This window comes from Bifidobacterium colobi (genome assembly GCF_018555455.1).
GTDB classification, from domain to species: Bacteria; Actinomycetota; Actinomycetes; order Actinomycetales; family Bifidobacteriaceae; genus Bifidobacterium; species Bifidobacterium colobi.
The window spans coordinates 57,672-115,342 of the sequence record NZ_JAFEJU010000003.1; the positions used below are offsets into that span (position 1 = coordinate 57,672).

Annotated in this window: 52 protein-coding genes, 1 tRNA gene and 1 riboswitch (2 of these 54 cut by a window edge); of the genes, 12 read left to right on the top strand and 41 right to left on the bottom strand. The window is 57.9% G+C overall.

Annotation, left to right across the window (positions count from 1 at the left end):
* Together JS530_RS04905 and JS530_RS04910 are read right to left on the bottom strand one after the other, a co-directional pair.
* Window positions 1–217, bottom strand: the 5' portion of a protein-coding gene (locus JS530_RS04905) for a glycosyltransferase family 2 protein (RefSeq protein ID WP_214376090.1). 2,894 nt of this gene lie to the left of the window's left edge; 217 of the gene's 3,111 nt are visible here — the first part of the coding sequence; the start codon lies at window positions 215–217; the stop codon falls past the left edge of the window.
* A gap of 96 nt (window positions 218–313) precedes the next feature.
* Entirely contained in the window at window positions 314–613 is a 300-nt protein-coding gene (locus JS530_RS04910) for a WhiB family transcriptional regulator (RefSeq protein ID WP_214376091.1), read from the bottom strand.
* Between the two features lie 271 nt (window positions 614–884).
* On the opposite strand from JS530_RS04910, the gene JS530_RS04915 reads away from it, so the two are divergent.
* From JS530_RS04915 to JS530_RS04925, 3 genes are all read left to right on the top strand, one after another.
* On the top strand, window positions 885–2,303 hold the full coding sequence (locus tag JS530_RS04915) for an LCP family protein (protein WP_214376092.1): 1,419 nt from the start codon (window positions 885–887) through the stop codon (window positions 2,301–2,303).
* A gap of 109 nt (window positions 2,304–2,412) precedes the next feature.
* Window positions 2,413–4,275: an FtsK/SpoIIIE domain-containing protein gene (locus tag JS530_RS04920; protein ID WP_425350853.1), complete on the top strand. Its 1,863-nt coding sequence runs from the start codon at window positions 2,413–2,415 to the stop codon at window positions 4,273–4,275.
* A gap of 111 nt (window positions 4,276–4,386) precedes the next feature.
* Window positions 4,387–4,665: a WhiB family transcriptional regulator gene (locus tag JS530_RS04925; RefSeq protein ID WP_003835265.1), complete on the top strand. Its 279-nt coding sequence runs from the start codon at window positions 4,387–4,389 to the stop codon at window positions 4,663–4,665.
* 126 nt (window positions 4,666–4,791) lie between these two features.
* Here JS530_RS04925 and JS530_RS04930 read toward each other — a convergent pair whose 3' ends face one another.
* A complete protein-coding gene (locus JS530_RS04930) occupies window positions 4,792–6,279 on the bottom strand; it encodes a sensor histidine kinase (protein WP_214376093.1) in 1,488 nt (495 codons plus the stop codon).
* 162 nt (window positions 6,280–6,441) lie between these two features.
* Here JS530_RS04930 and trhA point away from each other — a divergent pair, with 162 nt between their 5' ends.
* Window positions 6,442–7,356, top strand: a complete 915-nt coding sequence (gene trhA / locus JS530_RS04935) for a PAQR family membrane homeostasis protein TrhA (RefSeq protein ID WP_214376094.1) — start codon at window positions 6,442–6,444, stop codon at window positions 7,354–7,356.
* 98 nt (window positions 7,357–7,454) lie between these two features.
* Here trhA and JS530_RS04940 read toward each other — a convergent pair whose 3' ends face one another.
* The 4 genes from JS530_RS04940 to JS530_RS04955 form a co-directional block, all read right to left on the bottom strand.
* Entirely contained in the window at window positions 7,455–7,934 is a 480-nt protein-coding gene (locus JS530_RS04940; RefSeq protein WP_214376095.1) for a GreA/GreB family elongation factor, read from the bottom strand.
* Window positions 7,935–8,005: 71 nt separating this feature from the next.
* A complete protein-coding gene (locus JS530_RS04945) occupies window positions 8,006–8,413 on the bottom strand; it encodes an FKBP-type peptidyl-prolyl cis-trans isomerase (protein ID WP_214376096.1) in 408 nt (135 codons plus the stop codon).
* An 82-nt stretch (window positions 8,414–8,495) separates the two neighbouring features.
* Window positions 8,496–9,956: an L-serine ammonia-lyase gene (locus JS530_RS04950; RefSeq protein ID WP_214376097.1), complete on the bottom strand. Its 1,461-nt coding sequence runs from the start codon at window positions 9,954–9,956 to the stop codon at window positions 8,496–8,498.
* 22 nt (window positions 9,957–9,978) lie between these two features.
* Window positions 9,979–10,572 carry a cadmium transporter gene (locus JS530_RS04955; RefSeq protein WP_214376098.1) on the bottom strand — a complete coding sequence of 198 codons (594 nt, stop codon included), beginning with the start codon at window positions 10,570–10,572 and terminating at the stop codon, window positions 9,979–9,981.
* 268 nt (window positions 10,573–10,840) lie between these two features.
* Here JS530_RS04955 and JS530_RS04960 point away from each other — a divergent pair.
* Window positions 10,841–10,919: transfer RNA gene (locus JS530_RS04960), tRNA-Leu, on the top strand.
* 2 nt (window positions 10,920–10,921) lie between these two features.
* Here the strand turns inward: JS530_RS04960 and JS530_RS04965 are convergent.
* The 11 genes from JS530_RS04965 to JS530_RS05015 form a co-directional block, all read right to left on the bottom strand.
* Window positions 10,922–11,923 (bottom strand): Ppx/GppA phosphatase family protein, encoded by a 1,002-nt coding sequence (locus tag JS530_RS04965; RefSeq protein WP_214376099.1) that lies wholly within the window; start codon window positions 11,921–11,923, stop codon window positions 10,922–10,924.
* A gap of 16 nt (window positions 11,924–11,939) precedes the next feature.
* Entirely contained in the window at window positions 11,940–12,503 is a 564-nt protein-coding gene (locus JS530_RS04970; RefSeq protein ID WP_214376100.1) for a DUF501 domain-containing protein, read from the bottom strand.
* Complete coding sequence (locus JS530_RS04975; RefSeq protein WP_240541099.1) at window positions 12,500–13,075, bottom strand: FtsB family cell division protein; 576 nt, start codon at window positions 13,073–13,075, stop codon at window positions 12,500–12,502. Before JS530_RS04975 ends, JS530_RS04970 begins: the two co-directional genes overlap by 4 nt.
* A 90-nt stretch (window positions 13,076–13,165) precedes the next feature.
* Entirely contained in the window at window positions 13,166–14,464 is a 1,299-nt protein-coding gene (gene eno, locus JS530_RS04980) for a phosphopyruvate hydratase (RefSeq protein WP_033890350.1), read from the bottom strand.
* A gap of 281 nt (window positions 14,465–14,745) precedes the next feature.
* Entirely contained in the window at window positions 14,746–15,678 is a 933-nt protein-coding gene (locus JS530_RS04985) for an aldo/keto reductase (RefSeq protein WP_214376102.1), read from the bottom strand.
* A 95-nt stretch (window positions 15,679–15,773) separates the two neighbouring features.
* Complete coding sequence (locus JS530_RS04990; protein ID WP_214376103.1) at window positions 15,774–17,810, bottom strand: beta-galactosidase; 2,037 nt, start codon at window positions 17,808–17,810, stop codon at window positions 15,774–15,776.
* Entirely contained in the window at window positions 17,810–19,438 is a 1,629-nt protein-coding gene (locus JS530_RS04995) for a peptide ABC transporter substrate-binding protein (RefSeq protein WP_214376104.1), read from the bottom strand. The genes JS530_RS04990 and JS530_RS04995 overlap by 1 nt, the downstream gene beginning before the upstream one ends.
* Before the next feature lie 285 nt (window positions 19,439–19,723).
* Complete coding sequence (gene mfd, locus JS530_RS05000; protein WP_240541100.1) at window positions 19,724–23,335, bottom strand: transcription-repair coupling factor; 3,612 nt, start codon at window positions 23,333–23,335, stop codon at window positions 19,724–19,726.
* On the bottom strand, window positions 23,325–23,924 hold the full coding sequence (gene pth, locus JS530_RS05005; protein WP_214376105.1) for an aminoacyl-tRNA hydrolase: 600 nt from the start codon (window positions 23,922–23,924) through the stop codon (window positions 23,325–23,327). The genes mfd and pth overlap by 11 nt, the downstream gene beginning before the upstream one ends.
* 59 nt (window positions 23,925–23,983) lie before the next feature.
* Window positions 23,984–24,487 (bottom strand): GNAT family N-acetyltransferase, encoded by a 504-nt coding sequence (locus tag JS530_RS05010; protein ID WP_214376106.1) that lies wholly within the window; start codon window positions 24,485–24,487, stop codon window positions 23,984–23,986.
* Between the two features lie 71 nt (window positions 24,488–24,558).
* Window positions 24,559–27,804, bottom strand: a complete 3,246-nt coding sequence (locus JS530_RS05015) for a UPF0182 family membrane protein (protein WP_214376107.1) — start codon at window positions 27,802–27,804, stop codon at window positions 24,559–24,561.
* A gap of 156 nt (window positions 27,805–27,960) precedes the next feature.
* Between JS530_RS05015 and JS530_RS05020 the strand changes: the two genes are divergently transcribed.
* Entirely contained in the window at window positions 27,961–29,235 is a 1,275-nt protein-coding gene (locus tag JS530_RS05020) for a glycoside hydrolase family 3 N-terminal domain-containing protein (protein ID WP_214376325.1), read from the top strand.
* Window positions 29,236–29,249: 14 nt separating this feature from the next.
* On the opposite strand, the gene nadD is transcribed toward JS530_RS05020, so the two are convergent.
* The 4 genes from nadD to glyA form a co-directional block, all read right to left on the bottom strand.
* Window positions 29,250–29,969, bottom strand: coding sequence for a nicotinate-nucleotide adenylyltransferase (gene nadD / locus JS530_RS05025; RefSeq protein ID WP_214376108.1), 720 nt, complete (start codon window positions 29,967–29,969; stop codon window positions 29,250–29,252).
* The gene (locus JS530_RS05030) at window positions 29,966–30,514 is read right to left on the bottom strand and encodes a phosphoribosylglycinamide synthetase (protein ID WP_214376109.1); all 549 of its coding nucleotides are present in this window, start codon (window positions 30,512–30,514) and stop codon (window positions 29,966–29,968) included. The genes nadD and JS530_RS05030 overlap by 4 nt, the downstream gene beginning before the upstream one ends.
* Window positions 30,511–31,806: a glutamate-5-semialdehyde dehydrogenase gene (locus JS530_RS05035; RefSeq protein WP_214376110.1), complete on the bottom strand. Its 1,296-nt coding sequence runs from the start codon at window positions 31,804–31,806 to the stop codon at window positions 30,511–30,513. Before JS530_RS05035 ends, JS530_RS05030 begins: the two co-directional genes overlap by 4 nt.
* A 126-nt stretch (window positions 31,807–31,932) precedes the next feature.
* Window positions 31,933–33,240 carry a serine hydroxymethyltransferase gene (gene glyA / locus JS530_RS05040; RefSeq protein ID WP_100494872.1) on the bottom strand — a complete coding sequence of 436 codons (1,308 nt, stop codon included), beginning with the start codon at window positions 33,238–33,240 and terminating at the stop codon, window positions 31,933–31,935.
* A gap of 252 nt (window positions 33,241–33,492) precedes the next feature.
* Here glyA and thrC point away from each other — a divergent pair, with 252 nt between their 5' ends.
* Window positions 33,493–34,983: a threonine synthase gene (gene thrC / locus JS530_RS05045; RefSeq protein ID WP_214376111.1), complete on the top strand. Its 1,491-nt coding sequence runs from the start codon at window positions 33,493–33,495 to the stop codon at window positions 34,981–34,983.
* A gap of 158 nt (window positions 34,984–35,141) precedes the next feature.
* Window positions 35,142–36,890: an ATP-binding protein gene (locus JS530_RS05050; RefSeq protein ID WP_214376112.1), complete on the top strand. Its 1,749-nt coding sequence runs from the start codon at window positions 35,142–35,144 to the stop codon at window positions 36,888–36,890.
* Between the two features lie 70 nt (window positions 36,891–36,960).
* Here JS530_RS05050 and JS530_RS05055 read toward each other — a convergent pair whose 3' ends face one another.
* Genes JS530_RS05055 through JS530_RS05070 form a run of 4 tightly spaced genes read right to left on the bottom strand, consistent with a single transcriptional unit; the run spans window position 36,961 to window position 39,708 of the window.
* Window positions 36,961–37,671, bottom strand: coding sequence for an ABC-2 transporter permease (locus JS530_RS05055; RefSeq protein ID WP_214376113.1), 711 nt, complete (start codon window positions 37,669–37,671; stop codon window positions 36,961–36,963).
* Window positions 37,672–37,679: 8 nt separating this feature from the next.
* On the bottom strand, window positions 37,680–38,399 hold the full coding sequence (locus JS530_RS05060) for an ABC-2 transporter permease (RefSeq protein ID WP_214376114.1): 720 nt from the start codon (window positions 38,397–38,399) through the stop codon (window positions 37,680–37,682).
* Window positions 38,396–39,328 (bottom strand): ABC transporter ATP-binding protein, encoded by a 933-nt coding sequence (locus tag JS530_RS05065; RefSeq protein WP_214376115.1) that lies wholly within the window; start codon window positions 39,326–39,328, stop codon window positions 38,396–38,398. The genes JS530_RS05060 and JS530_RS05065 overlap by 4 nt, the downstream gene beginning before the upstream one ends.
* On the bottom strand, window positions 39,325–39,708 hold the full coding sequence (locus JS530_RS05070; protein ID WP_214376116.1) for a GntR family transcriptional regulator: 384 nt from the start codon (window positions 39,706–39,708) through the stop codon (window positions 39,325–39,327). The genes JS530_RS05065 and JS530_RS05070 overlap by 4 nt, the downstream gene beginning before the upstream one ends.
* 245 nt (window positions 39,709–39,953) lie before the next feature.
* On the opposite strand from JS530_RS05070, the gene JS530_RS05075 reads away from it, so the two are divergent.
* Window positions 39,954–40,574, top strand: a complete 621-nt coding sequence (locus tag JS530_RS05075) for a GNAT family N-acetyltransferase (RefSeq protein WP_214376117.1) — start codon at window positions 39,954–39,956, stop codon at window positions 40,572–40,574.
* A gap of 85 nt (window positions 40,575–40,659) precedes the next feature.
* Here JS530_RS05075 and JS530_RS05080 read toward each other — a convergent pair whose 3' ends face one another.
* The 3 genes from JS530_RS05080 to JS530_RS05090 are packed head-to-tail and all read right to left on the bottom strand — an operon-like array spanning window position 40,660 to window position 44,066.
* A complete protein-coding gene (locus JS530_RS05080; protein WP_214376118.1) occupies window positions 40,660–41,304 on the bottom strand; it encodes an HAD family hydrolase in 645 nt (214 codons plus the stop codon).
* Window positions 41,301–43,049 carry a DNA repair protein RecN gene (recN, locus tag JS530_RS05085; protein ID WP_214376119.1) on the bottom strand — a complete coding sequence of 583 codons (1,749 nt, stop codon included), beginning with the start codon at window positions 43,047–43,049 and terminating at the stop codon, window positions 41,301–41,303. The genes JS530_RS05080 and recN overlap by 4 nt, the downstream gene beginning before the upstream one ends.
* Before the next feature lie 3 nt (window positions 43,050–43,052).
* Window positions 43,053–44,066: an NAD kinase gene (locus JS530_RS05090; RefSeq protein ID WP_214376120.1), complete on the bottom strand. Its 1,014-nt coding sequence runs from the start codon at window positions 44,064–44,066 to the stop codon at window positions 43,053–43,055.
* 265 nt (window positions 44,067–44,331) lie between these two features.
* Here JS530_RS05090 and JS530_RS05095 point away from each other — a divergent pair, with 265 nt between their 5' ends.
* The 3 genes from JS530_RS05095 to JS530_RS05105 all read left to right on the top strand — a co-directional run bounded on the left by JS530_RS05095 (window position 44,332) and on the right by JS530_RS05105 (window position 47,392).
* Entirely contained in the window at window positions 44,332–45,816 is a 1,485-nt protein-coding gene (locus tag JS530_RS05095) for a TrkH family potassium uptake protein (RefSeq protein WP_214376121.1), read from the top strand.
* A 68-nt stretch (window positions 45,817–45,884) separates the two neighbouring features.
* On the top strand, window positions 45,885–46,547 hold the full coding sequence (locus JS530_RS05100; RefSeq protein ID WP_214376122.1) for a potassium channel family protein: 663 nt from the start codon (window positions 45,885–45,887) through the stop codon (window positions 46,545–46,547).
* A 107-nt stretch (window positions 46,548–46,654) separates the two neighbouring features.
* Entirely contained in the window at window positions 46,655–47,392 is a 738-nt protein-coding gene (locus JS530_RS05105) for a hypothetical protein (RefSeq protein WP_214376123.1), read from the top strand.
* On the opposite strand, the gene JS530_RS05110 is transcribed toward JS530_RS05105, so the two are convergent.
* From JS530_RS05110 to argH, 12 genes are all read right to left on the bottom strand, one after another.
* Entirely contained in the window at window positions 47,311–48,084 is a 774-nt protein-coding gene (locus JS530_RS05110) for a TlyA family RNA methyltransferase (RefSeq protein WP_214376124.1), read from the bottom strand. The genes JS530_RS05105 and JS530_RS05110 overlap by 82 nt on opposite strands.
* Before the next feature lie 60 nt (window positions 48,085–48,144).
* Entirely contained in the window at window positions 48,145–48,294 is a 150-nt protein-coding gene (locus JS530_RS05115; RefSeq protein ID WP_214376125.1) for a hypothetical protein, read from the bottom strand.
* Between the two features lie 21 nt (window positions 48,295–48,315).
* Complete coding sequence (locus tag JS530_RS05120) at window positions 48,316–49,350, bottom strand: HAD-IIA family hydrolase (protein WP_214376126.1); 1,035 nt, start codon at window positions 49,348–49,350, stop codon at window positions 48,316–48,318.
* Window positions 49,351–49,360: 10 nt separating this feature from the next.
* Window positions 49,361–51,241, bottom strand: a complete 1,881-nt coding sequence (locus JS530_RS05125) for a tetratricopeptide repeat protein (RefSeq protein ID WP_214376127.1) — start codon at window positions 51,239–51,241, stop codon at window positions 49,361–49,363.
* A 25-nt stretch (window positions 51,242–51,266) separates the two neighbouring features.
* Window positions 51,267–52,589 carry a tyrosine--tRNA ligase gene (gene tyrS, locus JS530_RS05130; protein WP_214376128.1) on the bottom strand — a complete coding sequence of 441 codons (1,323 nt, stop codon included), beginning with the start codon at window positions 52,587–52,589 and terminating at the stop codon, window positions 51,267–51,269.
* A 113-nt stretch (window positions 52,590–52,702) separates the two neighbouring features.
* The gene (locus JS530_RS05135) at window positions 52,703–53,626 is read right to left on the bottom strand and encodes a putative ABC transporter permease (RefSeq protein ID WP_214376129.1); all 924 of its coding nucleotides are present in this window, start codon (window positions 53,624–53,626) and stop codon (window positions 52,703–52,705) included.
* 6 nt (window positions 53,627–53,632) lie between these two features.
* On the bottom strand, window positions 53,633–54,196 hold the full coding sequence (locus tag JS530_RS05140) for an HD domain-containing protein (RefSeq protein WP_214376130.1): 564 nt from the start codon (window positions 54,194–54,196) through the stop codon (window positions 53,633–53,635).
* Between the two features lie 122 nt (window positions 54,197–54,318).
* A complete protein-coding gene (locus JS530_RS05145; protein WP_214376131.1) occupies window positions 54,319–54,672 on the bottom strand; it encodes a rhodanese-like domain-containing protein in 354 nt (117 codons plus the stop codon).
* 119 nt (window positions 54,673–54,791) lie between these two features.
* The gene (gene thiF / locus JS530_RS05150; RefSeq protein WP_214376132.1) at window positions 54,792–55,601 is read right to left on the bottom strand and encodes a thiazole biosynthesis adenylyltransferase ThiF; all 810 of its coding nucleotides are present in this window, start codon (window positions 55,599–55,601) and stop codon (window positions 54,792–54,794) included.
* A 1-nt stretch (window position 55,602) separates the two neighbouring features.
* Window positions 55,603–56,376: a thiazole synthase gene (locus JS530_RS05155; protein ID WP_033890456.1), complete on the bottom strand. Its 774-nt coding sequence runs from the start codon at window positions 56,374–56,376 to the stop codon at window positions 55,603–55,605.
* 231 nt (window positions 56,377–56,607) lie between these two features.
* On the bottom strand, window positions 56,608–56,802 hold the full coding sequence (gene thiS, locus JS530_RS05160) for a sulfur carrier protein ThiS (RefSeq protein WP_214376133.1): 195 nt from the start codon (window positions 56,800–56,802) through the stop codon (window positions 56,608–56,610).
* 169 nt (window positions 56,803–56,971) lie between these two features.
* A riboswitch (TPP riboswitch) is annotated at window positions 56,972–57,073 on the bottom strand.
* Window positions 57,074–57,163: 90 nt separating this feature from the next.
* Window positions 57,164–57,671, bottom strand: partial view of an argininosuccinate lyase gene (argH, locus tag JS530_RS05165; protein ID WP_214376134.1) — the end only. It continues 965 nt past the right edge of the window; only the last 508 of its 1,473 coding nucleotides appear in the window; its start codon lies off the right edge, out of view; the stop codon is at window positions 57,164–57,166.

Below are 57,671 nucleotides of genomic sequence, written 5' to 3' on the forward strand. Positions count from 1 at the left end.
GGCTGGTACGTCCGGTGGTGTCGGCGATGACAATGGCTCCGGGCAGCACACTCTGTATCAGCAGCGAATGCAACGTGGATTCAAGGAACCTGGTATCGTCCTCCACCGTCACCACGGCCGCGATTCCGGCGTCCACATCCTGCCGATGCGTGTATGGGCGCGCAGCCATGGCATTAGCCAGAGCATCATGGATATCGTTATTCGCTGTTGAACTCATAAACCCCTAGTGTACCCATGAACCTTGAACGAGCCTCATAACGGCGTATGACGTAACCTGCCGCGGCAAATCGCTCGCGAGCATCCGCCAGATTGTTCAGGCCTGTTCGCGATGTTCCTTCTTATACCGACGACGTTCACGCTCGCTCATACCGCCCCAGATGCCGAATCGTTCATCGTGGTCAATCGCCCATTTCAGGCATTGCTCACGGACTTCGCATTTGGCGCATACGCGCTTAGCGTCACGCGTGGAACCGCCTTTTTCCGGGAAGAACGCTTCCGGATCGGTTTGCGCGCACAAAGCCTTGTGCTGCCACGAAACATCGCCATCCGGCTTGAACAGTCCCCAGAGTTCTTGCAATGGCTCGTCGGCGGAATCATCGATCACACCCCACATGCGATCCTCCCTTGCCTCTGAGCTTCTCATAACGCATAAATTACACACATGCTACTTCGCTTTTGTCAAATTACTTCTCGTGTCAATACCCTTATTTAGTGGAATTTGTGCTATAAGAACATGTGTTTTATGGCCCTGTGAGGTCCGTTTTACGCTGTTGGCAATCGTTGGGTATGTGCCGTTCCTGCGGAGGAACAACTCAGCCCGGCCGCCACAGACGCAAGCTGTGACAAAGTGTCTTTCAGACCACGAACTATGGAGAGGATAAGGTATGGCGCAGGAACCAAGTGAAGCGGATCAGCAGATCAATCCGCCAAGCTTCACCCCTCCTGCAGGCCGCCGGACAAGGCCTTCCGGCCCGATTCCCCGGTCTTCCGGCTCCTCTTCTTCCGCTTCCCAGTATCAGCCGAGCCGAACGTTCGATCATGCGGATCAGGCTGTGCCGGCTTCGTTTGCACCTCCCGCATCGCGACGGGCTTCCCAGCAGCGTTCGTCGGCCCCCAGTTTTTCTCCTCGCACGTCACGCAAGCAGACGCCGGCGACTCCCACTGCCGGCGCCGGCTCGGATGTGCCGCAAAGCATTCCGCCTGCACGAGCAAGGCGTTCAACGGGATCGTCACGCAATGTGGTGCGTCCGGCAACCTCCTCTCTTGTGGGAACGAACGGCAATCAATCACTCAATAGCCTTGCGAATAGCCGATTCGCCGCTCATGGCTCCGGCTCCGCGCAGCTCGCTCAGTCCCTTCCGCATACGCATCGCATCCGTAAGATCGTGATATCCTTCATCGCCGCATTACTCGCCGCTGCGGTTATTGCCGTCTACTGCGCCTGGGGATGGGTGGATAGTCGATTGAACAAAACCGACTGGCTGACCGATACGGCTAATACATCTGCAGCCACATGGCTGATTCTCGGCTCCGATGAGCGAGACGAACCCAGTGATATCACCGGTTTCCGCACCGACACTATTCTGGTATTGACCAAGCCGAAAAGCGGTCCGAGTTCGCTGATTTCCATTCCACGCGATTCCTTGATGAACGTGGACGGCCAGTACATGAAGATCAATGCCGTGGCGCAGACTCTTGGCCGCAAGGCGCTCGTCCAACAGGTGGAGAACATCACCGGCCAGAAAATCGACCATGTGGCGCAGATCAAATTCGGCGGTTTGCAGCAGATTGTGGATGCTTTGGGCGGTATTCGCCTGTGCTATGACGAGGATGTTCAGGATGCCTACTCAGGCCTCAACTGGCAGTCCGGCTGCCATGATGCCGACGGGGCGACCGCACTGGCGTTCTCCCGCATGCGGTATTCGGATGCCAACGGCGATTTTGGCCGCAATGAACGTCAGCGTCAGGTCATTGCCGCGGTGATTCAGAAGGCTTCCAGCAAGGAGACACTGACCAATCCCAAGAAGGTGTTGACGGTGGCCGAGTCCGGTCTTGCCGCGCTGACCGTTGACGAAGACGCCTCCCCCATGAGCCTCATGTCGATGGCCTTGGCATTCAAGGATGCCACTGGCTCCAAGGGCGTTTCCGGCAGCGTGTATTGGTCCGATGCGGATTACTACGTGGATGGCGTTGGCTCTTCGGTGCTGTTGGATGACCAGAAGAACAGCGAATTGTTCGCGCAATTGGCGCAGGGTACGCATGCGGCCGGCACTGTGGGCACGCTTGCTGAAGCACAGTCCTGATTGATAATTCCCTCCCCTCGCGTCGGTCTATGTGGATAACTCGGCAAGCTCGAACCACATAGGTCGTTTTCGCTTGCGCAATCGCAGTATGTTGGCTCACGCTGGATACATGAGCCAACTGATTTCTTTTCCTAGCAACCGTTCCGGTGACGCTTCAGCGCGGAAGCGTGGCCGCACACGTCGGCGTTCCGGGCAGTCGACGCACCCGTGGCAGTCCCGCATGATGGTGTTCGCCATGACTGCCCCGCTATGCGCGCAAATCATGATGATCGTCATCATGCTCACGCAACGGCAATGGTTGTACGCCGTCATGATTGTGCCGGGAGTCTTCGCCACATTGGCCACGCTGCTGGCGTCGCTGCCATCGTTGATTCAACGCACGCACAGCACCCCGGATACCCCCGCCGTACCGGGAACTGGTCATGCCGCCAATGTGCAGCAATCGGCTGCACATCATCTGATGCGTCAGGATGCGCAACTCTTCGCCGCAATAGACGCCACAGAACTGGAGGATCTTCTTCGCTTCGATCGCATGCCTTGGCGTGATGTGGTGCGCCATTGGCTGGCACCAGCGCAATGGGATGCACCCATAGGCATGTGCTCTGAGGGAACCTATGCCATTAATATGCGGCGGCAAGGACCCCATGCGCTGGTGGCAGGTACCACCGGTTCCGGCAAATCCGTATTGCTGCAAAGCTGGTGCTTGGCTTTGGCGGCACGCAATGGTCCCGATCGACTGAACTTCGTCTTCTTGGATTTCAAAGGTGGGTCGGCCTTCCGCGATCTTGAGCAATTGCCTCATTGCGTGGGCAGCGTCTGCGATCTTGACCTGGGTCATGCCGCGCGCGCTTTGCGAGCACTGGAATCCGAGCTTACACGCCGCGAGCGCCTGACCGCTCAGCATCGCACCGCAAACAGTGACGACTTGCCTGATCCGCCGGCACGGTTATTCGTGGTCATCGACGAGTTCCATGCGTTGAAGGACCAGCTGCCTGACTACATCAACCGGCTGGTGCGTATCGCTTCTCTAGGCCGCTCTCTGGGGATGCATCTTATTGTGTGCACGCAGAATCCCATGGGACAGGTAAGCGCGGATATGAAAGCCAATATGGCACTGAATATCTGTCTGCGTGTCCGCGATGAATTGCAGTCATCCGAGTTGCTGGGCGACGGTCGCGCGGCTCGTATCAGTCCCGCCATGCCGGGAGCCGCGTTTTGCAATGATTCGGAGCAGGTTACGGCAATACGCTGCGCCAATGTGGTCAGTATTTCGAACGTATGCCGCAATATCGGTTTGGCGGCACGGTTCATGGGTCTTGCGCCAGCCGAGCAATTATTCTCCTCTCCTTTACCTGCCGCGGTACGGTATCGCCCCTCAACTCCCACACATGATGAAGGGGTCTGGTTCGGCATCAGCGATGATGGCATACGTCTGTCTGACGCCACGGTGAGTCTCAGGCAAGGCAATGTCGGCATTATTGGCGGGCATGGTCGGGGTAAAAGCACCGTGTTGGAAGTCATCTATGAGCAAATGCACCATATTGGCGGATACATGACGCGTATCAGCAGGTCGGTTCATGGTATTTGGCGCACGCAAACCGTGCACCAGCGTCCACTCGTACCAATCGACACCAGCTCAACGCCTCGCCCGCCGCAATTGGTATGGCTAGTTGATGACGCGGATGAGCTATTCGACCCGTTCCGCGTTGACGAACAGGCATCGCAATTCAAACAGGCACTGGCAGACCCCGGAACAACAGTGATATTCACCGCCTCGTCACTACGGCATATTCGTATTCCCGATCATTGCCTGACCAGAATAGTGTTTCCCAGCGGCGAGAAAACCAATGATATGATGGCCGGAATACCGTCGACATTGCTCGCCCAAATGAACCATGCCGACTATGAAACGGCGGGTCGCGCCGTGCTCATCACTGGTGCTCAGACACGGCTGGTGCAATGCGCATCGTGAAATACCTGCTATTTTCTGGGCAAAACCTCTTGAAAAACACCGCGGTTCGTGGTTTCCTAGTGTAGGAATCAAGGAATTCAACAGCCACGTGGCTTTTAAGGGAGGCAAGCAATGAGCAGCGCTTTTGATTGGCGAGCCAAGGCCGCATGCCGCGATAAGGATCCGGAACTGTTCTTCCCGGTGGGTAACACCGGTGCCGCATACCAGCAGATTGAAGAGGCCAAGGCCGTGTGCCGTACCTGCAAGGTGATTGATGCGTGCCTCAAGTGCGCATTGGACACCAATCAGGATTACGGTGTTTGGGGCGGCTTGAGCGAGGATGAGCGTCGTGCGCTGAAGCGCCGTGCCATGCGCGCCCGCCGTTCTCAGGCCATGCAGATGCAGATCTGATTATCGTCAAGGCATACGCCGTATATGAAGAAACCCTCCCATATGGGAGGGTTTCTTGTTGTTTGTTGAGCATTCCCCACTCAGTCGCACTGGCAGCTCCCCTCATTGAGGGGAGCTAGGAATGCGCTATTCTTCCTGAGCTGCACGCAGTTTCATGTCGAGCACAACGCGCGTGCCACCTTCGCGGCGAGGCTCCCAGTGCACCGATCCGCCAAAATCATTGGTCACAAATGTGTTGATGATCTGCGTGCCCAAGCCGGAGCCGGAGGTCCTTGCCATACCGCCTTGCTCTTCGGAGCCAAGACCGGTGCCGTCATCTTCGACCACGACGTTCAGGTTGGAGCCGGAGCGCCCGACGGAGATGGTGATATTGCCTTCCTTGCGCCCCTCGAATCCATGCTCCACCGAATTGGTGATGAGCTCGGTCAGCACCAGGGAGAGCGGCGTGGCATCCTGTGCGGGCATCATGCCGAATTTGCCCATGAAGTTCACGCTGATATGCTGATCCTTCATTGTGGCCAAATCCACCGCCATACGCAGCAGGTTGGAAATCACCTTGTCGAAGTCCACGATTTCGTCGGCGGTCTGGCTCAGCCCCTCATGCACCATGGCGATGGTCTGCACACGACGCTGCGCCTCCTGCAACTCCTTCTTGACCTCTTCGGATTTGGTCTTGCGCGCCTGCAACCTCAACAACGCCGATACCGCTTGCAGATTGTTCTTCACACGATGGTGGATCTCGGAAATGGTGGCGTTCTTGGTCTGCAGTTCCTTTTCGCGACGACGCAGCTCGGTCACATCGCGACAGAGGATAATGGCACCCACCCTGCCGTTATTGTCGTAGAGCGGCAGCGAGCGCATGGATACCGCTGAACGATTCGCGTTGATTTCGGAGTCCACGGCAGCCTTGCCGGAAAGCACCAACGGCAGTGTTTCCGGTACCGGATCGTTCTCTTTGAGCAATTCGGTGCCGAGTTCGCTCAGGTACTGTCCTGGCATGGTATGCAGCAGGCCCAAGCGCCTGAAGCAGCTGATGGCGTTCGGCGCCGCGTAACGCACCACGCCGTCGATGGTCAGGATGATGAAGCCATCCGCCACACGGGCGATATGGCGCTGGCTCATCACGGAGTCCTTATAGGGGAACTGCCCACGAGGAATCATCTCGTACAGATGCTTGCCTGCATTGATGCTCTCCGATTCGTAGCGGCCATTGGATTCACGAGTGGCCATATTGGTCTCCCGCACCACCAAGCCAAGCGTCTTGCCGTTGTGCCGTACCGGGGCGTACACGTTGCAGACGGTGGCTTTGCCCACCGAGCGCAGCACCGTGGAGCGGAACACCACACTGGAATCCATGGCGGCATCGAGTTCGCCAGTCATATCATCCGGCATTACATCGCCGACCACATCCTCGCCGCGCAAGGTCATTACCGTGGATGGACGGCATTGCTCGGCGACGACATACTTACCATCACCGTTTTGCACCAGCAGCAGCAGATCGGCGAAGCTTAAGTCGGCAATCACCTGCCAGTCGGCCACAAGATGATGCAGCCATTCGCGGTCCTCGTCATCGAAATCCGGGCGGGTCGCAAGAATATGTGAAAAATCAGCCATGACTACCATGATACGCAATAGGCTTGCTGGTGAGGCATTATGACGCACGATGTCATCTTGCGCCATAATGCCGGTGGTTCGCTATTGACAAACGCGCTACTTACGTTAACGTAGGTTACGGTAACGTAAGGAAGAAGCTTGCACTGCTGAAAGGATGGGCGTATGGCAGAGGAACATGAACACAGCGCCACTCAGCGCCAATTGGATCCCGAAGTCGCGGCAAAACGCGCTATAGCCGTCAAGGCACGTGAGGAGGCGCTTCAAGCTAAGGCGGATGCCGTACGAGCCAAAGCCCAGTTCAAAGCCGAAGCCATCAGAGCCAAGGCCGAGGAAAAAGCCCGCAAGAAACTGGCCAAAGCCGAGAACCGGGCGCTCAAAATCGAAGGCATCGCCCCGGCTGAAGTGGAACGCAAAATCCGCCTTGACGTCCACGGACGGCCGAAACCAGCCATGCGCGGATGGATTCACGCCGTAGCCTCTCCCCTGTCCCTGGCCGCCGGGATCGTGCTCATCTGCCTCGCTCAGGGCGCGGGTCTCAAATGGGCATGCGCGGTATTCATGACCGCATCCCTGATTCTGTTCACCAATTCCGCCTGCTACCATCTGGGCGATTGGAGCCCGCGCGTCACCGATGTGCTCAGGCGCATCGATCATGTGAACATCTTCCTGCTCATCGCCGGCACCTATACACCGGTTTCCTTTGCCCTTGAGCCTTTCTGGCGTAACTTCATCATCATCTCGATGTGGTCGTGCACCCTGGTGGCACTCATCATCCATGTGATTTGGATCAATGCGCCACGTTGGCTCTACACCGTGGTGTACATCATCTTCGGCATCTACGGTCTCGCGTTCATGATGTTGTTCTGGAAGTCGCCATATGCTGGCCCTGCAGTGGTGATTCTGCTATGCGCCGGTGGCGCCTGCTATATTCTGGGCGCCATCGTCTACGCATTGCGCAAGCCTGACCCATGGCCGCGCATCTTTGGTTTCCATGAGATTTTCCACTGCGGCACCGTTGCCGGATACGCCTGCCATATGGTGGCGATTTATATGGTGATCGTGGCGTTGTGGAGCTAGCGACTGCTTCCCCACCCCACACACAGTAGTTAAGTTATAAAGGCCTCTCCCGCGTATATCGAAGGGAGAGGCCTTTACTGATTGATTGAGAGCAAAACTCAGGCGAGCGGCTTGGAAGCCTTGACCACCACGGACAGCTCGCGGCCGTTCGGAGCGGTATAGGTCACCGTATCGCCGACCTTGGCACCTTCGATGGCCTTGCCGATCGGAGAGTCCGGGGTCATGATGTCGTAATCGGTGCCGGCCACGATGTCGCGGCTGCCCAGCACGTAGGTCATCTCATTGCCGTTGAGCTCGATGGTCACCACGGAGCCATTGCCCACGGTACCTTCCGGAGCGTTCTCGATGATCTTGGAATCACGAAGCTTCACCGTAAGTTCGGTAATGCGACCCTCGTTCTTGCTCTGTGCCTCACGGGCGGCCTGATAGCCACCGTTTTCGGAAAGATCGCCTTCGGCGCGGGCCACGGCAATCTTATGGGCGATTTCCTCGCGCAGCTCGCCCTCACGATGAGCGAGCTCTTCCTTCATTTTGTTGTACGCTTCCTGCGTCAGCAGGTAGACCTTGTCTTCAGCCATATTGTCCTCCTGAACTAAAACCTATAGCAAAACGCCGGCTATGACACCGGCGTTCCGTGATGCTGGATGTGTCAGCGAGTGGAAATGATGTCGATGACGAACACCAAGGTATCGTCACCGCCGATGCCGGCCTGCGGAACACCGCGGGAACCGTAGCCGTACTCCGGCGGAATGGAAACCACCAGACGGGAGCCCACGTTGTGGCCCGGCACGGTCTGATCCCAGCCCTTGATGACCTGGCCGACGCCAATGCCGAAGCTGGCAGGCTGATGGCGGTCGAAGCTGGAGTCGAACGGGGTATCCTTGCCCCAGACCACGCCATGGTAGTTCACAGTCACGGTATCGCCACGACGGACCATCGGACCGTCGCCTTCGGTCAGCTCAACGGCCTTCAGACCCTTGGGCGCTTCATCGGTCGGGAATTCGATAACGGGAGTGGTACCGAATTCGGCATTCACCTTAGGCATCTGTTCTGCCATACGTCCTCCTTGTCAGACACAATGCGCCCTACATTAGCACCATTGGCGGAGCTGTGGAAGTCGTTCTTCCCAGTGCGATATGTCAGCATTCGACGACGTTGACGGCGAGACCGCCTTTGGAGGTCTCCTTGTACTTGGCCATCATGTCTTCACCGGTCTGTTTCATCGTGGCGATCGCCTGATCCAAGGTCACGATATGCGAGCCATCGCCCAGCATGGCCATACGCACTGCATTGATGGCGGTATTGGCTGCCATCGCGTTCCGCTCAATGCATGGGATCTGCACCAGTCCGCCCACCGGGTCGCACGTCAGACCAAGATTATGCTCGATGCCGATTTCCGCCGCGTTCTCCACCTGTTCAGGCGTGCCGCCCATCACCGCAGCAAGACCTGCCGCAGCCATCGAACATGCCGATCCGACCTCGCCTTGGCAGCCGACCTCGGCACCGGAAATCGAAGCATTGCGCTTAAACAGGTAGCCGATGGCACCTGCGGTGAGCAGGAACGTGACAATGCCCTGCTCGTTGGCGTCATCGACGAAATGCCAGTAATAATGCAATACCGCTGGAATAATGCCCGCTGAACCATTGGTCGGAGCGGTGACGATACGTCCTCCCCCGGCGTTCTCCTCGGAAACGGCGAGCGCGAACAAATCCACCCATGCGGCATCGGAGGATTCCAACACTATGTCTTTGCGCCGCCGATCACGGTGCAGCAGATCGGAATTGGATGACAATCGCTGGTACATTTTCGGCGCACGCCGCGGCACGTCCAATCCGCCGGGCAGTGTGGCTTCATTGGACGTGCAGCCGTGGGAAACACATTCGCGCATCACACGCCAGACGTTATCGATGGTGTTGCGTACCTGGATGCCTGAGCGGTTCGCGGTCTCGTTGGCCCATACCAGTTCGGCGATGCTCATATGGTGCGCCTTGCACTGTGCGACGAGTTCGGCACATGAGGAGAACGGGTAGGGCGTTTCCGGACCGAAGTCGGTTGAACTGGATTCATCTGCGTCGGCGAATGCGGTGCCAGCCGGTGGTTTATCGTGAATACCGATCATCAGATCGTCAGGCGTGCCTTGGCGGATGAAGCCACCGCCAATGGAATACCAGACCTGTTCGTTCACCAGTGAGCCGGCGGCATCGAACGCTTGGAATCGCATACCGTTGGGGTGCGCTGCCATGCGCTTCCACAGTTCGAACATCACGTCTCGGTCGTAGTCGAAGTGGATGCGCTTGACACCGGCGAGATTCAACGTGTTATCCAGCGCGCAGGTTTCGCGGATGTGCAGCATATGCTCCGTATCCACATAGGCGGGCAGATTGCCTTCCAGCCCCGCCATGGCGGCGCGGTCCGTCCCGTGTCCCATGCCGGTCAGGGCGAGAGAACCGTAGAGCGTAACCTTGACGCGTTCGGTGCGATCGATCAGTCCGTCTTGCTTCAGCGATGTGGAAAATGCATGAGCTGCGGCCATCGGACCGACGGTATGCGAAGAGGACGGCCCCACACCGATGGTGAACATGTCAAGCACACTGAACATGACTGCTCCTTGATTGATCTGGTTACTTGCCCGAGGGAATCTGGCCGAAGATCATCACCAACACCATAACGCCAAGCACTGCGAGGACCACCTGTACAGCGAACAGTACGAATACCAGTGGCTTGCGTGTAGCGAGTTTGGAGCCGTACGCCTGTGCGAGCAGGAAGGCGATGAAGCCGAATACCGCATAGTTCACGGTGAGCGCCAGAATGTCCGCATTGGCGAGCACTACGCCGTTGACCGCTTGATCAAGGGAGTTCATCGTCGAGCCCATGACGAACATGCCCCAGATGCCATAGCCGATGAGTCCGACCACCGCATAGGCCCATGGTTTGAATTTGTCGTTCATACGCGTGGTGAAGGATTCCGCGCACCAGAGCAACGCGAACCCGACTACATAGGTGAACACGACGGCGACCAGTACCGTGGCAACCATCCACGGCACCAACGCCACCACAGGAGCGTTGGTATTCGGATCGGCAATCATGGTGAGGTAGAACCCGGAGCATGCGATGGCTCCGATAGTCAACGCGGTGCCCACTATGACTGCCTGGACGAACATGGTTGGCAAGGCGCCTTGTTCAACTCGATCGACTGCGGTCCAGCGTGAAGCCATAATGCACTCCTCGTTTCTTCCATGGGTAACACAACGAGGAACAGGGTAACGAGGAATTGTTTCGGAAAAGTGCCTCTCTCCGAAAAGAAGAAGTCGAGGAGAATACTGAGCGTGTGCCTCCGGTGGGCTGAGCCGTGAAGCGGACAGCCCAGTGGGCTGTCCGTAGGCGAAGGGAGCGGTTATACCGCGACGGCTGAGCGAAGCTCAGCAACCCGCAAGCCGCATCCGTCTCAGGGTGACGTACAATAGTACGGTTGGTTTATCCAACGCCTCCGTGGCGAAATGGTATACGCAGTCGACTTAAAATCGATCGCTTCGGCTTGTGGGTTCGAGTCCCACCGGAGGCACCTTACCGTGCAAGCAAGCGGCGACCATAATCGAGAACGATGCCGTCAAGCAGACCATGTTCGCTGGCCACATAGGAGTCGATGGGTGTGCCATGATCCTGTTCGGCGGCCGCGCTCACCTTGGCAAGCACACGGTTCCACACCACCGCACCGCCGCCGACCACGTCGATACGGCCCGGATGAATCGTCTTGTATGTGCGGCGCTCGTCACGCGTCATTCTGAGGAACTTGTCATCCACGGCATAGGCTTCGGCAAGTCCCAGACGGTAGCCGTCCACCACGCTATGATCGTATTCCTTCAAGCCGATTGCCAGAGCGGTCATGGTCGTCACCGTACCGGAGACGCCGATGATGGTGCGCGCCTTACCGGCATCCACATACTGGAATGCTTCGTCGATATGCTCATCGATGTCGGCAATAGCCTGAGCGATTTCCTCTTCGGTAGGCGGATCGCTGTGCAAATGGCGTTCGGTCATACGGACCGAACCAATGTTCATGGAAAATGCGCCCTGGACCGCCGTGGCAGGCGCGTTGACGCCATCGCCGCCGATGACCAACTCCGTGGAGCCGCCGCCCAAGTCGACCACCAGATACGGTGCCTGAAGGTCACTGCGGTTCACCACCGACGTGGCACCGAGGAAGCTCAGATCCGCCTCTTCGGTGCCGGGAATCACCTCGGGGCGTACACCGAGAATCTTTTCGATGTTGTCTTCGAACTCCTCACGGTTCTCAGCGTCACGGGTGGCGGATGTGGCTACGAACCGCAGCCCATCCACCGGGTGTTCCGCAAGCACGTCAGCGAATTCACGCGCGGCCACATAGGCGCGCTCCAATGCCTCATCGGCGAAACGATGGGTTTTGTCCACATCCTGTCCGAGTCGAATCACGCGAAGGATGCGCGGCACCACTTCCACCATGCCGTTGGCATCCACACGCGCGACCTTCAAACGAATCGAATTCGTGCCGCAATCGATACCGGCAACGGTCACACTATCCTTGCTCATCTCTTCTCCTCGTGTTTCACAATACCGTGCAACGGCAGATCGCCGGATCGAACTCATCCTTGACGCGCTCCAGCACCAGGTCGCCGATGGGATTGGCGCCCGGGCCCATCACCAACGATTGCGCGAGCAGCGCATGCAGGCATTTGACGCGTACCGGCATGCCGCCTGCGGAAGTGCCCTCGATGTGTTCTTCGCTATCGCCCAGGCGTACGGCCAGTTCATGGCGGAAAGCCAGATACAGCTGATGTGCCTCACCATAGGCGGCTTTCAAATCCTCGTCCGCGCCAAGCATATCGTTGTATTGCTGCATTACACCGGCGGCCTCCACGTGTGATGCCGCTTTGACTGCCTCCGGTCCGGTCAGATAGCAGGTGGTCGGGAATGGGATGCCGCCCGGCAATACCGGACGAGTAATCACGGCAAGCGGTCGACCGCATACACATCGTGCACCGACGGCCACCATGCCGCGTGGATAGCGTCCAAGCTGTCGTTCGACCAGTTCGATATCCTGATCGGTGGCAGGCTGCGCCAAAAGAGCGTCAACAAGCGATTTGGCTTGGGCGTTGATATCGATGGTCACTGTTGGGTTCCCTCCCCTGCACTGTTCTGATCGGCGTGCTGCGAATCTGTAGTATTGGTCGAGCTGTTGCTCTGTTTGCTGGTTTTCGATTGTTCCGCGGAATCGGACTTGGCTGATTTGCTGTTGCTGACCGGTTCATCGGCTTTTTTGAACGAGTATGACAATTCACTATACCAAGGCAGTACTTTGCTGTTGCCGGTTTGGCTGTCTGAGTCGCTATCGCTTTGGGATTCAGTGCCGGTCACCGCCTCAGGATGCAGCACGCGTACCGCCTGCTCATCCGGGAACACGAATCCAAGACGTTCGCGGGCCTGAGCGGTGACGTACGCCTTATCATTCCAACGTTTGATATCGTTCTCCAAATCCTGCTTTTTGGCGATCAACGATGCTTCTTCACGCTTCAAGCCGTTCAGTTCAGCGAGATTCAACGCATAGGTGTGAAATGTGGAAACCAGTTGAATGCTACCTAAGGCCACGATGAACAGGGATACGAAGAACGCGATAGGCCCCGTAGCGCTTCTCCTCTTGGATGTATTGCTGCCGTTTGCTTCGGCACGGGACGACTTGCTCATGGAACATGAAAATACCCGCCGCATTCGACTTGACGAACGCAGCGGGTATTGAGCTTCAGTGGAATGTCACGCCTTTACTGGCGTTTCAATTCACTTGGCCAGGTACTTCTTGCAGGCCTTGAAGGCGCTGTAGCCGGCGTACTGAGCGGTGGAGCCGAGCTCCTCCTCGATCTCGAGCAGACGGTTGTACTTGGCAACGCGCTCGCCACGAGCCGGGGCACCGGTCTTGATCTGGCGGGTGTTCTTAGCAACAGCCAGATCGGAGATGGTGGTGTCCGGGGTCTCGCCGGAGCGGTGGGAAACCATGGAGGTGTAGCCGTTGGCGGTGGCCAGCTCGATGGCGTCGAGGGTCTCGGTGACGGTGCCGATCTGGTTCAGCTTGACCAGCAGGGAGTTGGCAGCGCCGAGCTCGATGGCCTTCTGCAGGCGAGCCGGGTTGGTGACCAGGAGGTCGTCGCCGACGAACTGCAGGCGGTCGCCCAGCAGCTTGGTGATGGCGGTCCAGTCTTCCCAGCCCTCTTCGTTGAACGGATCCTCGATGGAGACGATCGGGTACTCCTCGATGAGCTGCTCGTAGAAGTCGAGCATGTACTGGGAGTCGCGCTCGTCACCCTCGAAGTGGTACTTGCCGGTCTCCTTGTTGTAGAACTCGGAGGAAGCGACATCCAGGGAGATGCCGATCTGCTTGCCGGGCTCGTAGCCGGCAGCGGAGATGGCGTCCATGATGTAGTTCAGGGAGTCCTTGTTGGACTTCATCTTCGGAGCGAAGCCGCCCTCGTCGCCGAGGCCGGTGTTCAGGCCTTCCTTCTTCAGAACGTTCTTCAGGGTGTGGTACACCTCGACGCCAGCCTGCAGAGCCTCGGAGTAGGTCTTGAAGCCGTACGGGGAGATCATGTACTCCTGAATGTCGGTGGCGAAGTCAGCGTGAGCGCCACCGTTCATGATGTTCATGTTCGGGACCGGCAGGATGTGGCCGTTGGTGCCGCCGATGTAGCGGTACAGCGGTTCGTCTGCGGACTCGGCGGAAGCGTACAGAGCGGCCAGGGAGACGCCCAGGATGGCGTTGGCGCCCAGCTTGCCCTTGTTCGGGGTGCCGTCGAGCTCAATCATCAGGTCGTCGAGAGCGCGCTGGTCGGAGGCATCCATGCCGATGACCTTCGGAGCGATCTCTTCGTTAACGGCCTTGACAGCGTTCAGAACGCCCTTGCCGCCGTAGACGGACTTGTCGCCATCGCGACGCTCCCAAGCCTCGGCTTCACCAGTGGAGGCACCGGACGGAACCAGGCCCAGGCCACGAGCACCGTCTTCGGTGTCCAGGACGACCTCAACGGTCGGGTTGCCACGGGAATCCAGAATCTGACGCGCGTACACGCTTTCAATTGCTGCCACAACTACTCCTTAAAACGGTTGTGTATCTAATGACAGTCATAAGACTAGTGCGATTTGTGGACGTTGTGAACGACACGCCCAAAAATAGTGTGAGCGCTCACATTTATCTGTGCAACGTCATTAGTCGAAAACTTGTACTCTCAAACAAGCTATTGCTCATGCCGTTCACAGCAATTGCCTTCAGTTCCCAAGCAACCACTAACTTCATACATTCATCACAGGCCGACTTTGCGCACGCTTTTCCGGAAAGGAACCGGCCTGCATGCCTGCATAAGGATCGATCAGCTCAGGTATTCGAGCTCGTCTTGAGATAAATGCAGCGCTACCGCTTGGAATGAATCCTCGATCTCATGAGTATTGCGTGCGGAGGGAATCGTGAACAATTGCGGATACTGCGCAAGCTCCCAAGCGAGCGTGACCCGCTGATACGAACAGTCGTGCGCTTTGGCGACTTCCTTGAACCGGTCGAACAGATGCTCGTTGAACGGGTCGAGGAATCCGCCGAGCGGCGACCAGCAGACGAACGCCAAGCCAAGCTTTTCGCAGGTTTCCATCGTATGCTCCGGATCCCGATGCACCGGCGAGAACTGGTTCTGTACGGCGACCAGGCGGCTACCAAGGATCCGATGCGCGGTTTCGATGTCCTCATTGCCGATGCGGGAGATGCCGACTGCTTTGGCAACGCCTTCATCCACAAGCTGCTTCAGCGCCTCCATCTGCTCCACGTACGGCACCTGCGGGTCATTGCAATGCGAGTAGAGCAAATCGAGTGTATCGACACCGAGCCTGCGCGCGGATTCCTTGGCGTTGGCGATCATCGTTTCCGGACGAGCATCGGCCTGCCAGCCGTAATTGCCGGCACTGTCCAGCGTGCGCAGCCATCCGGTTTTGGTGGCTACGAGCACGTCATCTTTGGGGCCATGCCAGCTGGCGAGTGCATCGCGAACCAGATATTCGCCATAGCCCATGTCTTCGGGTTCGCCGGTTCCCGGCTTGCTGGGCAGATAGTAGGACCATGCGGTGTCGAGGTAACGCACGCCAAGGTCAAGGGCCCGGTGAATCGTCTCGATGGCTTCGCGGCGGCTTGCAGGCCGGCCTTCGATGGCGAGCGCCATGGTGCCCATGCCAAGGCGCGGAATCGTGAATCCTGCCAGTTTGCCGATGTTGGATGCATCAGGGGTCACAGCGGAAATTGCGGTTGCAGCATCATTCATACCGTCACTGTAGCCCCAGTTTCCCGAATTTCTCTCACTGACTAGCAGTCAGTGAGAGAAATTCGGGAAACTGGCCCGTGGAGCAATGTGTGCGGCTAACGCAATAGCATCACGCCGAACGGTGGGAGTTGTGTCGCTACGCCGGCTTTGAGCGCCACCGGAGCCTGGGCAAGCAGATCGACCCCATCACGGGGAATGGCCACCGTACGCGGCTCGGCGGTGTCGTTGATGATGAACGTCAGCGCTTCGCCGGCCTGGGTGTATCGGGTGTTGATCGACACGCCTGGATCGGTTTCAATCGTCGGGATGCCGGCCTCGGCCAGTACCGAGCCGATGAACTCGCGCATCGCCGGGACGTTGAGGAACGTACCGGCGTAATAGCACAGGCCGCTGCCCTCCCTGTGACGGGTGATGGCGGGTTTGCCGGCATAGAACTGCCCTTCACCATAGGTGGCAAGCACTTCGGTATCATCGTCCGGCACCACAATGTCGCACAAGACCCGGCCTGCAGGCTCACTCTCATGATGATCCGCATCAGCTTCAATGGATTTGCTGGCACCACCGCCGAAGCACAGCGGTACTGTGCAGTCGGGCGCAAGCGCATCGGTTTCCATGGTCCACACGCCGGAGGTTTCATGGAAAGGTGCAGGCGTGAAGCCTTGATGCAATACGTCATGTTCGTCGCTGATGGCACTCATCACCGTCAGCACCAATGTGCCGCCATGCTGCACATAGTCGTTGAGCCGAGCGGCATGGTGTTCACTGACGATGTATAGCGTAGGTGCGAGCACCACATCATAAACGCTGAAATCAGCATCGGCGCTCACCACATCCACGGATATGTTGCGGCGGTACAGTTCGGCATACATGGCTTTGGCTTCACGGAGATAATCCAAGTCGGTTGATGGCCCGATGGCATTGCGCAGTCCTCGCCATGATGACCAATCGAAAACCATGGCTACGCGAGCTTTCGGCATCGATCCGACAATCAGCGACCCTACTTGAGCAAGTTCACGTCCAAGTGCTGCAACCTCTTGGAAGGTCCGTGTTTTGTCGGTTCCGTCGGCGTCGATCACAGCACCATGGAATTTCTCGCACCCGTAACGCGATCGTCGCATTTGGAAGAACTGCACCGAATCGGCACCGTGGGCGATGGCCTGCCAGCTTTGCTGCCTCATTTGGCCGGGACGTTTGAGGGCGTTGTAAGGCATCCAATTCATCCGGCTGGGTGTCTGCTCCATCAGTAGGAACGGACGTTGTTTGAGACAGCGAATCACATCATGCCAGAATGCCGTATCGCTTGGCGGTGTGCCGAGCCGCGGATAGCAGTCCCATGCCGCGATGTCGATGTCCTTTGCCCAATGCTGGTAATCGTACTGGTAGAAGTTACCCATGAAGTTCGTAGTGATCGGCGTATGCTGATCGACGTTCCGAATGGCTTCCTTCTCCACTTTATAAGCACCAATCACGGAGTCATCGAAGAATCGCGCATAGTCAAGACTCGCTGCCGGCAGTACTGCGCACGGATCGTCATAGCTGCCATCCCCCGCTCGATCCGGCGGGTAGATCTGGTCGAAGGAATCGTATGTGTGCCCCCAGAAATCAGTGCCCCATACCGAGTTCAGATGATCGATGCTGCCGTACCGTCCACGCAGCCAGTCGCGGTATGCGCGCGCACAGTTCGGACAGTAGCACATGCCTTCGTATTCATTGGACACATGCCAAGCCACCAGATTATCCAGCGAAGAGTACCGTTCGGCGAGTTTGCCGGCGAGTTCCGCAGCATAGCGACGATAAGTCGGACTATTCGGGCAGGCGTTCTGCCGAGCGCCATGCCGGTGTTTGCGACCATCGAAATCAACGCGCTCCACATCGGGATACTTGAACGACATCCACGCCGGCAACGCGCCAGTGGATGTGGCCATGATGATCTGCATCCCGTTGTTGCTCACCAGCTCAACGATGTCGTCAAGCCGAGAGAAGTCGTAGGTCTGTTCGTCCGGCTGCAATGCGGCCCAGGAGAACACATTAAGGGTGACCTCGTTGATAGAAGCCTCGCGCAATAGCCGCATGTCGTGCTCCCACACGTCACGCGGCCATTGCTCAGGGTTGTAATCGCCTCCGTACAGCATCAGGACTTGGTGATCTTCCAGTAGGTCGGCAGCGCGTTGAAGTTGAACTGAATCTTGCTCACGTTCTTGGTGGTCACGGCATTGGCGTTGCCGTACCACAACGGAATGGTGGGCAGGTCCTTGAGCAGGATTTCCTCGCTCTGCTGGTAGTACTTGTTGGCTTCGTCCGTAGAGGTAGTGGATGCGGCCTTGTCCAGCAGCGCGTCGAACTCAGGATTCTTATAGTTTCCGGTGTTCGAGCCGTTTCCGTCGGCGGAGCTGGATGCGTAGAGGGTCACCAGGAAATCATCGGCGGACGGCCAGTCTGCGGACCAACTGGTGTAGAAGGCAAAGGTCGGGGTCTTGGAATCGAGCGAATCATAGTATTCCGCGGACGTCGGGAATGGCAGGCCCTTCGCATCAATGCCGAATGTGTTCTTGAGTTGGTTGCACACGGCATCCACCCACTGCTTGTGGTCGGCGTCAGCGTTATAGGCAAGCTGGAATGTGCCGCTGAACGGGGCGATAGCATCGGCTTGCTTCCATAGTTTCTTGGCCTTGGCTTCATTATGTTTCAATACATCAGCGCCCTTCAGGCTGTCGGAGTAGCCGGAGATGACCGGAGCGAGGAAGTCGGTTGCGGGCGTACGCGTCTTGAAGAAAATCTTATCGGTGATTTGCTCGCGGTTGATGGCCAGTGAAATGGCCTGACGGCGCAGGCGTCCTTCTTCGTTCATACCGAAATGCTCCAATGCCACCGGAATCGTAAATCCTTGGAATGAGGAGCCCGGCGTGGATATGGCGTTGATCTTCGGATTGGATTGGAAGCTCTTCATGGCCGAAGCCGGAATGGTGGAGAGCACGTCCAGGTTGCCGGACTGCACATCGGCATAGGCCGAATCAGGCTTGGTGTACAGCTGGAAAGTCACACCATCGTTCTTCGGCTTGCGCGGACCGTTGTAATCAGGGTTCTTGACCAGCGTGATGGTCTTGTTGTGATCCCAAGACTGGAGCTTGTACGGACCATTAGTCACCGGCTTCTGGCCAAACGCCTTCATATCGTTGAACGCCGAATCCGGCACGGGGGCGAAGGCGATGTAGCCGAGTTCCTTGGGAAACATGGAGTTCGGCTTGTTCATCTCAACCGTAAACGTCTTGTCATCAACGACTTTCAGACCGGATAGTTGCGCATCGGAAGCTACCGACTTGTCTTGCAGCTCATCGTAGCCCTTAATCGCCGAGAAGCACCATGCGTTCTTGGCACCGTTGGCGCCATTGGCCGCGTAACTCCAGGCTTTGGTGAAGTTTTCCGCCTTCACCGGAGTGCCATCGCTGAATTTCCATCCATCGTTGAGTGTGATGGTGAACTGTGTGGCGTCATCGTTTGGGGTAATGCTTTTCGCTACTTCGTTGTTAATGGAACCGTCGCTGTTGTAAGTGATGAGTGTGGAATAAATCTGATCGGCAACCTGGATGCCGCCGCTTTCGCCGGAGTCGCCGGGGGTGAGCGGATTCTGTGGTTCAACGCCATAGGCTCGAATCACATTGTTGCCGGCGGTGCTGCTTGCAGAAGAACCTGTTCCGCATCCTGAAAGCAGCATGACCGCAGCGCACAGCGCCGCTCCTGCTGCAATAAATCGCTTGTTCATCTGATGCTTCCCTTCCTCTTGGGGACGATGTGTATCCGTACATCGTCGTTAGGAAGCAGTATTTGCAGCACACGTTTCCTGAACGTAAAAAACGAGGTTTTTGCCAACGGTTATGAAACGTCTCAAATTCTGCATTTGAAAATGGATATGAATCCGGATTGTGAACCGCAGCGGACAGACCTGCCCTCTTCCCGAATTTCTCTCACTGACTAGCAGTCAGTGAGAGAAATTCGGGAAGCGGGAGAAGAGGGAGAGAAGAGAAGAGAAGAGAGAAGAGAACACTGCTTATCGGCGAGGCTGCGGGCGCCATGCCAGATCATCCAGCAGCTGGTTGGCCCACAGGACGATCTGGTCGGAAGTCATCGGCCCCTTGCCGAGTGAACCGTTGAAGGGTGCCGGCACCAACAATTGATGGGTGACCGGACGATACTGGGTACCCTTGTAGATTCTCGCCATGCGCATCTGGATGGATTCGGGCGGGTCGATGCGCCCAATGCGTACGCGGTTGGATTGTGCGAGAATCTCGGAAACGCCAAGTTTCCTGGCCTTGAACTTCAAGCGGGCCACATCGAACAGGGTCTCGAATTCCACCGGCGGCTTGCCGTAACGGTCGGTGAGTTCCTCTTGAAGATCCTTCAGATCGTTCTCGTTGCGTGCCGAGGCGAGCTTACGGTAGGCCTCCAGACGCAGCTTGTCGGAATCGATGTACTCCACCGGAATGGAGGCTTCGATGGGCAGGTCCACGGACACGGAAATCGGCTCGACAGTCTCCTCCGGCTCCTTGTACTTCTCCACGGCTTCGGAAACCATGCGCACGTAAAGATCGAAGCCCACGCCCTCGATATGGCCGGATTGTTCATCGCCCAATAGGTTGCCGGTGCCACGCAACTCCAGATCCTTCATGGCCACGTCGAAGCCGGAGCCCAACGCGGTGTTCTGCGCGATGGTGGCGAGTCGGTCATGTGACTGTTCGGTCATCGGTTTGGTCGGATCGTACAGGAAGTATGCGTACGCGCGTTCGCGGCCACGACCCACACGGCCACGCAACTGATGCAGCTGCGATAAACCGAATCGGTCGGCATGGTCCACGATCAACGTATTGGCATTGGAGATATCCAAGCCGGTTTCGATGATCGTGGTGCAGACCAACACATCGATGTCACGATGCCAGAAGTCGCGGATGATCTGGTCGAGCTGCTTCTCCCCCATCTTACCGTGCGCGATGCCCACGCGCGCTTCGGGTACCAGCGTGTGAATCTTGTCGGCGATGTGGGAGATGTCCTGCACGCGATTATGCACATAGAACACCTGGCCGCCACGCAGCAGCTCGCGGCGTACTGCAGCAGTGACCTGCGCATCCTCGTAAGCACCCACATAGGTGAGCACTGGCAGTCGGTCTTCGGGAGGCGTGGCCAGCGTGGACATTTCACGGATACCGGTCACCGCCATTTCGAGCGTACGCGGGATAGGCGTTGCGGACAAAGACAGCACGTCCACATTGGTGCGCAACGCCTTCAACGTTTCCTTGTGCTCCACGCCGAAACGCTGTTCCTCATCGATGATGACAAGACCCAGGTCCTTGAACTTGATCTTCGGATTCAGCAGCTTATGCGTGCCGATGACCACATCCACTGAACCGGCTGCAAGCCCCTCGATGGTGGCGTTGATCTCCTTGGTGGTTTGGAATCGGCTCATGGCCGCCACATCCACCGGGAACCCTTCAAATCGTTCGGTGAACGTCTCGTAATGCTGCTGCACCAGCAGCGTGGTGGGCACGAGCACGGCCACCTGCTTGCCATCCTGCACGGCTTTGAAGGCTGCACGAACGGCAATCTCGGTTTTGCCGAAGCCCACATCGCCGCAGATCAGACGATCCATCGGCACCGGTTTTTCCATATCGGCCTTGACCTCGTCGATGGTGGTGAGCTGGTCGGCGGTCTCCTGATACGGGAACGCATCCTCCAGTTCCTTCTGCCACGGGGTGTCCGGGCTGAACGCGAAGCCTTTCGCACGCTGGCGGGCGGAATACAGTTTGATCAGATCATCGGCGATTTCATGCACATGCTTGCGTGCCTTGGCCTTGGTCGCCGCCCAGTCGGAGCCGCCGAGCTTGTTGAGCTTCGGAGCCTCCGCGCCGATGTATTTGCTGACCTGATCAAGCTGATCGGTGGGAATGAACAGTTTATCCGCGGGCGCGCCTCGCTTGGACGGTGCGTATTCGATAACCAGATATTCGCGGGTGGTGCGGTTTGCTCCGGTGCCGATGGTACGCTGGCGCATTTCGACGAACCGGCCGATGCCATGCTGCTCATGCACCACGTAGTCGCCCTTTTTGAGTTCCACTAAATCAATGGCTTTACGGCGACGCTTCGGCGTCTTGGCTACGGCCACCGCCGAGGTTCGACCGGTTAGGTCGCGTTCGGTGAGCAGCGCGATTTTGGCGGCCTTGTCCACAAAACCATCGATGGCCTGCGAACGAATGCAATCGAACGTAGTGATGCCAGTGGTATTGATGGCGCGCTTGAGCCTCGCCAAAGTACCGGCTGCAGCAGCAGTAATGGTTACTTGGAAGCCGGCGTCAATCAGACCTTCGATACCTTGCGCAGCCTTGCTTTCATTACCACGGAATTCCGCGGGATTCTGTGCATCAAGCTGCACGTGACCCGGCAGCGAGGCATCCACACCAAAGCTGGTCAGGCGAATCACATCATGTTCGGAGTATTCGAGCGAACTGATGGTTTCCGCATAATCGAGGAAGCTGGCTTCATCGAAGCTGATGGGCGCGCCGGCACCGTGACCGGACGCGGCCACATGCCAGCTGGCTGCCAGGAATTCGTTAGCGGTTTTGGCCAGATCTTCGGCGGAACGGCGCAGTTTCTCCGGATCACTGAGCACGATCACGGCATGCTTGGGCAGCATCGAGCTCACTGGTTCCAAGTGGTCCACGAGAGCCGGCATCAGGGATTCCATGCCTTCCACTGGAATGGCGTTGGCGATGGATTCAAGCATGTCTTCGGCATTGGGAATCGAGCCGATCAGCGCTTTGGCGCGAGCGCGCACGGCGTCGGTTAATTGCAGTTCACGGCATGCGGTTGCCCATATGGTCTTCAAGCCAGTGCCGTAGGTACGCTGATCGGAGGCGTGGAATTCCTTGATGGTGTCGATTTCATCACCGAAGAATTCGATGCGCACCGGGTGCGGCGCGGTCGGCGGGAACACGTCGAGAATGCCGCCGCGTACCGCGAACTCACCACGATCCATAACCAGATCGACACGCGTATAGGCGTTTTCAATGAGTCTCTGAGAAGCCTCATCGAGCGCCAGCTCCTCCCCTACCGTGAACACCAACGGTTCCACATCGCCAAGGCCTGTGACCACTGGCTGAATCAGCGAACGGATGGACATCACGAGGATGCGAATCGGACCGAACATCGGATTGGTGGGATCCGGATGCTTCAAGCGGCGGAATACGGCCATGCGGCTTGCCACCGTGTCGGCGCGCGGGCTCAGTCGCTCATGGGGCAGTGTTTCCCAGGCTTCGAGCTGGGCAATATCATTCGGATCGCCGTCATACCAAGAACGCAATGCGCCTACGGTTTCCTCGGCTTCACGACCGGAGGCCACGACCATAACCACCGGCTTGCCGGGTTTGCCATTGACACCTTGGCCTATCGCAGCCGCCAATGCCGGGCGCAAACCTTCCGGCATGCCGACCAGTAGCGAAGGGTCTGCGGCATTCTCACTGGACTCGATTTCACCGGCCGCCAAAGCTCGGAAATTCGGGTCGTGATTCAACTCGCTCAATACGCCGGCGAGCGAGCCATTGATGGGCTGACCGTTCGCCGCCGCAACGGCGATGGCAGATGCGTCGGCAGTCTTTGCGGCGTCAGCGGCCATTGAACTTCTCCTGGGTCTTGGCAAGCCCCTTGAAAATGATGTCTTCGGCGGCATCGGCGCCATCGGCCAGGAAGTCCGGCAGCTGCTTGCGCTGATCCGGACCAAATCCGCCAAGCACCCAGTTCACCGTGTTGTCGTGGGCGTTCGGCCCACGCTTGGCGTGACCGACTCCCATGCGCACGCGCGCATATTTCGGCGTACCAAGCGAGCGGTCGATGGATTTGATGCCATTGTGCCCACCCGCGGAGCCGCCTGCCTTGACCTTGATACGGCCGAATTCCAAGTCCATATCGTCATGGACCACCACAATATGATCCGGTTCAATCTGATAATAGGCTGCGATGGAGGCCACCGCATTACCGGATTCGTTCATGTAGGTCAGGGGCTTGGCGAGGAAGAACTTCACCGTGCGACCGTCAAGGTTCATCGTGCTTTTGCCGAGCATGGCAAGGCCTTTGTGATCGGCAAAGTTCACCGTCCACCGTTCAGCCAACACGTCCGCCACCATGAATCCCATGTTGTGGCGAGTGCCCTCATACTTCTTGCCCGGGTTGCCGAGTCCTGCAATCAGCCAAAAATCCGATGCCATGTTTCTCCTTCAAAGCCTAATCGACTGTGAAGATTGTACTCTGACCCCTTCAGCTGGGTTTACAGGTTCAAATACCAGTACGACATGTCCCGCATCGTACCGGTGGAATCGGTGGCAGCAGCCGGCATCAGACCGAACTGGGTGAATCCGAAGCGATGCATGAGCGCAATGGATCCGGCGTTATCGGCGAAAATAATGCCGCAGGCCTTGCGCATATGGCGGGCGCGAGCTTCATCCAACAGATGCTGCAGCATGAAGGTGCCCACACCTTTGCCTTGCCATGCGGGATCGATGTAGTAGGCCAAATCGGTGACGCCATCGTAGCCGGCACGATCGTAGAACACTGAAAGCGCACCGAAACCAATGACTTGACCGGGCTGCTCGGATGATTCGACCACGAATACGCCGTATGGCGGCTTGTGCGAGTCCACCCAAGCCTGACGCTGCTCGAAGGTGCGCGGCGTCAGATCGGCGGTAGAGCCGCCGGCAATAACGGAAGCATTGTAGATGTCGGTGATGGCTTGGGTATCGGAGGCGACTGCTGCGCGGAATGAGTATGGCATAGTTGTAGACCATAGCATTTGGCGCTGGTGCACAGCACAAACTGCTCACCAGCGCCAAATACTAGTAATTGTTACTTGTCCAGCTCGATGGCCTTGTTGATGGCGTCTTCGAGCTTCTTCTGCGCTTCGCCGTAAGCGGTCCAGTCGCCATTCTTCATGGCATCCTGACTGTCCTTCATGGCTTGGGCCGCATCGTTCAGCGCCTGCTGAAGCTCGGGACTGCGCGCAGTGTCGGATGAGGTACCGGATGATTCGGAGCCCTTGTTCTGATCGGATTGATCGGAACCGGCCTGTTCATCAGCCTTGTTTGATTGCGTCGAGTTGTTGGACGAATTCGAGGAATCCGTACCGTTCGCATTCTCGGCATCACCGGCGTTGGCACCGGAGTCACCGCCGAACACCTGATCCAACGCCTCATCCAGCGTATCCGCGAAACCAACCTGATCGCCGAAGGCCACCAGAGTTTTCTTCAGCAGCGGGAAGGACGTGGCACCCGAGGATTTTACATACACCGGCTGCACATAAACCAAGCCGCCACCAAGCGGCAACGTCAACAGATTGCCGCGCACCACCTTGGTGTCGCCAGATTGCAGCAGGTTCAGTTCCTTGGATACATCGGCGTTGGCGTTGAAGTTGTTCTGCGCCTGGCCAGGGCCCGGCACATTGGAATCCTTCGGCAGCTCCTGCAGTCGAATGGTGCCATAGTTGGGCCCGATCTTGCCCTTCTGATTACCGGCGTCGGAATCCACCGAGAGGAATCCGGTCAGGATTTCACGGGTGGATTGACCCGCCGGAATATAGGTGGAGGTCAGGGAGAAGATCGGCTCCTTGGTACCGCCGGTCTGCAGCGTCAAATAGTACGGCGGCTGGAGAATGTCCTGATCCTGCTGCGCCTGGGATTCGGTGGGGTCGACTGGCGTCTGCCAGAAATCCTCACCGGAGTAGTACTGGCTTGCGGAAGTCACATGGTACTTGGACAGCAGTTCGCGCTGCACCTTGAACAGGCTTTCCGGATAGCGCATATGGCTCATCAGGTCGCCGGAAATCTCGCTCAACTGGTGGTACTGGCCGGGGAATACCTGCTCCCATGCCTTGATCACTGGGTCGGAGGTGTCCCACACGTACAGGTCCACGGAACCGTCGTACGCGTCAACGGTGGCCTTGACCGAATTGCGGATGTAGTTGGCCTGCTGCGAACCCAGCGACGACACCGTGGAGGAGGAGACCGTGGTGGAATCCTGGGTGGCGGTGCCGAGGTTGGTCATTTGCGAGTACGGGTAGGCATCGGAGGTGGTGTAGCCGTCCACGATCCACTTGACGCGTCCGTCCACCACGGCTGGGTAGACGCGACCGTCGAGCGTCAGGTACGGTGCCACCTTGGCCACGCGCTCCTTCGGGGAACGATCGTACAAGATCTGCGAGGCGGAGGTCACACGGTCGGAGAACAGGATCTGATCGGAACCGAATCGGATCGCATAGAGCAGACGAGCGAGCAGATTGCCCACCGAAGGTCCACCGTTGCCCTTGAACGTGGTCAACGCGCCCTCGGAGCCGGTCGGATAATCGAACTCCCACGGCTGGGTGCCACTCGGAGCACCGACGATCGAGTATTCGGTGGTGTTCGGCGAGAAGTAGATGCGCGGCTCATACTTCTGCGATTCGGTGAGCTTGCCTTGGGTCGGAATACCGGATTCGAAGAATTCCGGCTGACCGTCGGCGGTCACCTTGTTACCGTAGGCGGCCACCACACCGTAACCGTGCGTGTACACGGTATGATCGTTGACCCAGTTACGGTTGTCATTGCCGTCCAGATCGAGCTCGCGGGCGGCGATCACCGTGTCCTGGGAGACGCCGTCCACCTCATACTTGTCGACGGCAAGCGTGTCGGCGAAGGTGTAGTACTGCTTGGACTGCTGCAGCTGCTTGAACGTGGGGCTCACCACCTGCGGGTCCAAGAGACGAATCTGCGCGGTGGTATCCGCCTCCTTGGCGAGCGCCCCCTGCTCACCCTTGCTGGTGACCTTGTAGTTCTCGGTCTTCAGCTTATCCAAGCCATAGGCGGCACGGGTGGCGTCGATATTGCGCTGAATGTAGGTGGATTCCATCTCCTGCGCGTTCGGATTCACACGGAAACGCTGCAGCAATGCTGGCCACACCATGGACAGCACCAAGGCCACCACCACGGTTGCGGCGATGGAGATAACCGGCACGCGCCATGCCTTCAATGCGGCGGAGGCACGCACGCCGAGCGGAGCCTGACCTTCCAACGCATGCGATTGCATAAGCCAAACACCGAGCACGATGCCGAGAACCGCGGTGATTACCGCCATGATGATGGTGACCGGAATGTTCGCATGCACGGCGGTATACGAGGCACCGGTGATACGCGAGCCTTGCACGGTGAGCTGGTCGAAGACGCTGAACGCCTGACGCACCGCCCATGCGAACATATTGAGTATGAGCCAGATGCCGAGCTGTCGACGTGCACGCTTGGTGATGGCGAACAAGCCACGCCCGTTCACCGGCATCGTGATACGGATGCCGCCCATCAGCACATGGGTAATCAGCGAGAAGATCAAGCCCATGCCAAGCAGCATGGAGATGGCCGCAAGCACCAGCTTCAGGCCAGGCAGCACGAATACGTAGAAGCCATTGTCAAGGCCGAATTGCGGGTCGGTGATGCCGAAGTTCTGCGCATGGAACATGAGCAGAATCTCACTCCAATTGGCATTGAACTGGGCGCCGAAGATCGCACCGACAATCAGCGAGACCACAACGGCCACGCGACGCGCGGTTTTCGAACTGAAGGATTTGCCGACTTCCACCACATCGCCATTGATGCGAATCGTGGAGCCATCCGCCGAGTCGGGGCGGGCGCGGATGGCGAGCCAAGCGGATACGAAACCGGTTAGCGCCATCAGCAGCGCGTACGCCACCCACAGGCCCACCTTCACGCCGAGCTGCACCCAGACCACGGATTGGAAGCCAAGCTGTCCGTACCACATCAGATCGGTGATGAAGCGGGACAACGCAAAGAACAGGCTCACCACAATGGTCAGCGCGAGCACCACGCCGAGCATGATTTTGGTGCCGCGATTATTGGATGCACCGGGGTGTCGCGTCAGACGCGGACGCGTCGGGCCTGCGAACGGTGAACGAGGTTTGCCGCCACGATGGGCATCGTGGGAGGAGGGAGCGTCTCCATCAGCCTCGACATCGAGGATAATCGGATCATCGTCATTGGATTGGCCGCGCTTGTGGCCGTCACCGCCGCTGCCATTGCCAAAGAACACAGAGAAAGGATCATTAAAAGACATGCCTTCCAGCGTACAGACAGGCCGGGAATGCGGGTTATGCGCTGAGCACATCATGCTGAAGGCCAACCCTTTATGCCATTGATGATATGCGCACACCGGTGCGCACGCCTATGCGCACACCGGCGATATCATGCCGCCCCGCCTATGCTGGACAGTATGAATCATCCCGCATCATCGCCGCACTCGCCATCGCCGCACGAACGTAAGCTCTCACACCGAGCAACGCTATTGCTTGCATGCGCATGTGTGCTGGCGCTTGTGGGCGCGGCTGTGTACGGGTGGCATAACGGCTTATTCGCGATGATAGGCCGCAATAATGGTGCGTCGGCGTATTCCATCGGGAATGATATTCCACGGCAATTGACTCGCGGACAGGTACCCAAACCCGACCTTTCCCCCGCCGGCAAAGCGCGTCGCATGGTGCAGGCCATGGATATGCGCACTCGGGTGGGGCAACTGGTGATGGCACCGCTGACTCCCGGAACCGATCCCAGTTCTTTGGCGTCGCTGATTGCCGACCGTCATGTGGGATCGGTGCTCATCATCGGCAATTGGAACACGGGAGCGGCTTCGGTACGTTCCGTAGTGGATCAATTGCAGGGTTATGCTGCAGCCGACAACAAACTCATCGTGGCCACTGACCAAGAGGGCGGCTATGTTCAGCATCTCAGCGGCCCCGGCTTCGATCAGATGCCCACCGCCATGGAACAGGGTGCCATGGCAGAGAATCAATTGCAACAGTTGGCATCCGTCTGGGGATCGCAGTTGGCATCAGCAGGCATCAATGTTGACCTTGCTCCGGTACTGGGCACGGTTACGGTAAATCGTGCATCCAATGCGCCGGTCGGTGCGCTGGCACGAGACTTTGGAGGAGATGCTGCCGGTAACGCCAGTCATGGCATGGCATTCGTTCAGGGGATGCGCGACGCCAAAATCGAATCCGCAATCAAGCATTATCCGGGATTGGGATCGGTGATCGGTAATACGGATTTCACCACTGATGGCATCCGCGATACCACCACCACACTGAATGGCCCTGAAATCAACGCGTTCGATACCACCATCCGTCAAGCGCATCCGGCAATGGTGATGATGGCATTGGCCACTTATCAGGCAATCGATCCTGATAATCCGGCAGTGTTCTCGCCAACGATAATCAACGGTCATATTCGCCACGATCTCAACTACCACGGTGTGGTGATTTCGGATTCGTTGTCGGCGGCGGCACTGAGCAGTTACAGTCCCGCTGACCTGGGCGTCAAGCTGGTGGATGCCGGAGGCGATCTTGCATGCGTCGGCGCCGCCAACTATGTGGAGCCGATTCTGGATGGATTGTCCGCACGGGCGGATGCCGATCCCGCTTTCGCCGCCAAAGTCACCCAAGCGGCGACACGGGTAATGACGTTGAAGATCACCATGGGCCTAGCCTGACGGCTTGGGCACCATCACCGGTACAAGCCATGCTTGCCGATGTATTGCACCACACCGTCCGGCACCAGATACCACACCGGTTCGTTCTGATGCGCGCGGCGGCGCACATCGGTGGATGAGATGGCCAACGCGGGTATCTCCAACGTGTCCACTTTGCCCTCAGGCAGCTTGACGCCTTCCGGCGAGGAATATCCGGGACGTGTAACGGCTACGAAATGGGCGAGATTCCACATTTTCTCGGCATCCTTCCACTGCATGATCTCCGCCACGGCGTCCGCGCCGGTGATGAAGAACAGTTCGGCGTCCGGATGCTGGGCGCGAATATCCTTCAACGTGTCAATGGTGTAGGTGACGCCCGGGCGATCGATATCCACGCGGGAGACCGTGAACTTGGGGTTTGAAGCCGTGGCGATCACCGTCATCAGGTAACGGTCCTCGGCATTGGTGACGTGCTTATCCAGCTTGAACACCGGACGCCCGGTAGGCACGAAGATGACTTCATCTAAGTCGTACACCCACGCCACTTCGGAAGCTGCAACCAAGTGGCCGTTATGGATCGGGTCGAATGTGCCGCCCATGATGCCGATACGCAGACGGGTATGCCAATTGCCTCGGGCGGATAAACGGCCTTTGCCGTGTCCTTCTGCGCCGGATTGTCCGGACAAATCCGACATGCGGCGACCGGTTTCCTCCTGCGCAATGGCCACGAGTTCGGTGGGCTCGCTGACGCTCATGCCTGACCACCTTCATGGGCGCCGGCAGCCTCGCCATCAGCGGTTTCGGTCTCATGCTCAATATCGTCCGCGGTGGGGTCTGTTTCCTTGGGATCGATTTTGCCCATATCCTCATCCCACTCGTCCTGAACCACGCGACGAATCTCGGCAAACGTTGGCAGTGGGAATTCAGGCTGATACAGTCGGCGTACTTCGGCCACACGTTCGGTGATGCGAATCAGCGTATCGGTCATGCCGTCGATATCGCCGTCGTGTTCCATTTGGCTGAACTTGGCGATGTAGCTTTCCATCAGCTCCATATGTTCGCGTACGACCTTCAACTGGGCGTCGGTCAGATCCACGACTTCCGGGGAATCGGTTTCCGGCCAGCCGATGAGCACGGCATCCGCATATTCCAAGGATGCGCGCTGCGCCGCCGATGCAATGCCGTCCTCGATTTGCACCAGGAACACGTAGCGAACGATGCTCAAACGTTCAGCTGCGATTTTGAGCCCAATCTTCGGGTCTTGAGGCTCGACGGTGGTAGTCTCCATGGTTTCGCTCATGCGCGCACCTGTCCTGTTCCATATCCGATCCATTTGGTTGTGGTCATTTCACGCAATCCCATAGGCCCTCGGGCATGCATCTTCTGCGTGGAGATGCCCAGTTCGGCACCGAAACCGAATACGCCGCCGTCGGTGAACCGCGTGGATGCGTTGACCATTACTACAGCCGAGTCTATACGCTTGGTGAACGTTTCGATTGCCTCGTAGTCCTCGGCAATGATGGATTCCGTGTGTCCAGTGGAGTGCTGATTGATGTGGGTGATGGCTTCATCGAGGCTGTCCACCACTTTGACGCCCATCTTCAATGCCAGATACTCGGTATCCCAATCCTCTTCGGTGGCATGGTTGAGCTCGATGCCCTCGATGGCTGCGCCTTGGATGATGTCATATGAGATGGCATCCGCCTGCAACACCACGTTCGCTTGGGCCAGCGCAGTAGCGATAGCGGGCAGAAAATCAGCTGCCACATCCTTATGCACCAGCAGTTTTTCGGCGGCATTGCAGACACCGACGCGCTGCGTTTTCGCATTCAGGATAATCGGAATGGCTTTGGTCAGGTCACCGGATCTGTCGATGTAGATATGCACGTTACCGGCACCGGTTTCGATGACCGGGACTTTGGAGTTGCGTACAACGGCTTGAATCAGTCCCGCACCTCCACGCGGCACCAGCACATCGATATGTCCGCGCGCCTCCATCATGGCAGTGGCACCGGCTCGCCCATACTGATCCACGGATTGCACGAGCGCGACATCGAAACCATGCGCTTCAAGTACCGGCGCGATTACGCTCAACGTGGCTGCATTGGTACGTTCCGCAGCATGACCGCCGCGCAGTATCGCGGCGTTTCCGGATTTCAGGCACAGACTGGCCACATCCACGGTAACGTTCGGGCGAGCCTCATAAATCATGCCGATGACGCCCATCGGAACACGGGTTTGCGTCAGGCGCAGTCCATTTGGCAGATTGTATCCGCGAACAATCTCGCCAACTGGATCAGGCAGCGTGGCCACATGGCGTACGCCTTGTGCGGCGGCGGCCACACGCGGCACATCGAACAGCAGTCGGTCAAGTTTGCCGGCATCCATGCCGCTTTCCTTGGCTTCCAACATGTCGAGGCTGTTGGCCGCTTCGATTTCGCCGGCGTGCGCGTCCAACGCATCGGCGATGGCCAATAGCAGATCATTCTTGACTGCGGTGTTCGCCCGGGCAAGTTTCTCCTGTGCGCGTGCGGCTTGATCAGCCTGGACGCACACCGCATCGAATACTTCGGGGCTCAGTGCTTCGCTCATAACAGACTAGGGTAGCTCACAATATGACGCAGCGCTTGTTTCGGCTCGGTTTTAGGCATAGAAAAAGGCTCCCTTCTCAGGGAGCCTGTACATCGTCACGCCTGAGTCACAGACTCGACGTATCGATCAGTGGATCTGATCAAGATCCGGGTAGAGCGGGAAGTCCTCGACGAGCTTGTCGACGCGAGCCTTAAGGCTCTCCACATCAGCGGACGGACCGGCGGCGAGGGCAGTTCCGATAATGTCGGCGACCTCCTCGTATTCCTTCGGTCCGAAGCCACGGGTGGCCAGAGCGGAAGTACCGATACGAAGGCCGGAAGCCACGGATGCCGGACGCGGGTCGAACGGCACGGTGTTGCGGTTGATGGTGATGCCGCACTGGGCGAGCAGGTCTTCGCCCTGCTTGCCGTCCATCTCGGAGTTGCGCAGGTCGACCATTACCAGATGCACGTCGGTGCCACCGGTCAGCACGGAGATGCCGTTGGCCTTGACGTCGTCGGCCATCAGACGGTCGGCGAGAATCTTGGCACCGTCGAGCGTGCGCTGCATACGATCCTTGAACTCCGGGGTGCCGGCCACCTTGAAGCTCACGGCCTTGCCGGCCACCACATGCATGAGCGGGCCGCCCTGCTGGCCGGGGAACACGGAGGAGTTGAGCTTCTTGGCGTACTCCTGCTTGGCCAGAATGAAGCCGGAACGCGGACCGCCGAGCGTCTTGTGCGCGGTGGAGGAAACCACGTCGGCGTACGGCACCGGGCTCGGGTGCAGGCCCGCGGCCACGAGGCCTGCGAAGTGGGCCATATCAACCCAGAACTTGGCACCGACCTCGTCGGCGATCTCCTTCATGGCCTTGAAGTCTTCGATGCGCGGGTAGGCGGACCAGCCGCCGATGATCATGGCCGGGTGCACTTCGAGGGCACGCTGGCGGATGATCTCCGGGTCGATGCGGAAGGTCTCCGGGTTCACGCCGTAGGCTTCGGCGTGGTAGAACTTGCCGGAGAAGTTGATCTTCATGCCGTGGGTCAGGTGGCCGCCATGGTCGAGGGCGAGGCCGAGCACGGTGTCGCCCGGCTTGACAAGCGCCTGGTAGACGGCGGCGTTGGCCTGAGCACCGGAGTGGGGCTGCACGTTGGCGTATTCGGCGCCGAACAGCTTCTTGGCGCGTTCGCGGGCGATGGTTTCAATCTGGTCAACGAATTCGCAGCCACCGTAGTAGCGGCGACCCGGGTAGCCTTCGGCGTACTTGTTGGTGAGCACAGAGCCCTGGCACTGCAATACCGCACGCGGCACGAAGTTCTCGGAAGCGATCATTTCGAGGCCGCCCTGCTGGCGGCGAAGTTCGGAATCAAGCAGCTCGGCGATCTCGGGATCGGCAGCGCTGATAGGCGCGTTGAAAGCGTCGGTTGCGGTTTGTGCATGGGATGAAGCGGTCATCTGTGCTCCTTTAGGTGTGGTTAACGACTGGTTTGTCGTTCGTGTTGCACTGTATTGACCTTTTGTAGCGGGACTGTTTCATGCAGCCGTGTTACGTCTCACCACATGGACTTGTTTCATGGATCATTACAGTCACATGGACAGTTTTAGAGTGGCATCAGAAACGAGATGGAATCAGCCGCTGCCCATAGCGCACGGTAGACTAGAGAAGATTTTCAAACCCTTTCTGGCTTCAAGATTCTAAGGATTATCGTGGCTACCACCTTCCATTCCACTCGCAGCACCACCGATTCGCTGACCGCCAAGCAGGCAATCCGTAAGGGCATCGCCGACGACGGCGGCCTGTTCGTCTCCGACTCTCTGGGCCAGACCAAGGTGGATATCGCCGACTTGGCCGGCAAGACCTACCAGGAAATCGCCGCCAGCGTGCTTGGCGCACTGCTGCCGAACTTCACCGCCGAAGAGCTTGCCCAGTGCATCACCGACGCCTACGGTTCCCAATGGTCCGACGAGCGCATCACCCCGTTGAAGCCGCTCGGCGATGACTACATTCTCGAACTGTTCAACGGCCCGACCTCCGCATTCAAGGATGTGGCCCTGCAGATCCTGCCACGCTTCATGGCGCACACCACACCTGCCGACGGGGATCCAGATGAGAAAATCATGATTCTCACGGCCACCTCCGGCGATACCGGCAAGGCCGCGCTGGCCGGTTTCGCGGATGCTCCGGGCACCGCCATCACCGTCTTCTATCCGGAAGGCAAGGTGAGCCAGGTTCAGGAACTGCAGATGACCACGCAGACTGGCGCGAATGTGAACGTGGCCGCCGTGGAGGGCAATTTCGATGACGCCCAGTCCGCGGTCAAGCGCATTTTCGGCGACAAGGTACTGGCCGAGCGTCTCGCCAAGGATTCTCATGTAGTGCTCTCCTCCGCGAACTCCATCAACGTGGGCCGCTTGGTGCCGCAGGTCGTCTACTACTTCTCCGCATACGCGCAGCTGCTCGCCGACCAGGTGATCAATGTTGGCGACGAGGTGGAGTTCGTGGTGCCGACCGGCAATTTCGGCGATATTCTCGCCGGCTACTACGCCAAGCTGCTGGGCCTGCCGGTCAAGCACTTGGTGGTGGCTTCTGATAAGAACAATGTGCTGTTCGACTTCCTGACCACCGGTACGTACAACCGTCAGCGCCCGTTCTTCCAGACTATCTCCCCCTCGATGGATATCCTCATCTCCTCGAATCTGGAACGCATGCTCTACTACTTCTCTGAGGGCGACACCCGTCTGATCGCCATGCTGATGAACGATCTCAACAAGTGGGGCACCTACGAGATCCCCGAAGAGCTGCTCGCCAAGATTCGTCAGCTGTTCGGCTGCGGTTGGGCCAACGAGGATCAGGTGCGTGAGATGATTGCCGACTGCTGGAAGAAGAACCATTACGTGATCGACCCGCACACCGCCTGCGCGTACTTCGTGGCCCAACAGATGCCGCGCGATCCGCTGATCCCGCGCGTGATTCTGGCTACGGCAAGCCCCTACAAGTTCCCGCGCGTAGTGAACGAGGCACTGGGCTTCGACGCCACCGGCACCGACTTCGAATGCATGGATGTGCTGTCTCGCGAGACCGGCACCACCGCACCGGCAGCATTGCGCGGACTGGAGAGCGCCGACGTGCGATTCAACACCGTTGTGCCGATTGACGGCATGGAGCGTTTCGTGGCCAACGCCGCCGAATCGCTGTGAAGTAAAACTCAGTTTTCTTAACGAAGACGATTGAGGGGGAGCCCAGGCATGTTGCCGGACTCCCCCTCAGCTGTATTACACCCGGTAATCCAATTAAAGAGACATCATCATATCAAACATAGTAATTTGTTTGATATGTTTGATATGATGGTATTGATATGTACGAGTATCCGATGATGGAGGCGAGCATGTGGACGGAAGAAGAAATCGACGCCCTGCTGAACCCCCTGCGCTCGGCGCAATCGGATACTCAATCCATTGAAATCAAGGAAGCTGCAGGAGGTTTACCTGCTTCTCTGACCGAAACCATTTCCGCATTTGCCAATGGCACAGGCGGCACTATCATTCTCGGCATTTCAGAACACGACGACTTCTCTCCCGTCCAAGGCTTTCAGGCAAAACCCATTGCCGAAGCATTGGCACAGATGTGTCGGGATAAAACCACTCCTCCCCTGCAACCACTTATCGGCATAGCAACATATCGCGATTCCGCTATTGTTATCGCGGTTATTGATGAAATTGATCCGCTCAGCAAACCCTGCTATGTCCGTACTCGAGGACGCTACAGCGGCTCTTTCATCCGTGTTTGGGACGGCGACCGCAAACTCAGCCATTACGAAATCGACCGTTTGCTGGAAAACCGGTCACAACCCACGCATGATCGAGCATTAGTTGCAGACGCCAGCATAAGCGATCTCCTACCTGACTTGCTGCAGTCCATTCTCGCCGCACGGCGAAAGCAAAGCCCACGCATCTTTGGCAATCTCTCCGATGAAGAAGCTCTTCAATCGTTAGGAATAGTCAAAGTTGACAGCACTGGTACACTCCGGCCAACCGTGGCAGGTCTGCTGGTTGCCGGCAATTACCCTCAGCAATTCATGCCACGAGTAAATATCACGTTCACTTGCTATCCGGGATATGACAAGGTTTTTGCAGGCGGTGTGAAGTTCATCGACAACTGCTCGTTTGACGGCCCAATTCCGGAAATTCTCGACAACGTATTGAGCTCCGTAAGAAAGAACATGAGAATCGGCGGCGTATTGGACGGCCCGTTCCGCAAAGATACTTACGAATACCCTGAGGATGCGGTGCGCGAAGCTGTAGTCAATGCCATCATGCATCGCGATTACTCCCCGATGGCCCAAGGCGGGCAAATTCAGGTCAATATGTACAAGGACCGATTGGAGATACTCAATCCGGGTGGGCTATACGGCAACGTGACGTTGCAGTCCCTCAGCAGCCCCGGAGCCACATCCACTCGCAACCAGACGCTCGCCAAACTACTGGAATGCACCCCGTTCCACGGTGGCATGGTGGCGGAGAACCGCGGCACCGGCTACAGCCTCATCAATCGTCTGCTGCAAGACAACGGCAACGGCGAGCCGGAAATCTACAGTACATTGAACACATTCTGCGTCACCTTCCGTTCGGCGGATACCTCCCACCTGCCAGACAGTCGTAGAGATCCGAAATATGCAACATGGTCGGATCGCCCTGATGTTGATTACAGCGCCAAACGAGGTTTATCCCACGGAGAATCGGCAACCACGCCCCGGCCGAAAATCATCCCCTTCCCGCAAAACGCCGTTCACGGTGTCGAATTATCGAATCAAGAGATGTATGACAGGTACGCAAAAGGCGTTCCCGGATTGGACGAGGCCTATGCGCGCATTCTCGGCGTTCAGGCCAAAGCCTTCGCAGGCAGTGGCGAATCCACTTTGGAAGAAACACTGATTCAGCTGTTGACGGTACGTGGTGTAGCGCAAACACCCGAGTTGGTGAAAGCCACAGGAGCCCCGCGATCAACCGTCACCTACCAATTACGCAAAATGCTTGATAAAGGCATTATCGAACGTACACAGCCAGCGAGAAGCCCCAAACAATCGTATCGGCTGAAAACCGCATAAATGCAAGGCGTCCGGCGCTTCCCATAAAGAAAGCTCCGGACTCTTCAACATCAATTGCGCTGCGTGTGCTCTACAGCTCTTTGGCGCTCCAAATACGCAGGGAGACGCGGTAGGAGACGACGAGGGCTAAAGCGACGATAGCCGCGATTACAACCCAGCCGAGCGGTGACACGGTAACGGTCGTGGACAGCACCTGCGAGCGCAGCCCGTCAGGCAGGAGCAGCAGAATGATCTGCGCAGCGAAGAACAGCGTGATAGCGCCAGTGAACAGCCTTGAATAGGCCTTGACGAAATCGCTGCAGGAGTAGAACACCGGAATCACTATGGTGGCCAGCATTATGAAAGAAGCCATGGCGAGCGGCACGACTGTGACGAGCGCGCTCAAGCCGATGCCGAACCACAGTCTGGACAGTGTGATTTCGATGCCGAGTTCCGCAAAGCAAATCACGAACAGCACGCCGGCGGAACAGTAGCGCATATTGACCTGCGTGCGTCGGGATACCGGCATCACACCAATCATTCGAGCCGAGGCCAACTGATTGTCACTGTTGAATTGGAACAATACAGCGATGGACGCAACCCAATACATAACGGTCAGATATGCCATAACCGTGAGCGGCAAGCCTGATTCGCCCGGCCCTGATTGCCAGGTGAACGCGGTAAATGCCAGTGGGGCCAGGAAGGCGATAACGTTCGTTACTGCGGAATTGCCGGTGAGGGCAGCGAAATCCATGCGGACAGCGATACGCTCGGCATGCATATGAATACTGTTATCTGTCATGAACGCCATCAGAACTCCTTAGCGTGGTAGATGCGCGACGAAACGGCGAGCGAGACGATTGCCGCGACCGCTGCCAGAACCACTCCGCCCAGAGTCGGCCAGAACATGCCTACGCCCGACATGGTCTCGGCCAACGACACCATCCATGACATGAGAGCGTCAATCGAAGCCGGAGCCAGTTTGGCGAACAGTGCGAATACAGCGGCTATCGCCGCGCCGAGCCCAATGCAGATGAGCATCATCGTCAGCAACGCCTTCTGATACGTGAACCGATAGCACAGGGGAAGCATCACCGATTCGAGCAGCGCATACATTACGACCGCAGTCAGCACAGATATTGCCAGCGCTGAAAACTGAATCTTTCCGGATTCAAATACCATGCCAGCGCCGACGCAAACCGCAACTTCCAACGCCAGTATCAGCATGCATGCGCCGACCACAAGATACCGGCCAATCACCTGATGGATACGACGAACCGGAACGACGCCATTCATCCAATTGTTATGCCCCTGCTGTTCAAAGGTGAACGCGTTGAGCGGCAACAAGGCGAGCATCGCGGAAACACCACCGATAGCGGCTCCGGGCATATAGCTGACGCCGCCCGAAATACTTCCGAGCAGTACTATCGCCGCGGGAAACCCTATGAGCAGCACCAGTATCGAGAACACACCCTGTGAAGCGATTCGCCGCACATCCAGTGCAAAGGCACGCCGTATCCCGATCATCATGCCACCTCCATAGCATGTGCGGCGTCACCCGTATTGGTCAGGCGAATGATGTCGTCAATGGAGACAGGTTCGGCAGTGAGCGGCGCCATCCAATGCCGCCCGTCTTCGGCTTTGAGCCCGGCGATTTTGCCGAGATCTTCGGCACGCACAAGTGCATCGAAACCAGTCTCATAGCGATGGATGCCGACCGCAACGCCCTTGACGTCAGGCGCAAGGTCTTCCGGTCCGCCTTTGACCAGACGGAAGGATTCCTCGAATTCGTCTTTGGGACCGGTGAAATAGAGTGTGCCACGCGTGATGTAGGTGATGAAGTCGGCGGCACGCTCGAGGTCGGCGGTGATATGGGTGGAGAACAGCACGCTGCGTTCACCATCCGCGATGTAGTTCTGGAGGATGTCCATGAGCTCATCGCGGGCGAGCACGTCGAGACCACTGGTGGGCTCGTCGAGCACCAGCAGTTTGGCATCATGGCTCAGCGCCACGGCGAGCATGAGCTTCATCTGCATGCCACGGGAAAGCTCCTTCACGCGCTTCTTGCGGTCCAGGCCGAAGCGCGTGAGATAGCCGTCGAACGTGGCGTGGTCCCATGCCAGATACATCGGAGCCATGGCCTGTTCGACCTTGTTCACCGTCCACGTCTCGATGAAATAGCTGGAATCGAACACCACGCCGAGATTCTCCTTGACGGTTTCCTCGTCGGCGATATTATCAAGGCCCAGCACATGGATTTCGCCGGAATCGCGATGAATCATGTTCAGGATAAGTTTGATCAGCGTGGATTTGCCTGCACCGTTCGGACCAATAAGACCCATGATGTAGCCGGCCGGCAAGTCGAAGGTGATGTCATCCAGCGTGAAGCCGGAATCATAATGCTTGGTTGCGCCGGTGATGGATAACGCCATCGGCGATTGATCTGTTGCAGTGGTCATAATGCCACGTCCTTCTGGTATTCCTCGGCGAGCATCGTTGCCAAATCATCAAGCGAAATGTCGGCGGCTTTGGCTGCGCGGACGGCTTCGACAAGGCTCGTGCGGGCTTTGACTTCCAGCTGATTACGCATCAACTCGTTGCCTTTGTCCATCACAAACGTGCCTTTGCCTTGGATGTTCTGCACCACGCCCTCATCAGCCAGTTCGTTGTACGCCCTGGTGACGGTAAGCACGGAGATGCGCAGTTCCTTGGCCAGCTTTCTTAAGGAAGGTAATGCCTCGCCGGCTTTGAGTTCGCCGTTCAATACACTTGTGCGAATTTGGTTTTTGATTTGCTCGTAGATAGGTTCGCCGGACACGGATGAGATGATCAGTTTCACCTATGCCCCTTTCGATTGTTTTCCGTTATAGCGCTCGCAGCTGTTTAGCTGTTATACAGCACAGTATAACTGTTATCGTCAACTGTCAAGGTGCGTTATATAACAGTAGAACAGTGAATTGCGATCGAAAAGCAATGCTTGCAGAGCAACGCATGAACACTTGGCGAACAATGCCCGTATCAAGCCCACCGTCCACGAGTCGAAACATAGAGCATGCCTACAATGGCTTTGGAAAGGGGCCTGATATGCCAAACAACGTTGTTACCTTGCGCGCTACAGAGCCAAATGATTATCCATACCTTGAAGCCTGGTGGAATGACCCGTCCGTTGCGGATGGATGCCGCATCACCACCGACACCATCCCACGAGAACGAGTGGATGCCCAGTTCCACGGCTGGAGCGACACCGACGACGATCACCGATTCGGTCGTACCGTGCTGGATCCGGGCGGTATGCCCATCGGCCATATCGCCGCTTGGGATTGCGAAGACCCGGAGCGCGACGCCACGATGGGCATTCTCATCGGCCCGTATTTCCAAGGACTTGGCTATGGCAACCAGGCCATGAAGCTTGGTATTGGGCTCGCCGCCGACCAACTCAAAGCGAAAACCATCACCGTCAAGGTCTGGTCGTTCAACCTGCGCGCACGTCACATGGTTGAGTCCCTTGGCTTCAAGGAAGTCGCGCGCAAAGCCGAAGTCGTCGAGCGCGATGGCCATGTTTATGATGAGGTCATTTACCGCGCGCCGACCACTACGCTGCTGGAGCGCATCGCTTCCGAAAAAGTGGAACGCCAGGAAGGCGAGGAACTGGAACGCCAGCGGTTCAAGTCCAACCGCAGCGCGGATCTGCAGTCGATCTTCTAGAAGCTTCTTCACTGAATAAGGCCGTCGGCATTGCACCCACAGGCAATGGCGGCGGCCTTATTATTTCATTTTCAGTGCTTCACAGTCACAGTCGTGGCGCATCACGGAAGTCATGGAGCACACCATCGGCAACACGTGTGATTTCAGGCCAATCGGCGGCCGAGGAATCGTCATACATAGCCCAGGCCTGCATGCCGGCCGACTTGGCGGAGCGGATGGCCACCAAGAGATCTTCGAACACCGTGCAATCGACCGGCTTCACGTCGAGGCGGCTGGCAGTCAGCAGATACACATCCGGCTTGGATTTGCCCACTCCCCCGGCATCATCGACCGAGACGATTGTGTCGAAGTATTCGCTCATGCCCAGATGGTCCAACGCCGCCGTGCGCAGCTGCGGCATCAACGTGGTGGCCACGCCAAGACGCACGCCAGCGGACTTCAGCTCACGCAGATATTCCAAGGCTCCGGGCTTGGCTTGGACTGTGGTGCCATAGGCTGTGCGGGCCATCTCATCCCATTCAGCCATTAATTGTTCCGGCGTATCCGGCAGACTGAATCGTGCGATGGTGTATTCGGCGATTTCACGGAACTGCATCGATGCCACGGTGATCATGTAGTCGGCTGGCACGGCAATGCCGCGGTGACCAAGGAAGTCAATATCAATCTGGTTCCAGACTCCCATGGAATCGAGCAGGGTGCCATCAAGATCGAAAATGGCGGCTTTACTCACAGCGCGGACTCCTTGAGTAATTCGCGGGCATGGTCGAGAGAGGCTTCGGATTCGGAGCCGGAGAGCATGCGGGCAATCTCATGCACACGGGACTCGTCAGCGACCTCATCCACGGTGGTCACCACACCGATGGCATCATCATCGGCATCCGGCGGAATCTTGGTGACGACAAATTGGCTGTCCGCCCACGAGGCGACCTGCGCCAAATGCGTTACCACAATCACCTGAGAGGTGCGAGCCAACCGAGCCAAACGCTTGCCCAACTCCACCGCGGCCTTACCGCCGACGCCGGCATCGACTTCGTCAAAGATGAACGTCATGCTGGCAACGTCGTCCGAGTCGGAAGACGTATTCGACTCACCGGCATGCATATCCGCAGCCGAAAGCTCCAGAGCAAGCATCAATCGACTCAATTCGCCGCCGGACGCGCTTTTGCCCATCGCCAGCTGCGGCGAGCCTTCATACGGAGTGAACAGGAAGGCGATGGCATCGCCGCCATTCGCATCCAATGCATCATCACCACTGCGCGGCGTGACGCGAATCTCCAGCGAAGCCCCCGACATGGCCAAGGATTCCAATTCGCCGGTCACACGCTCAGCAAGACGCTTGCCGGCTTCAGCGCGCACCGCACTTAATGCGGCGGCGGCGGCAACGGCTTTGCCATGCAATACGTCACGTTCGGCTTCCAATTCCGAAAGCTTTTCGGGCGATGCGTCCAAATCCTCGATTTCATACACCGCTTTGTCTCGCCATGCGATGACGTCTTCCAACGTCGGCCCCCAGCGGCGGGTCAGTTCACCAAGCTCATGAATGCGCGCATTCAACGTGTCCAGATCCGCATCGCCGAAATCCTCGTCCAAATGACCGGACAATGCGAACACCACATCCTGCAATTCCGCATTCAACGATTCCAGTCGTTCGGCAAGCTCTCCGAAATCACCGGCGGCGTGAATGCCACGCAACGCCTGCGCCGCCTGCAGTAGCAGATCCGAGGCGCCGGCACCATCGGAAGACGCGTCGAATTCCATTTGCGAAGAATCCAATGCGGCGAGCGCGCGGGACACTCCTTCGGCGATGTCCGCCGCGTTCTCAATGCGATCGCGTTTCGCTTTGAGCTCTTCGTCCTCACCGGGTTGCGGATTGACTTCGTTGATATGCTCGACTGATTCGCGCAGGTAATCGGCACGCTGGCGTGCTGAGGATTCCTGCGAGCGCAAACGCTGCAGCTTGTCTTCCAAAGCGGCGAGCGCATGCCAAGCCTCACGATAGGCGTTCAGTTCCCTATCGTCACCGGCGGCATGATCCAGGAATTCGCGCTGGCGTGATGCCGAAGCGATTTTCAGCTGCTCGGTTTGGCCATGAATGGTGACCAATTCGCCGGCGACGCTGGCCAGTACGGATTTCGGTACGCTTTTGCCTCCCAGTACGGCCCGCGAACGGCCTGCGGCTTTGACGGTCCGGGAAAGGAACAGTTCACCATCGTCCGGTTCAACACCGGCTTCCTGCGCAACGGCGGCGGCAGAGGCTTCGTCAGACACGGCGAAAATGCCTTGGGCCCATGCCTCATCCGCACCGGCGGTGACGCGTCCGGCATCGGCCGGGCCACCGGAGATCAGATTCAGTGCCGAAAGCAGCATGGATTTGCCGGCACCGGTTTCGCCGGTGATGGCGGTCATGCCGGGGGCCGGTGTAATGGTCGCTTCATGGATCGGGCCGAGGTTGCGGATATCAAGCTCTTCGAGCATTACTCAAGCCACCTCATTCTGGTGTACAGCATTCGAAGTATTCGAGGTATTCGAGGTATTCGAAGCATTCGCATCATCAGCAGCATGCTGCATATCAGTTTCAGCCTCATCGTGATGCTGCGATGCGTGCGCGGATGCTTCGCGCGCGTGCTCGCGCCAGCCGACCACCGGCAGATCGAACTTGGATACCAAACGATTGGTGAACGGTACGCCGGAGAGTCGTGCCAAACGCAAGGTATCACGCGACTCGCGCACAATCACCCTTGTGCCCTGCGGTAGCGCGCGCTGCCGGCGCCCGTCGCAGCAAATCCAGCCTTCGGACATGGATTCGTCCAGAATGTCAATGGAGAAGGTCGATCCCGATCCGATGATCAGCGGACGGGCGAACAGTGCATGCGCCGCCAATGGAATCAATTGCAATGCCTTAACGTTCGGCCAGATCACCGGGCCTCCCGCGGAGAAGGCATATGCGGTGGAACCGGTGGGCGTGGAGACAATCACACCATCAGCACCGAACGAATTCATTTCCACATCGTCCACGCGAATGGACAGTTCAACCATTTTGCCGCGATCCGCGCGTTCCAGCGTGATATCATTCAACGCCCAATCCTCAATAGGCTCCGTTGCGCCCGGCAGCCAGACGTCCACGTGCGCAATCATGCGTTCATCGATGCTGTAATCATGTTCGGCGACACGGCGAATCGCCTCGTCAATCTGGAAGCTTTCGAATTCGGCAAGGAATCCCACGTGCCCCATGTTGACGCCCAAAATCGGCACCTGTGTGCAGTGTACAAGCTCGGCGGCGCGCAGAATCGTGCCGTCGCCGCCCAAAACCACCACGATTTCCGTGTCGTCGGGCACGGCGGGAGGCTGTACGCCGAAGTCCGGAGCCTCGGTGTTGTCGATGATCGTCACGTCGAACCCTGCCACCCGCAGCTGGCTTACCGCCTCGGACACCACGGTTCCGGACTGCCTGAGCCTCGTATGCGTCACCACTACCGCATTGCGCTTGGCCATGGGTTCCTCCTCTTCAATGTCGCAGCGAACGGCTGCACCTAGTCACCATCCTAACCGGCGAACAAGCCATGCAACAGCATTACGCCCAAACCCATACGTGAGCAACAGCACAAGAACTTCCACGGAGTCGATTATCGTAAGGGGGCGGCATACAATAGCTTTCGTCCGCATTCGTGCAGAAAACGTGCAGAATGCAGAATACTCGTGCACGGCATGGTGCGGACGAACCGGAGTACACGAACACTGTGAGGAAGAAACAGGGACCATGGCCAACGACTTCGATGAATCCTTCCTCAATAAACAGGATTCACAAGGATTAGCCTGGTGGTTCGCCAACGACAAACTCAACGCCAACGACACCGCCAAATCCAAAGCGGAGATTCGCGCGGCCCGGCGCATTCGTCGTATCGGTCTCACCGACCGACTGCTGAGCCATCCCGGTCGACTCTCCATCCTGTATTTCCTCGTACTCATCGTCATCGTCACCCTACTGCTTCTGCTGCCGTTCTCCACCCATGATTGGGTGTTCACCAACTTCCCCGTCGCGTTCTTCACCGCAGTCTCCGCACTGTCGACGTGCGGCATTCCGGTGGTGAACACCGCGCAATACTGGTCGATGTTCGGCCAGGTCGTGATTCTGTTCTCCATCCAGTTCGGCGGTCTCGGCGTCATGACCTTCGCCTCGATGGTGGCGCTCGGCGCATCCCGCCGTCTCAAAGTCTCCCAACGTATGCTCACCGCAAGCGAACTGGGCACCACGAAGCTTTCCGAGATTAAAAGCGTTCTGTCTGTGGTGTTCGGCACCTTCGCCATCGCCGAAAGCCTCACGTTCGCACTGCTGCTGCCCGAACTGTTCCGCGTGAATCATGGCCAGATCGGCCGCACCTTATGGCAGGCCCTGTTCTATGCGGTCTCCGCCTACAACAACACCGGTTTCACCCCGGATGCCACCGGCCTGCATATCAATCGTTGGGGTGTGGGTCTGCCGATTCTGCTCAGTGCATTCGTCGGCACGCTCGGTTTCCCTGTGGTGTTGAACGTGGTGCAATGCGCGCGCAAACGACTTAGTCCCAAACGTTGGACGCTGCACACCAAGCTCACGTTGACCACCACCGGTCTGCTGGTGTTCGCATCCCTGGTCTGGTTCCTGCTGGTCGAATGGGGTAACGCCGCACTGTTCCCCGCCGACGATCCCAGTATGAAACTGCGCCGCGCGCTGTCCGCCGCCGTGATGCCACGTTCGGCCGGCTTCGATATCTCCTGGGTGCCTGAAGTCTCCAACGAGACCAAGGCGTTCATGAGCCTGCTCATGTTCATCGGCGCCGGATCGTCCTCCACTGCTGGCGGCATCCGCGTCACCACATTCGCCGTCATCGTACTGATTTGCGCCGCATCCTTCACCGGTCACCGAGATGTGACCGTGTTCCGTCGCCGTATTCCGCGCCGTATTCAAATGACCGCGGTCTCCGTGACCACCGCCTGCTTCTTCCTCGTGTTCGTCGGTGCGGTGTCGCTGATGTTCGTGACCGGCTGCAATTTCGTGGATGCCATGTTCGAGGCGTGTTCCGCGTTCTCGCTCGGCGGTTATTCGGTTGGTGTTGCGAACGCCGGCAATCCGGCATGCCTGTTCATTCTTGCGGCGGAGATGATTGTAGGCCGACTCGGGCCATTGACCATCGCCTATTCGATCAGCAGGCCGATGGCTCCCGAGCCCATCCGTTATCCGCAGGAGAATATCATCGTCGGCTGAGTCAGTCGGTTGATTATGCTTGATTCCAATACATCGTCTAGTACATCGTTTTGCAAGGAAGGTTCATTATGGCATCCAAACCAAGTGGCAGCAAAAGCGTTCTGGTCATTGGCCTAGGACGATTTGGCGGCTCGGTGGCCTCCACATTGGATGCCATGGGGCAGGATGTGCTCGCGGTCGATAAAAAACCTGAAATCGTGGCACGCTGGTCCGCTCACCTGCCCACGATTCAGGCGGACATGACCGATGTGATGGCCATCGAACAGATCGATGCCTCCCAGTTCGATACGGCGGTGGTGGCCATCGGCGACAGTATCGAAGCATCGGTGATCATTACCGGCAATCTGCTGGATGCCGGCATCTCCGACCTGTGGGCCAAGTCCGTGTCCCAGGAGCATGCCCGTATTCTGCAGCGTATCGGCGCACGCCATATCATCAACGCGGAAACCGACGCTGGCAAGCGTGTAGGCCATTTGGTGGCCGGCAACTATCTTGATTACATCGAAATCGATGGCCCTTACACGGTAGTGAAGATTCACACGCCGCTCTATGCCGTGGGCCGTTCCATCGAAGACGTGCAGGTGCACGATAAGTACGGCGTCACCGTGGTGGGCATCAAGGCTCCCGGCAAGGAGTTCCAGTATGGTTCCCGTGAACTGGTGATGCACCGTAACGATGAGCTCATCATCATGGGCAAGCAAGATCAGATCGATCACTTCATCCAAGGCTGAGACCCACAACACGATCATCGCTGTGCCTCCTTCTTTGTGCATTGCCACATGAGCTTCATATCTTGCGCTTATGCTGGTGAGTGAAGCCCAATGAAGGGGGTACAGCGATGTACGAAAACACGGGCAATACCATGGTGCATAGTGGCACTTATGGCTTTATTGATATAGAAGACGAGACCGAATTCTCTTCAGGAGTTCGATTCCGAACCACGATGGTGGAAGGCACGCTGGAAGCCGACGAGATTCAAGGCGACGACCTGATCATGGACAACGGCACCGTGCGATGTACCGGGCCCATCCACGTGCATAGCATCAGTGGATGTGGCACATTGATGACGGAAGGCGATATCGTCTGCGAGAACATCGCCCTGACCGGCAATCTCAAATCATTTGGCAATATTCGCTGCTCGGGAGATCTGTCGCTTACCGGGCAATTACGCAACACCCATCGCATCAGCGCCGATGCCGTGTACCTGTGCGGAGTGCTCCAAGGCCATGATGTCGAAGGCCATATTCTGCACATGGAACCGTTGCGCAGCAATATGTATGCTCGGTTCGGCATGCCGGATTATCAGGCGCGCAGCCGTATTACCGCCATTCACGCCAATGATGTGGAGGCTCAGGAGCTCAGCTGCAAAACAATGCGGGCGGATGTCATTGCTTTACGCGATGGCTCCGCAGTGGAAAGCGCCATGTGCTCCACCACATTGATGATTGATCATTCTTCGAATGTGCTCATTATTACCGGCACGTGCCGGCGCATTCATACCCGTACTGCGTACAGCAGGTATTCGGCATTACCGTGCGTACCTTCAATGGGACTGTCCGCCGTGGCCTTGACCTGAAGATGATGCTGGCCCGCGCATGCCACTACGGTGTCCAGCGCCTGCCGACGCAATGCCGGGTCTTCCACAATGCCGTTCTTGCCAAGCCCCGATCGGCCGACTTCGAACTGTGGCTTGACGAGCAGTACCATTTCCGCCCTGGGCTGTGTGATTCTCTCAATCACCGGAATCACATAGGTGAGCGAGATGAAGGATACATCCGAGACGATGAGCTCAGGTGTATACGGCAAATCCTCACGGTGAACTTCGCGCACATTTACGCCGCTCATCTCAATGACGCGATTGTCTTTGGCGATACGGGGGTCAAGCTGCCCGTGTCCAACGTCCAGCGCGATGACCTGTGCCGCTCCCCTACGCAGAAGCACATCGGTGAAACCGCCGGTGGATGCGCCGATATCGAGGCACTGCTTACCTTGCGGCGAGTGAAGACCATCATCGGCAAACGCGTCGAATGCACCAATCAGCTTATAGGCGCCACGGGAAACATAATCATCGCCCTTGTCCACGGCAAGTTCGCTATGCGCGGCCTTGACCATGAACGATGGTTTGGTGATGGTCTGCCCGTCAACGCGCACGTGACCGGCTTTGATCAGGCGTTGCGCCTTGGCTCGTGATTCCACTAAGCCCGAGGCCACCAGCATCATGTCAAGCCGGTCGAGCGGCGTGGAGGGATCAAGAGACTGTTGAGACATAGGTTTCCCTCAAATCATTGGGCATGAATGGCTCTGCCGAACGGATATCTACGCGGATATCTACTGACGAGTGGCATCCAGCTCATGCTGCAATGCGGACAATGCATCGTTGAACGCCTTGAGCTTGCTGCTCTCATCTTTCGAATCCAGATCGGCAAGCTCGGGGAATCGTTGGACGATGGGTGTGCGTTCGGATGCATGGTCCGTCATGTCATGTCCTTCAAATCGGTCTTAGAGCGTGAACAATGGGATGGTACCCGAGTCGAGATCCGCGCCCTTGTCCGCAGCCTCCCAAGCCGCGCATATGGCGGCGCGCAAGGCATCGATGCTGTGATTGTCACTGACCTGCACCTTGCCGTTTTCATACCAAGCGCTGGCATTGCGGCACTCCCAGGTACCATCCTCGGTGCGCATCGGCTCAGGCTGTGCCTCGGAAAGTTCGCGTAAATCCTTGGCGACGAACGTAGGCCGTAGGTGTGCGGGGGCGAGCATCAGCTCCGTGGGATTGGTGACTCCGGTCAGCACGGCCAGGGAATCATAGCCGCCACGGTTGCCTGCCTCAATATCCGTATCCAGACGGTCGCCGATGGCAATGGAGGATTCCTTGGGTACCAGATCATGGCCTTCGGCGGCGTTCAATTCGCGCGCTTCGTCATACATGTAGGCTTCCGGCTTGCCGGCCGAAGCCACCGGCTCGACACCGGTGGCGGCAATCACGGCCTTGATCATTGAACCGCAGCCCGGCGCAATGCCGAGCTCGCGTGGAATCGTCAGATCCCTATTGGTAACGAAGTAGACGGCTCCGGCTTCCACGGCAAAAGCCACATCGGCCATCATCTGCCAGGTCATCTGCGGATACCAGCCTTGGATGACAGCATCAGGCTGGTCGATGGGACCGTCCACAATGGTCAGCCCATTGCGTTTCACTTCCTCACGCAGATGCTCGGCGCCCAATACCTGCACACGCGCACCAGCCGGCATCTTCTTGGCCACCATGCGTGCGGCGACCACCGAGGAGGTAATCACCTGCCAGGGCTCTACCGTCAGGCCGAAACCATTGAGCTGGTCGGCCACCACATGCTGGAATCGCGAGGAGTTGTTGGTGGTGTACTCGATGGTCATGCCAGCGCGTTCCGCGGCCTGAATCGATTCGGCCGCGTATTCAACCGGGTTCTTGCCTCGGTACACCACACCATCGAGATCAAGCAGCGCGAGCTGATAGGTCTCGGCAAGACTGCGACTGGTTCCTTTGAGGAAACGGGTCATGCTCGCGTGCTCACTCCTCGTTGGATGCTTCAGATGCTTCGGATTCGCTGGATTCCGGCTGCTCATCGGCATCGTCGGCTTCGGCGTCTGCTTCCTGCTCTTCGGATTCAGCAGTGGAATCCTCGGACTGGGAATCCTCGGACTGGGAATCCTCAGACTCGGAATCCTCAGACTCGGAATCCTCGGCAGAGTCAGACTCAGACTCGGCGGATTCGGCATCCGCTTCGTCGGCATCATCATTGGATTCCTCGGATTCCGGTTCCAGTTCCGGAGCGTACTGTGCGTCTGCCGGGTCGATGCCCAACTGCTCGAGGACTTCGGAATCGTCGGTCAGCTCTTCCAGATCATGATCGATGACCACGTCGTCGCTGTCCTCGTCAATATCCTCATCGGCAAACTGCTCTTCAAGACGATCAAGCATGGTATCGAGCTTCTCGGCTTCACCAGTGCGACCGGCTTCTTCGAGGAAGTACTGCTCGGCTTGGAGGGCACGCATACGGTACTCGCCCGGCAGACCCTGAGAACGGGCCACGGTGTGCACCACTTCAATGGCCTTATCCCACAGTTCCAAGTCACCCAAAGCACCGGCGTACACCAGGAACATCTCCACCTTAGGAGCGCCGTGCAGCTGCTTGCCTTCATCGGACTGTGCGATTTCCACAGCCTTCTTCGGATTGCCCACGCCACGTTCGCAGTCGGCGATGAACGGCAGGTAATCCTGGAAGCCGTTCATACGGTAGGCGGTACGGAACTCACGCAAAGCCAGCTTGTAGTTGCCCTGACGGTAGGCCACGAAAGCCAGCGTCTCACGGGCGAAGTCGATACGGGAAGCCTGACGAGCCACCCACTTGGCGTGCTCGAGGGCCAGCTCGGGATCCTTCTCCTCCAATGCGTAGGCAGCCAGAATGTGCAGGCCGATGTTCTCGGCGTGTTCCTTGGACAGGCCGCGCAGACGCTCACGCTCATCCTTGGAAAGCATGGACCACTCCATGCCCTTCGGCATGCGCGGCTCATCGGGGCGGCGTGCCGTATACGGGTTCTGCGAGGGGAAGCTCATCGTGCCGTCGGAGTTACGGCGCGGACGGCTCATATATTCAGTGCGCTTATTCTCGCGGTATTCGCGCTTCTCCTCCGCGTTGAACTCGCGGCGCTCACCATCACGGCGATCATCGCGGCGGAAATCCCTGCGATCATTGTCGCGACGGAAGTTCTTGCGATCATTATCGCGGCGGAAACCACCACGGTTGTCGCGCTCCTCACGGTTATCGCGACGGAAGTCGCGGTGCTCACCATCACGGTTAAAGCCACGATTATCACGACGGTCATCGTCGTGGCGGAAATTGCGACGCTCACCATCACGATGGAAATCACGACGATCATTGTCACGGCGGTCATCGCGGCGGAAGCCTCCACGCTCGCCGTCGCGGCGGAAGTTACGGCGATCGCCATCACGATGGAAATCACGACGATCATTATCGCGATGGAAATCGCGGCGTTCGCCATCATGATGCTGGTAACGCGGGTTCTCACCGGCCTCACCGTCACGACGCGGCTTGAAATCGCCGTCACGACGCGGCCCCTTGTGGAAACCGTCGCGGCGGAAGCCTCCACGCTCGCCGTCCTTGCGGAAACCACCCTTGTGGAAGCCACCGGACTTGCCGTAGGACTTGCGGAACCCACCGTGCTCGTTGCCGTCACCGTCACGGCGAGGCGCGTATCCTTCACCATCGTCGCGGCGACGCGGCTTGAAACCATCACCATCGCGACGTGGCTTGAAACCACCCTTGCCACGCGGCTTGAATCCCTTGCCGCCTCGGTTGGACGGACGACGGTCGCCATAGGACTTATGGCCGCCGTAGGACTTGCCGGAACGCTCGTTACCTTCTGCCATCTGTATTTTCCTTAATCCCTACTACTTAACGGTTTTCCACGGCGCCGAGCGCCTTCTTGCCACGACGGATGAGTGCAAAGCGACCAGCGAGGAAATCGGCCTCGCCCAAAACCTGCTCCTCATCCTCGATACGATTGTTGTTGAGATACACGCCACCGGACTTGATGGCGCGGCGAGCCTCGGAACCGGACTTGAACAGACCGGCCGCCTGAGCGGCGTCGATCACGCGATCGCCGGGCTTGGCCACCGGGAACACATGTTCGCCGTTCTCATCGGCCACTTTGAAGCCATCCAGCACAGACTCGAGCGTTTCGGCGTCGATATCCTCAAGGTTGCCGCCACGGCCGAACAGTGCGCCGGAAGCGTCGATGGCCGCCTGGGTGGCGGCTTCGCCATGCACGAAGCTGGTGACTTCCCATGCCAACGCCTTTTGCGCTTCTCGCTTGCCGGGGTTGGTCTTGGATTCCTCCACCAGACGCTCGATTTCGGCCTTCGGCAGGAAGGTGAAGGCCTTCAAGAGGCTTTCCATCTCCACATCCGGGCGATTGATCCAGAACTGGTAGAACTTGTAGGGGCTCAGCATCGTGGCATCCAGCCACACCGCGTTGCCCTCGGACTTGCCGAACTTCTTGCCCTGCGCATCGGTGATGATCGGGCTGGTGAACACGTTCACGTCCACGCCACGCACCTTGTGAATCAGATCAAGGCCGGAGGTCAGGTTGCCCCACTGGTCGGAGCCGCCAAGCTCCAGCGTGCAATGGTATTCGTCGAACAGGTGCAGGAAGTCGTTGCCCTGCAGCACCTGGTAGCTGAACTCGGTGAAGGAGATGCCTTCCTCGGAGTTCAAGCGACGTGCCACCGTATCCTTGGCGAGCATGGTGCCCAGACGGAAGTTCTTGCCAACGTCGCGCAGAAAATCGATGACGCTCATCTGCGCGGTCCAATCGTAATTGGATACGAATCGCACCGGGTTGGCACCTTCGGTTTCCAGAATGCCGCCGATCTGCTTCTTCAGACGCTCGGCCCAGCCGGCTACCACATCCTTCGGATTCAAGGTACGTTCGCCGGACTGGCGAGGATCACCGATCAGACCGGTAGCACCACCGACCAACGCAATCGGATGGTGGCCGGCAAGCTGCAGGTGACGCATGTTGATGAGCTGCACCAAGTTGCCGATGTGCAGCGATGCAGCAGTCGGGTCGAAGCCACAGTAATAGGTGATGGGCTCGCCGTTCAATGCCGCTGCGAGTCGATCCCGGTCCGTGGACTGGGAAATCAACCCGCGCCATTCCAGTTCCTCAAGCAGGGTGGTGAAACCCGCTTCCTTGAAGTCGGTGACGTGAGCCATAGCCTGGTGCTTCTCCCTATCGAATTGTGTATTGGACAATGCTTGACTGCTGTTTTCAAGCGTCTATAAGTCTCTCAGAACACACCGACAGTACCGCCCCGGCAGGTTTCCCATCACTGACCACGACGGTACAGCTTTTCAAGCGTCTCGCGCAGCTGCTGCAACGTATCGTTGTTGGTGGTGGTCTTAAGCCGCGGGAATGATGCGATCATACGACGCTGCTGATGATTGAACACGGAGTCGGCGGCATCCTTGATACGATCCATGAATTCGGCAGACATCTCCTTACCATTCTGCAAGGATTCGCCAACCTTCTGACCGACCGCGGATGGCATGCCACCGAACCTATCGCTGGCACCGGTCAGCGCATCGGAGGCTTTGGCTGCCAAACCAGCGGCAGCCCCACCGACTACGCCACCAACCATGCCAGTGGCCATATCCGTGGCGCCGGAGACGGCATCGCCCACCTTCTCGCGCACCGCATCGCCATATTTGGCCATGGCAAGCTTGAATTGTTCGAGGCTTTGCTCGAAGTTCACGATGCCGCAGACGGTCACGATCGTATCGGCAATGGTCAGTGCCATCAGCACCACAAACAGCACATGAATGATCTGCAGTGGAATCATTGCGGTGATGTGCGCGACCGCAGGCTGAATCACATCCACAATCAGCACTCCCCCGATGCCAAACACCACGGCACCGAGCAAACAGATGCGGCCGTTCAGATTGAAGTGGAAGTGCGAGTAGTCCCACCATCGCGCGTGGAACAACTGTTCCATTGCCCACGAGGTGAAGTATTCGAGCACTGAGGCACCAATCATCGCCAGGAAGAACAGGACAACCGGATTATGGATATGTCCAAGAATCACCACGCCGGCTACCGCGCCCGTGCCATAGATCGGGCAGAGCGGACCGTTGAGGAACCCTCGGTTCACCCATCGACGCTGTTGGCAGGAGACCAGAATCGATTCGTACACCCATCCGGCGAAGCTATAGAAAATGAACCACAGAAACAGGTATTCAAGGAACAGCATCATTGGCGGCTACCTGCCCTGCGTAATCGCCGGTCGCTGATGGCCTGGTTCGAGAGCCGCACGCAGCGTCGGCTTGGCCGGTAGCGCCTTCTTATGGAAACGGCCCATCGAGAACGTCTCACGGGTGGCCGAAATCTTGTCGGCCAGCGTCACCAGATAGCCTTCGATATAGCGCGGCGGGATGGGCGTCATCGGGAACATGTGCTTTGCGATGCTGTCGCGTTCGATGGCGTTGAGTCTAAAGTCCTTGAGCGCATTGACCAGCGCGGCATGGCCATGGGTGAATCCATGCCAGCGGTGGGTGCCGTTATCCCAGTCATGCCAGTCGTAGAGGAAATAATCGTGCAACAGCGCCGCGCGAATCAGCGATTTCACATCCACGCGATGCCACAGGTGCGCCCGGTCGGCCATCCAAACCGCCAAACATGCCACGCGAATCGAATGCGCGAATGTGGTGATGTTGCCGTGCTGATAGCAGCAGCGTTCGATTTCCATATGGTTGTGTTCGATGATTTCGCTGCCATGCTTGGCAACGAGTCGTTGAATCTGCGTACGAGTGAGCAGACGTCCCACGGTATCGGGCTCCTCAGAATCAATCAGTCTATGCTTGCGTTGTTCGTTGCCGATTGTAGGACAAGCACGGAACGCCCGAACTCATCCGCTCGGATGATTATGGACGGGACACCGCTCTCAGCTTATGCGCCTTGGTCTGCCAAGTAGTGCTGATAGGCGCGGAAACCACCGTCAAGGCTGGCCACCTCATAGCCGCGGTCGGCGAGGATTTCAGCGACCTCCTCACTCCACCAGCCCTCGGCACAGTACACGATGACCTTGCGGTCTTTCGGCACGTTCTTAAGTACATGGGCCAGGGGGTCGAGCGGCGCGTTGATGGCGCCTACAATCGGATGCGCTTCCACGTCCGCCGGTTCGCGCAGATCCAGCAATGTAACCGATTGCGGATCGAGAGCTGCGAATTCCGCCGGCGTGATGTGTTCAAAAACCGGCTCTTCGGCGTCTGCCTGTGAACTGTTATGCAATGCGATGGGCATAGTTGTTGTTCCCCTTCTGCTGCTTGCTGAAAACTCCTTCAATCCGCACACCCTAAGCCTTTCTCGGTCAGGAGGCTCGGGATGGCGGATTGGAGGAATCGGATTTTTCAGACTGCTTCTTAGATGGCACAGGCCGGCTGAATATAGTTGGCCGGGTCGATGGTGGTGATGCTCGGATGCTCGCCGCACACCGGGCAGTCCGGCACATGCTTGGGCAATGGCACACGGCGCATGTTCATCGTCAGCGCATCGACGGTGAGCATACGGCCGATCAACGGCTCCCCTACCCCGACGATGAGTTTGGCCGCCTCAGTGGCTTCGAGACTGCCGATGACTCCCACCACGGCGCCGAGCACGCCGGCTTCCTTGCAGGTCGGTATTTCGCCGGCCGCCGGCATATCGCGGAAGATGCAGCGATAGCATGGTCCTTCACCGGGCACGATGGTCATGACCTGACCGGCGAATCCCACCACACCCGCATGAATGTATGGCTTGTTCGCCAGCACGCAGGCGTCGTTGATGAGGAATTTCGCCGCGAAATTATCCGTGGCATCAATCACCAGATCATATGGTTCGATGAGCGTGCTGATATTGCTGGCATCGACGAGCTCTCGGTATGTATCAATCTGCGCGTCCGGGTTCAGAGCCCGGATGGCTGCGGCAGCCGACTCCACTTTGGGTGTGCCGACTGCGGCGGTGGTATGGATGATTTGGCGTTGCAGGTTGCTCAGGTCAACCACATCGCCGTCAACCAGACCGATGCGTCCTACGCCCGCTGCGGCAAGATAGAGTGCCGCCGGCGAGCCGAGGCCGCCGGCTCCGATGATGAGCACGCTGGATGCCAGAAGCCGCTTCTGACCTTTGACGCCCACGCCCTTCAGAATCAGATGGCGGGCGTAGCGTTCCACTTGTTCGTCTGATAATGCCATGTCAGTGCAGGTATCCGGTGGTCGGGCTGGACGGCACGGCCTGGCCTTCGGTCACTTTGCCGAGGCCGGAGAGGTAGGCGGCGCGACCAGCGTTGATGGCGTTCTTGAAGGCCTCGGCCATCAGCGGAATGTTGCCTGCGGAAGCCACGGCGGTATAGGCCATGACCGCGTCGGCACCCATTTCCATGGCGTCGCATGCCTGGCTCGGGCGGCCAATGCCGGCGTCGATGATGACCGGCACATGCGCGTTGGCAATGATGATCTCAATGAAATCGCGCATGCGCAGGCCCATGTTGGAGCCAATCAGCGAGCCCAATGGCATCACGGCTGCGGCACCGGCTTCTTCAAGCTGACGTGCGGCAATCGGATCGGGGAACATGTACGGCATGACCACGAAACCTTCCTTGGCCAGCATTTCGGTGGCGCGGATGGTTTCGGCGTTATCCGGCAACAGATACTTGGTTTCGTGTTCGATTTCGACCTTGACGAAGTCGGTGTGGCAGACTTCGCGGGCCAAGCGGGCGATACGCACGGCTTCTTCGGCGTTGCGGGCACCGGAAGTGTTTGGCAGGAGGGTGATGCCTTCCGGAATGTAATCAAGCACGCTGTTTTCGGTGGTCTGTGCGCGGCGCAGTGCCATCGTGACAATCTGCGTGCCGGCATGTTCCACGGTGGCTTTGATGAGGTTCAGATCGTAACGACCGGACCCCAGAATGAATCGGGACTGGAATTCGTGGCCGCCGAGGTTTAATGGCTTGTCTTCCACCGGCAGCATCGGCGCTGCGGTACCTACCGGATTGACGACCTTGGGCTGTGGCGGCAACGGTGTCGCCTCAACGGATGCTTCGGTCACTGGATTGATGTTCATAGTGTTTTCCTTTCACCCCTTACCATGGCTCCCCTTGTTAGGGGAGCTGGCTCACGAAAGCGTGACTGAGGGGTAGTTACCTGTAATGGCGGCATTCTTGACGGGAACAAGGATGCCAGTATGCAGCACTGCTGTTGCTCAGCCGCCTTGGACGAACTGGACGATTTCCATCACGCATTGGTCGTCGAGCATGGCCTCGCCACGCTTGTCGCGCGGAATAATCTCTCCGTTGAGTTCGATGGCCACGCGTTCGGCTCGGAAACCGTGGGTTTCCAAATAATCAGCCACACTGACCGGCGCTTCGAGCTTGACCTGCTCTCCGTTGACCTGCATTCGCATCCCTTCCTGATACTAAAAAAGGGCGCACGAAACGAACCGTACCTTAAGTGGTGCGCCCATTCATGAACCCAGTCATGCGACCGTGCCTGACTGATGGCGCATTGGCTACACCACAAGCCGCACACGGCTGAATTATCAGTACGAACTGTGGAGAGAACCCAACAAATCTTGAACCAACGATTCCTTACGGCGGCATGACCCGCGTCAAGTTCCCCGGTCGAAGCTGGCGCTTCCTCTCAGCCTTGCGGCTCCCGTTCGTTACGGTTACTTAGTGTAGGTGCGGCGTGTGACAAGCGAGCATACAACAACGGCTCCCCGCTGTGATGCGAGGAGCCGGAATGCTATCGGCAAACGATTAGAACGTGCCGGGAGCCTTGTATGCGGAGCCGTCGGACGTGGAGGCCGGGAAGAGCTTCAACTCTTCCACCTGCGCCTTGGCGTCGGCGATCTGCTCGCGCACACGGCCGTAGGCTGTACCGCCCTTGCCGTTACGGGAGTCGACGGAACCGTGGCTGGAGAGTACTTCACGCACGCCCGGTGCCTTATCGGCCGGCAGGAATGCGGCGAAAGTGTCGATGAAGTCCTGGTCGGTCAGGTCCCAGAGTTCCTGGCCGCGGCCTTCGGCGATCTTGACGCATGCACCAGAAAGCTCGTGAGCGTGGCGGAATGGCACACCGTTCTTGACCAGCCATTCGGCGATGTCGGTGGCCAGAGCGAAGCCGGTCGGGGCTTCCTCTTCCAGACGGTCGGCATCGAAGTGCATGGTCTTGACCATACCGGTGAAGGCGGGCAGCAGCACTTCGAGGGTATCCACCTGGTCGAAGACCGCTTCCTTGTCTTCCTGCAGGTCGCGGGCGTAGGCG

Excerpts from the sequence above, each read along its gene's own strand:
- JS530_RS04910 (WP_214376091.1), bottom strand. The coding sequence starts at position 613 with ATGTGGGGTGTGATCGATGATTCCGCCGACGAGCCATTGCAAGAACTC.
- JS530_RS04915 (WP_214376092.1), top strand. The coding sequence starts at position 885 with ATGGCGCAGGAACCAAGTGAAGCGGATCAGCAGATCAATCCGCCAAGC.
- JS530_RS04920 (WP_425350853.1), top strand. The coding sequence starts at position 2,413 with ATGAGCCAACTGATTTCTTTTCCTAGCAACCGTTCCGGTGACGCTTCA.
- JS530_RS04925 (WP_003835265.1), top strand. The coding sequence starts at position 4,387 with ATGAGCAGCGCTTTTGATTGGCGAGCCAAGGCCGCATGCCGCGATAAG.
- JS530_RS04930 (WP_214376093.1), bottom strand. The coding sequence starts at position 6,279 with ATGGCTGATTTTTCACATATTCTTGCGACCCGCCCGGATTTCGATGAC.
- trhA (WP_214376094.1), top strand. The coding sequence starts at position 6,442 with ATGGCAGAGGAACATGAACACAGCGCCACTCAGCGCCAATTGGATCCC.
- JS530_RS04940 (WP_214376095.1), bottom strand. The coding sequence starts at position 7,934 with ATGGCTGAAGACAAGGTCTACCTGCTGACGCAGGAAGCGTACAACAAA.
- JS530_RS04945 (WP_214376096.1), bottom strand. The coding sequence starts at position 8,413 with ATGGCAGAACAGATGCCTAAGGTGAATGCCGAATTCGGTACCACTCCC.
- JS530_RS04950 (WP_214376097.1), bottom strand. The coding sequence starts at position 9,956 with ATGTTCAGTGTGCTTGACATGTTCACCATCGGTGTGGGGCCGTCCTCT.
- JS530_RS04955 (WP_214376098.1), bottom strand. The coding sequence starts at position 10,572 with ATGGCTTCACGCTGGACCGCAGTCGATCGAGTTGAACAAGGCGCCTTG.
- JS530_RS04965 (WP_214376099.1), bottom strand. The coding sequence starts at position 11,923 with ATGAGCAAGGATAGTGTGACCGTTGCCGGTATCGATTGCGGCACGAAT.
- JS530_RS04975 (WP_240541099.1), bottom strand. The coding sequence starts at position 13,075 with ATGAGCAAGTCGTCCCGTGCCGAAGCAAACGGCAGCAATACATCCAAG.
- JS530_RS04985 (WP_214376102.1), bottom strand. The coding sequence starts at position 15,678 with ATGAATGATGCTGCAACCGCAATTTCCGCTGTGACCCCTGATGCATCC.
- JS530_RS04990 (WP_214376103.1), bottom strand. The coding sequence starts at position 17,810 with ATGCTGTACGGAGGCGATTACAACCCTGAGCAATGGCCGCGTGACGTG.
- JS530_RS04995 (WP_214376104.1), bottom strand. The coding sequence starts at position 19,438 with ATGAACAAGCGATTTATTGCAGCAGGAGCGGCGCTGTGCGCTGCGGTC.
- mfd (WP_240541100.1), bottom strand. The coding sequence starts at position 23,335 with ATGGCCGCTGACGCCGCAAAGACTGCCGACGCATCTGCCATCGCCGTT.
- pth (WP_214376105.1), bottom strand. The coding sequence starts at position 23,924 with ATGGCATCGGATTTTTGGCTGATTGCAGGACTCGGCAACCCGGGCAAG.
- JS530_RS05010 (WP_214376106.1), bottom strand. The coding sequence starts at position 24,487 with ATGCCATACTCATTCCGCGCAGCAGTCGCCTCCGATACCCAAGCCATC.
- JS530_RS05015 (WP_214376107.1), bottom strand. The coding sequence starts at position 27,804 with ATGTCTTTTAATGATCCTTTCTCTGTGTTCTTTGGCAATGGCAGCGGC.
- JS530_RS05020 (WP_214376325.1), top strand. The coding sequence starts at position 27,961 with ATGAATCATCCCGCATCATCGCCGCACTCGCCATCGCCGCACGAACGT.
- nadD (WP_214376108.1), bottom strand. The coding sequence starts at position 29,969 with ATGAGCGTCAGCGAGCCCACCGAACTCGTGGCCATTGCGCAGGAGGAA.
- JS530_RS05030 (WP_214376109.1), bottom strand. The coding sequence starts at position 30,514 with ATGAGCGAAACCATGGAGACTACCACCGTCGAGCCTCAAGACCCGAAG.
- JS530_RS05035 (WP_214376110.1), bottom strand. The coding sequence starts at position 31,806 with ATGAGCGAAGCACTGAGCCCCGAAGTATTCGATGCGGTGTGCGTCCAG.
- glyA (WP_100494872.1), bottom strand. The coding sequence starts at position 33,240 with ATGACCGCTTCATCCCATGCACAAACCGCAACCGACGCTTTCAACGCG.
- JS530_RS05050 (WP_214376112.1), top strand. The coding sequence starts at position 35,142 with ATGTACGAGTATCCGATGATGGAGGCGAGCATGTGGACGGAAGAAGAA.
- JS530_RS05055 (WP_214376113.1), bottom strand. The coding sequence starts at position 37,671 with ATGACAGATAACAGTATTCATATGCATGCCGAGCGTATCGCTGTCCGC.
- JS530_RS05060 (WP_214376114.1), bottom strand. The coding sequence starts at position 38,399 with ATGATGATCGGGATACGGCGTGCCTTTGCACTGGATGTGCGGCGAATC.
- JS530_RS05065 (WP_214376115.1), bottom strand. The coding sequence starts at position 39,328 with ATGACCACTGCAACAGATCAATCGCCGATGGCGTTATCCATCACCGGC.
- JS530_RS05075 (WP_214376117.1), top strand. The coding sequence starts at position 39,954 with ATGCCAAACAACGTTGTTACCTTGCGCGCTACAGAGCCAAATGATTAT.
- recN (WP_214376119.1), bottom strand. The coding sequence starts at position 43,049 with ATGCTCGAAGAGCTTGATATCCGCAACCTCGGCCCGATCCATGAAGCG.
- JS530_RS05090 (WP_214376120.1), bottom strand. The coding sequence starts at position 44,066 with ATGGCCAAGCGCAATGCGGTAGTGGTGACGCATACGAGGCTCAGGCAG.
- JS530_RS05095 (WP_214376121.1), top strand. The coding sequence starts at position 44,332 with ATGGCCAACGACTTCGATGAATCCTTCCTCAATAAACAGGATTCACAA.
- JS530_RS05100 (WP_214376122.1), top strand. The coding sequence starts at position 45,885 with ATGGCATCCAAACCAAGTGGCAGCAAAAGCGTTCTGGTCATTGGCCTA.
- JS530_RS05105 (WP_214376123.1), top strand. The coding sequence starts at position 46,655 with ATGTACGAAAACACGGGCAATACCATGGTGCATAGTGGCACTTATGGC.
- JS530_RS05110 (WP_214376124.1), bottom strand. The coding sequence starts at position 48,084 with ATGTCTCAACAGTCTCTTGATCCCTCCACGCCGCTCGACCGGCTTGAC.
- JS530_RS05115 (WP_214376125.1), bottom strand. The coding sequence starts at position 48,294 with ATGACGGACCATGCATCCGAACGCACACCCATCGTCCAACGATTCCCC.
- JS530_RS05120 (WP_214376126.1), bottom strand. The coding sequence starts at position 49,350 with ATGACCCGTTTCCTCAAAGGAACCAGTCGCAGTCTTGCCGAGACCTAT.
- JS530_RS05125 (WP_214376127.1), bottom strand. The coding sequence starts at position 51,241 with ATGGCAGAAGGTAACGAGCGTTCCGGCAAGTCCTACGGCGGCCATAAG.
- tyrS (WP_214376128.1), bottom strand. The coding sequence starts at position 52,589 with ATGGCTCACGTCACCGACTTCAAGGAAGCGGGTTTCACCACCCTGCTT.
- JS530_RS05135 (WP_214376129.1), bottom strand. The coding sequence starts at position 53,626 with ATGATGCTGTTCCTTGAATACCTGTTTCTGTGGTTCATTTTCTATAGC.
- JS530_RS05145 (WP_214376131.1), bottom strand. The coding sequence starts at position 54,672 with ATGCCCATCGCATTGCATAACAGTTCACAGGCAGACGCCGAAGAGCCG.
- thiF (WP_214376132.1), bottom strand. The coding sequence starts at position 55,601 with ATGGCATTATCAGACGAACAAGTGGAACGCTACGCCCGCCATCTGATT.
- JS530_RS05155 (WP_033890456.1), bottom strand. The coding sequence starts at position 56,376 with ATGCTGCCGGTGGAAGACAAGCCATTAAACCTCGGCGGCCACGAATTC.
- thiS (WP_214376133.1), bottom strand. The coding sequence starts at position 56,802 with ATGCAGGTCAACGGAGAGCAGGTCAAGCTCGAAGCGCCGGTCAGTGTG.